Source organism: Streptomyces sp. NPDC104814, assembly GCF_055583185.1.
In genome coordinates, this window is the sequence record NZ_JBVJOL010000017.1 from 1 (window position 1) to 56,713 (window position 56,713).

55 protein-coding genes (1 of these 55 cut by a window edge) are annotated in these 56,713 nt (G+C 71.7%); 39 read left to right on the forward strand and 16 right to left on the reverse strand.

Annotated elements, in window-relative coordinates:
• Window positions 1–194 precede the first annotated feature (194 nt).
• The gene (locus ACZ64A_RS35335) at window positions 195–1,643 is read right to left on the reverse strand and encodes a cytosine permease (RefSeq protein WP_469816030.1); all 1,449 of its coding nucleotides are present in this window, start codon (window positions 1,641–1,643) and stop codon (window positions 195–197) included.
• Between the two features lie 171 nt (window positions 1,644–1,814).
• Between ACZ64A_RS35335 and ftsY the strand changes: the two genes are divergently transcribed.
• Entirely contained in the window at window positions 1,815–3,023 is a 1,209-nt protein-coding gene (gene ftsY / locus ACZ64A_RS35340; RefSeq protein ID WP_469816031.1) for a signal recognition particle-docking protein FtsY, read from the forward strand.
• 345 nt (window positions 3,024–3,368) lie between these two features.
• On the opposite strand, the gene ACZ64A_RS35345 is transcribed toward ftsY, so the two are convergent.
• Complete coding sequence (locus tag ACZ64A_RS35345) at window positions 3,369–4,073, reverse strand: bifunctional DNA primase/polymerase (protein ID WP_469816032.1); 705 nt, start codon at window positions 4,071–4,073, stop codon at window positions 3,369–3,371.
• Window positions 4,074–4,523: 450 nt separating this feature from the next.
• On the opposite strand from ACZ64A_RS35345, the gene nsdA reads away from it, so the two are divergent.
• From nsdA to ftsH, 6 genes are all read left to right on the forward strand, one after another.
• Window positions 4,524–6,011 (forward strand): transcriptional repressor NsdA, encoded by a 1,488-nt coding sequence (nsdA, locus tag ACZ64A_RS35350; protein ID WP_469816033.1) that lies wholly within the window; start codon window positions 4,524–4,526, stop codon window positions 6,009–6,011.
• Window positions 6,012–6,303: 292 nt separating this feature from the next.
• Window positions 6,304–7,653: an ammonium transporter gene (locus ACZ64A_RS35355; RefSeq protein WP_469816034.1), complete on the forward strand. Its 1,350-nt coding sequence runs from the start codon at window positions 6,304–6,306 to the stop codon at window positions 7,651–7,653.
• Window positions 7,650–7,988 carry a P-II family nitrogen regulator gene (locus ACZ64A_RS35360; protein WP_028802442.1) on the forward strand — a complete coding sequence of 113 codons (339 nt, stop codon included), beginning with the start codon at window positions 7,650–7,652 and terminating at the stop codon, window positions 7,986–7,988. Before ACZ64A_RS35355 ends, ACZ64A_RS35360 begins: the two co-directional genes overlap by 4 nt.
• A 25-nt stretch (window positions 7,989–8,013) precedes the next feature.
• Window positions 8,014–10,458 carry a [protein-PII] uridylyltransferase gene (locus ACZ64A_RS35365; protein WP_469816035.1) on the forward strand — a complete coding sequence of 815 codons (2,445 nt, stop codon included), beginning with the start codon at window positions 8,014–8,016 and terminating at the stop codon, window positions 10,456–10,458.
• 217 nt (window positions 10,459–10,675) lie between these two features.
• On the forward strand, window positions 10,676–12,229 hold the full coding sequence (gene ffh / locus ACZ64A_RS35370; protein ID WP_469816036.1) for a signal recognition particle protein: 1,554 nt from the start codon (window positions 10,676–10,678) through the stop codon (window positions 12,227–12,229).
• A gap of 167 nt (window positions 12,230–12,396) precedes the next feature.
• Complete coding sequence (ftsH, locus tag ACZ64A_RS35375) at window positions 12,397–14,334, forward strand: ATP-dependent zinc metalloprotease FtsH (RefSeq protein ID WP_469816037.1); 1,938 nt, start codon at window positions 12,397–12,399, stop codon at window positions 14,332–14,334.
• Window positions 14,335–14,341: 7 nt separating this feature from the next.
• On the opposite strand, the gene ACZ64A_RS35380 is transcribed toward ftsH, so the two are convergent.
• Window positions 14,342–15,187 carry an SAM-dependent methyltransferase gene (locus ACZ64A_RS35380; RefSeq protein ID WP_469816038.1) on the reverse strand — a complete coding sequence of 282 codons (846 nt, stop codon included), beginning with the start codon at window positions 15,185–15,187 and terminating at the stop codon, window positions 14,342–14,344.
• 564 nt (window positions 15,188–15,751) lie between these two features.
• Here ACZ64A_RS35380 and ACZ64A_RS35385 point away from each other — a divergent pair.
• From ACZ64A_RS35385 to ACZ64A_RS35465, 17 genes are all read left to right on the forward strand, one after another.
• On the forward strand, window positions 15,752–16,348 hold the full coding sequence (locus ACZ64A_RS35385; RefSeq protein ID WP_469816039.1) for a hypothetical protein: 597 nt from the start codon (window positions 15,752–15,754) through the stop codon (window positions 16,346–16,348).
• 338 nt (window positions 16,349–16,686) lie between these two features.
• Window positions 16,687–17,106, forward strand: coding sequence for a 30S ribosomal protein S16 (gene rpsP / locus ACZ64A_RS35390; protein WP_469816040.1), 420 nt, complete (start codon window positions 16,687–16,689; stop codon window positions 17,104–17,106).
• Between the two features lie 2 nt (window positions 17,107–17,108).
• Window positions 17,109–17,348 carry an RNA-binding protein gene (locus tag ACZ64A_RS35395; protein ID WP_005479813.1) on the forward strand — a complete coding sequence of 80 codons (240 nt, stop codon included), beginning with the start codon at window positions 17,109–17,111 and terminating at the stop codon, window positions 17,346–17,348.
• 80 nt (window positions 17,349–17,428) lie between these two features.
• The gene (gene rimM, locus ACZ64A_RS35400; RefSeq protein ID WP_469816041.1) at window positions 17,429–17,986 is read left to right on the forward strand and encodes a ribosome maturation factor RimM; all 558 of its coding nucleotides are present in this window, start codon (window positions 17,429–17,431) and stop codon (window positions 17,984–17,986) included.
• Window positions 17,983–18,816 (forward strand): tRNA (guanosine(37)-N1)-methyltransferase TrmD, encoded by an 834-nt coding sequence (trmD, locus tag ACZ64A_RS35405; protein ID WP_469816042.1) that lies wholly within the window; start codon window positions 17,983–17,985, stop codon window positions 18,814–18,816. Before rimM ends, trmD begins: the two co-directional genes overlap by 4 nt.
• Window positions 18,817–18,949: 133 nt before the next feature.
• A complete protein-coding gene (rplS, locus tag ACZ64A_RS35410) occupies window positions 18,950–19,300 on the forward strand; it encodes a 50S ribosomal protein L19 (RefSeq protein WP_030168262.1) in 351 nt (116 codons plus the stop codon).
• Window positions 19,301–19,345: 45 nt separating this feature from the next.
• Complete coding sequence (gene lepB, locus ACZ64A_RS35415) at window positions 19,346–20,128, forward strand: signal peptidase I (protein WP_469816043.1); 783 nt, start codon at window positions 19,346–19,348, stop codon at window positions 20,126–20,128.
• A complete protein-coding gene (lepB, locus tag ACZ64A_RS35420) occupies window positions 20,121–21,371 on the forward strand; it encodes a signal peptidase I (protein ID WP_469816118.1) in 1,251 nt (416 codons plus the stop codon). The genes lepB (ACZ64A_RS35415) and lepB (ACZ64A_RS35420) overlap by 8 nt, the downstream gene beginning before the upstream one ends.
• The gene (gene lepB / locus ACZ64A_RS35425; protein ID WP_469816044.1) at window positions 21,286–21,996 is read left to right on the forward strand and encodes a signal peptidase I; all 711 of its coding nucleotides are present in this window, start codon (window positions 21,286–21,288) and stop codon (window positions 21,994–21,996) included. Before lepB (ACZ64A_RS35420) ends, lepB (ACZ64A_RS35425) begins: the two co-directional genes overlap by 86 nt.
• 188 nt (window positions 21,997–22,184) lie before the next feature.
• A complete protein-coding gene (lepB, locus tag ACZ64A_RS35430) occupies window positions 22,185–22,925 on the forward strand; it encodes a signal peptidase I (RefSeq protein ID WP_469816045.1) in 741 nt (246 codons plus the stop codon).
• Window positions 22,915–23,412, forward strand: a complete 498-nt coding sequence (locus tag ACZ64A_RS35435; RefSeq protein WP_469816046.1) for an NUDIX hydrolase — start codon at window positions 22,915–22,917, stop codon at window positions 23,410–23,412. Before lepB (ACZ64A_RS35430) ends, ACZ64A_RS35435 begins: the two co-directional genes overlap by 11 nt.
• A gap of 56 nt (window positions 23,413–23,468) precedes the next feature.
• On the forward strand, window positions 23,469–23,777 hold the full coding sequence (locus ACZ64A_RS35440) for a DUF2469 domain-containing protein (protein ID WP_014675276.1): 309 nt from the start codon (window positions 23,469–23,471) through the stop codon (window positions 23,775–23,777).
• Window positions 23,778–23,896: 119 nt separating this feature from the next.
• Window positions 23,897–24,259, forward strand: coding sequence for a YraN family protein (locus ACZ64A_RS35445; RefSeq protein ID WP_469816047.1), 363 nt, complete (start codon window positions 23,897–23,899; stop codon window positions 24,257–24,259).
• Between the two features lies 1 nt (window position 24,260).
• On the forward strand, window positions 24,261–25,886 hold the full coding sequence (locus tag ACZ64A_RS35450) for a YifB family Mg chelatase-like AAA ATPase (protein WP_469816048.1): 1,626 nt from the start codon (window positions 24,261–24,263) through the stop codon (window positions 25,884–25,886).
• Window positions 25,883–27,034, forward strand: a complete 1,152-nt coding sequence (dprA, locus tag ACZ64A_RS35455) for a DNA-processing protein DprA (protein WP_469816049.1) — start codon at window positions 25,883–25,885, stop codon at window positions 27,032–27,034. The genes ACZ64A_RS35450 and dprA overlap by 4 nt, the downstream gene beginning before the upstream one ends.
• A gap of 255 nt (window positions 27,035–27,289) precedes the next feature.
• Window positions 27,290–28,132, forward strand: a complete 843-nt coding sequence (gene whiG, locus ACZ64A_RS35460) for an RNA polymerase sigma factor WhiG (RefSeq protein ID WP_469816050.1) — start codon at window positions 27,290–27,292, stop codon at window positions 28,130–28,132.
• A gap of 93 nt (window positions 28,133–28,225) precedes the next feature.
• On the forward strand, window positions 28,226–28,783 hold the full coding sequence (locus ACZ64A_RS35465) for a TetR/AcrR family transcriptional regulator (protein WP_469816119.1): 558 nt from the start codon (window positions 28,226–28,228) through the stop codon (window positions 28,781–28,783).
• A gap of 232 nt (window positions 28,784–29,015) precedes the next feature.
• Here ACZ64A_RS35465 and ACZ64A_RS35470 read toward each other — a convergent pair whose 3' ends face one another.
• Window positions 29,016–29,600 (reverse strand): murein hydrolase activator EnvC family protein, encoded by a 585-nt coding sequence (locus ACZ64A_RS35470; protein WP_469816051.1) that lies wholly within the window; start codon window positions 29,598–29,600, stop codon window positions 29,016–29,018.
• 273 nt (window positions 29,601–29,873) lie between these two features.
• On the opposite strand from ACZ64A_RS35470, the gene rpsB reads away from it, so the two are divergent.
• The 6 genes from rpsB to ACZ64A_RS35500 all read left to right on the forward strand — a co-directional run bounded on the left by rpsB (window position 29,874) and on the right by ACZ64A_RS35500 (window position 35,245).
• Window positions 29,874–30,776 (forward strand): 30S ribosomal protein S2, encoded by a 903-nt coding sequence (gene rpsB / locus ACZ64A_RS35475; protein WP_469816052.1) that lies wholly within the window; start codon window positions 29,874–29,876, stop codon window positions 30,774–30,776.
• 182 nt (window positions 30,777–30,958) lie between these two features.
• Window positions 30,959–31,795: a translation elongation factor Ts gene (gene tsf, locus ACZ64A_RS35480; protein ID WP_469816053.1), complete on the forward strand. Its 837-nt coding sequence runs from the start codon at window positions 30,959–30,961 to the stop codon at window positions 31,793–31,795.
• 197 nt (window positions 31,796–31,992) lie between these two features.
• Window positions 31,993–32,751 carry a UMP kinase gene (pyrH, locus tag ACZ64A_RS35485; RefSeq protein ID WP_469816054.1) on the forward strand — a complete coding sequence of 253 codons (759 nt, stop codon included), beginning with the start codon at window positions 31,993–31,995 and terminating at the stop codon, window positions 32,749–32,751.
• 144 nt (window positions 32,752–32,895) lie between these two features.
• Window positions 32,896–33,453, forward strand: a complete 558-nt coding sequence (frr, locus tag ACZ64A_RS35490) for a ribosome recycling factor (protein WP_361627554.1) — start codon at window positions 32,896–32,898, stop codon at window positions 33,451–33,453.
• Window positions 33,453–34,640, forward strand: coding sequence for a phosphatidate cytidylyltransferase (locus ACZ64A_RS35495; RefSeq protein ID WP_469816055.1), 1,188 nt, complete (start codon window positions 33,453–33,455; stop codon window positions 34,638–34,640). Before frr ends, ACZ64A_RS35495 begins: the two co-directional genes overlap by 1 nt.
• Before the next feature lie 155 nt (window positions 34,641–34,795).
• Window positions 34,796–35,245 (forward strand): SRPBCC family protein, encoded by a 450-nt coding sequence (locus ACZ64A_RS35500; RefSeq protein WP_469816056.1) that lies wholly within the window; start codon window positions 34,796–34,798, stop codon window positions 35,243–35,245.
• A 41-nt stretch (window positions 35,246–35,286) separates the two neighbouring features.
• Here the strand turns inward: ACZ64A_RS35500 and ACZ64A_RS35505 are convergent, their stop codons facing one another.
• Window positions 35,287–35,778, reverse strand: a complete 492-nt coding sequence (locus ACZ64A_RS35505; protein ID WP_469816057.1) for a hypothetical protein — start codon at window positions 35,776–35,778, stop codon at window positions 35,287–35,289.
• 111 nt (window positions 35,779–35,889) lie between these two features.
• Between ACZ64A_RS35505 and rlmN the strand changes: the two genes are divergently transcribed.
• From rlmN to ACZ64A_RS35525, 4 genes are all read left to right on the forward strand, one after another.
• Window positions 35,890–36,996, forward strand: coding sequence for a dual-specificity RNA methyltransferase RlmN (gene rlmN, locus ACZ64A_RS35510; protein WP_469816058.1), 1,107 nt, complete (start codon window positions 35,890–35,892; stop codon window positions 36,994–36,996).
• Window positions 36,997–37,203: 207 nt separating this feature from the next.
• The gene (locus ACZ64A_RS35515) at window positions 37,204–38,295 is read left to right on the forward strand and encodes a thiamine ABC transporter substrate-binding protein (protein ID WP_469816059.1); all 1,092 of its coding nucleotides are present in this window, start codon (window positions 37,204–37,206) and stop codon (window positions 38,293–38,295) included.
• A gap of 44 nt (window positions 38,296–38,339) precedes the next feature.
• Complete coding sequence (locus ACZ64A_RS35520) at window positions 38,340–39,941, forward strand: ABC transporter permease (protein ID WP_469816060.1); 1,602 nt, start codon at window positions 38,340–38,342, stop codon at window positions 39,939–39,941.
• Window positions 39,942–40,961 (forward strand): ABC transporter ATP-binding protein, encoded by a 1,020-nt coding sequence (locus tag ACZ64A_RS35525; RefSeq protein WP_469816061.1) that lies wholly within the window; start codon window positions 39,942–39,944, stop codon window positions 40,959–40,961.
• Between the two features lie 71 nt (window positions 40,962–41,032).
• On the opposite strand, the gene ACZ64A_RS35530 is transcribed toward ACZ64A_RS35525, so the two are convergent.
• From ACZ64A_RS35530 to ACZ64A_RS35560, 7 genes are all read right to left on the reverse strand, one after another.
• Window positions 41,033–41,731 (reverse strand): LAETG motif-containing sortase-dependent surface protein, encoded by a 699-nt coding sequence (locus ACZ64A_RS35530; RefSeq protein WP_469816062.1) that lies wholly within the window; start codon window positions 41,729–41,731, stop codon window positions 41,033–41,035.
• Window positions 41,732–41,903: 172 nt separating this feature from the next.
• Window positions 41,904–43,028 (reverse strand): LOG family protein, encoded by a 1,125-nt coding sequence (locus ACZ64A_RS35535; protein ID WP_469816063.1) that lies wholly within the window; start codon window positions 43,026–43,028, stop codon window positions 41,904–41,906.
• Window positions 43,029–43,070: 42 nt separating this feature from the next.
• A complete protein-coding gene (locus tag ACZ64A_RS35540; protein WP_469816064.1) occupies window positions 43,071–43,478 on the reverse strand; it encodes a VOC family protein in 408 nt (135 codons plus the stop codon).
• Window positions 43,479–43,577: 99 nt separating this feature from the next.
• Window positions 43,578–44,951, reverse strand: a complete 1,374-nt coding sequence (locus ACZ64A_RS35545) for a hypothetical protein (protein WP_469816065.1) — start codon at window positions 44,949–44,951, stop codon at window positions 43,578–43,580.
• Complete coding sequence (locus ACZ64A_RS35550) at window positions 44,933–45,673, reverse strand: ABC transporter ATP-binding protein (RefSeq protein WP_469816066.1); 741 nt, start codon at window positions 45,671–45,673, stop codon at window positions 44,933–44,935. The genes ACZ64A_RS35545 and ACZ64A_RS35550 overlap by 19 nt, the downstream gene beginning before the upstream one ends.
• Window positions 45,674–45,975: 302 nt before the next feature.
• On the reverse strand, window positions 45,976–47,340 hold the full coding sequence (locus ACZ64A_RS35555) for an aspartate aminotransferase family protein (RefSeq protein WP_469816067.1): 1,365 nt from the start codon (window positions 47,338–47,340) through the stop codon (window positions 45,976–45,978).
• A 2-nt stretch (window positions 47,341–47,342) separates the two neighbouring features.
• A complete protein-coding gene (locus ACZ64A_RS35560) occupies window positions 47,343–47,894 on the reverse strand; it encodes an Lrp/AsnC family transcriptional regulator (RefSeq protein WP_469816120.1) in 552 nt (183 codons plus the stop codon).
• Window positions 47,895–48,061: 167 nt separating this feature from the next.
• Between ACZ64A_RS35560 and ACZ64A_RS35565 the strand changes: the two genes are divergently transcribed.
• The 3 genes from ACZ64A_RS35565 to ACZ64A_RS35575 all read left to right on the forward strand — a co-directional run bounded on the left by ACZ64A_RS35565 (window position 48,062) and on the right by ACZ64A_RS35575 (window position 51,513).
• Window positions 48,062–49,501: a gamma-aminobutyraldehyde dehydrogenase gene (locus ACZ64A_RS35565; protein WP_469816068.1), complete on the forward strand. Its 1,440-nt coding sequence runs from the start codon at window positions 48,062–48,064 to the stop codon at window positions 49,499–49,501.
• A 205-nt stretch (window positions 49,502–49,706) separates the two neighbouring features.
• Window positions 49,707–50,891, forward strand: coding sequence for an extracellular solute-binding protein (locus ACZ64A_RS35570; protein WP_469816069.1), 1,185 nt, complete (start codon window positions 49,707–49,709; stop codon window positions 50,889–50,891).
• A 13-nt stretch (window positions 50,892–50,904) separates the two neighbouring features.
• Window positions 50,905–51,513: an HXXEE domain-containing protein gene (locus ACZ64A_RS35575; protein ID WP_469816070.1), complete on the forward strand. Its 609-nt coding sequence runs from the start codon at window positions 50,905–50,907 to the stop codon at window positions 51,511–51,513.
• Between the two features lie 125 nt (window positions 51,514–51,638).
• On the opposite strand, the gene ACZ64A_RS35580 is transcribed toward ACZ64A_RS35575, so the two are convergent.
• The 3 genes from ACZ64A_RS35580 to ACZ64A_RS35590 all read right to left on the reverse strand — a co-directional run bounded on the left by ACZ64A_RS35580 (window position 51,639) and on the right by ACZ64A_RS35590 (window position 54,300).
• Window positions 51,639–52,424, reverse strand: a complete 786-nt coding sequence (locus tag ACZ64A_RS35580) for an alpha/beta fold hydrolase (RefSeq protein ID WP_469816071.1) — start codon at window positions 52,422–52,424, stop codon at window positions 51,639–51,641.
• A 90-nt stretch (window positions 52,425–52,514) separates the two neighbouring features.
• Window positions 52,515–53,198, reverse strand: coding sequence for a glycerophosphodiester phosphodiesterase (locus ACZ64A_RS35585; protein ID WP_469816072.1), 684 nt, complete (start codon window positions 53,196–53,198; stop codon window positions 52,515–52,517).
• Window positions 53,199–53,232: 34 nt separating this feature from the next.
• Window positions 53,233–54,300 (reverse strand): adenosine deaminase, encoded by a 1,068-nt coding sequence (locus tag ACZ64A_RS35590; RefSeq protein WP_469816073.1) that lies wholly within the window; start codon window positions 54,298–54,300, stop codon window positions 53,233–53,235.
• 285 nt (window positions 54,301–54,585) lie between these two features.
• On the opposite strand from ACZ64A_RS35590, the gene ACZ64A_RS35595 reads away from it, so the two are divergent.
• Entirely contained in the window at window positions 54,586–55,551 is a 966-nt protein-coding gene (locus ACZ64A_RS35595; protein ID WP_469816074.1) for a DUF4190 domain-containing protein, read from the forward strand.
• A gap of 153 nt (window positions 55,552–55,704) precedes the next feature.
• Here the strand turns inward: ACZ64A_RS35595 and ACZ64A_RS35600 are convergent, their stop codons facing one another.
• Window positions 55,705–56,265, reverse strand: a complete 561-nt coding sequence (locus tag ACZ64A_RS35600; protein WP_469816075.1) for an NADAR family protein — start codon at window positions 56,263–56,265, stop codon at window positions 55,705–55,707.
• A gap of 278 nt (window positions 56,266–56,543) precedes the next feature.
• On the opposite strand from ACZ64A_RS35600, the gene ACZ64A_RS35605 reads away from it, so the two are divergent.
• Window positions 56,544–56,713, forward strand: partial view of a gamma-aminobutyraldehyde dehydrogenase gene (locus ACZ64A_RS35605; protein ID WP_469816076.1) — the start only. It continues 1,372 nt past the right edge of the window; 170 of the gene's 1,542 nt are visible here — the first part of the coding sequence; it begins with the start codon at window positions 56,544–56,546; the stop codon falls past the right edge of the window.

The window sequence follows — 56,713 nt, forward strand, 5'->3', positions numbered from 1 at the left end:
TGGGGGTTTTCTGTCTTCGGTCGGCCCCTCTTTTTCGAAGGGGGGGCCCTTGGTCGGTGCCGGACGCTGCGGGCGGACCCCCCCCACCCCGGCCCCTTCCCGCCGTACGCGGGTGCGGCGTCGTGGCCTCATCCGTGGCAGCGAAAAGCCCCCTCCGGCGGGCTCGGTCGGAGGGGGCTGGGGGAGGAGGGGCGTCAGACGGAGAGGCTCTCGCGCTCCGCGGCCGGGGCCGCGGCCTTCGGCTGAGCGACTGGCGGCTTCGGCAGGGCGAGGTACAGGAGGCCGGAGATCACGATCGTGGCTACCCAGCCGAGGCCGTACTCGCCGATGATGTTGTTCTTCGCGAGCGGGCCGGTGAACCAGTCCGACGTGGTGAACATCAGGCCGCCGACGAGGCCGACGGCCCAGGAGGCGACCGCGGCGGGGGAGAAGCCGCCCCGGTACCAGTAGGCGCTGGTGCGCGTGGTGTCGGCCATGGCGGCGCCGTCGTACTCCGTGCGGCGGAGCATGTCCGCGCCGAAGACGCCGACCCACGCGGAGAAGGCGACGGCGAGCAGGGACAGGAAGGCGATGAAGGAGCCCATGAAGCTGGTCGCCACCAGCATCAGGATGCCGCCGAAGATCAGCGAGATCACGGCGTTCACGGACACCGCCCAGTGGCGCGGCACCTTGAAGCCGAGGGTCTGCGCGGTGAAGCCGGCCGAGTACATCGACATGGAGTTGATCAGCAGCATGCCGATCAGGGCGATCAGCAGATAGGGGACGGCGATCCAGGTGGGCAGGATCTCGCCCAGGAAGGACACCGGGTCCGACGCGGAGGCCAGGTCCGGCGTGGACACCGCCATCACCGCGCCCATCAGCACCATCGGCAGGACGACGATGCCGGCACCGCCGACCGACGTGCCGACGATCGCCTTCGAGGACGCCGTACGCGGCAGGTAGCGGGTGAAGTCGGGGGCGGACGGGATCCAGCTGACGCCACCGGCCGCGATCATGCCGATACCGGTGATCACCGCGGCGGTGGAGCCGGCGCCGTGGTCCATCACCTTCGACCAGTCGGTGTTGACGGCCAGATAGACGAGGACGAGCACCGAGAAGGCGCCGAACAGGTACGTCGCGTACTTGTTGCACTTCTGGACGGCGTTGATGCCGAGGCCGGAGATGGCGAAGGTGGCGACCACGAACAGCAGCAGCATGACCATGTCGAGCACGCTGTTCGCGCCGACGCCGAGGACGATGTCCAGGATGGTGAGCATGGCGTAGGCGCCGGTCACCGCGTTGATCGTCTCCCAGCCCCAGCGGGCCACCCAGATCAGCGAACCGGGCAGCAGGTTGCCGCGCTGCCCGAACACCGCGCGCGACAGCGCCATCCCGGGCGCCCCGCCACGCTTGCCGGCGATGCCGATGAGCCCGACGAGGCCGTACGACACGACGGGCGCCACAGCAGCCACGACGAGCGCCTGCCAGATGTTCAGGTGGTACGCCACGACGAGGCTCGCGCCCATCGTGAGCAGCAGCACGCTGATGTTGGCGCCCACCCAGGTGGGGAACAGCTCGCGGGGCTTGGCGGTGCGCTCGTTGTCGGGCACCTGTTCGATGCCGCGGGTTTCGAGAGCGCCTTCGGTCTCGGCGGTCTTACTCATGGAAGGAGGAGCCTCAAGGTGGGGGACAGGGTGTCGTCGGGACTCTACGCGCGTTGATGTAGGGACCACCATCGTACTTTGGCCCGACTCCTGCCCCCCAGTGGAGTTTGTCTCTCAGAGGAAGCCACAAGACGGCGCTGGCGGAGGCCCATGGCTGATACTGGACGGGTTATGGAAACCGTCATCCTTGCTGTAGTCATCGCCGTGGTCGCGATCGTCGCGCTCGGCGGGCTCGTGGTCGGCAGCCGACGGAAGAAGTCGCTGCCTCCGCCGCCCCCCGCCGCGCCCGACATCACCGCTCCTCCGGCCGAGCCGCATGTCGGCGACGAGGCCGAGACGCCGCGGGAGGAACCGCGGCGCACCATCGAGGAGGTGGATCTTCCAGGCGGCCAGGCACCCGTCGCCGTGGAGGAGCCGCCGGCCGAAGTCGTCGAGGCCCCGGAGATCGAGATCCCGGAGCCCACCGCAGGCCGCCTGGTGCGCCTGCGCGCCCGTCTGTCCCGCTCGCAGAACGCCCTGGGCAAGGGCCTGCTCACCCTCCTGTCCAGGGAGCACCTCGACGAGGACACCTGGGAGGAGATCGAGGACACGCTGCTCACCGCCGACGTCGGCGTGCAGCCCACGCAGGAGCTGGTCGACCGGCTGCGCGAGCGTGTGAAGGTGCTCGGCACCCGCACGCCCGAGGAGCTGCGCGGCCTGCTGCGCGAGGAGCTGCTCACGCTGGTCGGCCCGGACATGGACCGTGAGGTCAAGACCGAGCCGGCCACCAGCAAGCCGGGCATCGTCATGGTCGTCGGCGTCAACGGCACCGGCAAGACCACCACCACCGGCAAGCTGGCCCGCGTCCTGGTGGCCGACGGCCGCTCGGTCGTCCTGGGCGCCGCCGACACCTTCCGCGCGGCGGCCGCCGACCAGCTCCAGACCTGGGGTGAGCGGGTCGGCGCATACACCGTGCGCGGGCCGGAGGGCGGTGACCCCGCCTCCGTCGCGTTCGACGCGGTGAAGGAGGGCAAGGAGATGGGGTCGGACGTCGTCCTCATCGACACCGCCGGGCGTCTGCACACCAAGACCGGCCTCATGGACGAGCTGGGCAAGGTCAAGCGGGTCGTGGAGAAGCACGCCCCGCTGGACGAGGTGCTGCTCGTCCTCGACGCCACCACCGGGCAGAACGGCCTCGTCCAGGCCCGCGTCTTCGCCGAGGTCGTCGACATCACCGGCATCGTCCTGACCAAGCTCGACGGCACGGCCAAGGGCGGAATCGTGATCGCGGTCCAGCGCGAGCTCGGCGTACCGGTCAAGCTGATCGGCCTCGGCGAGGGAGCGGACGACCTGGCCCCGTTCGAGCCGGCCGCCTTCGTGGACGCCCTCATCGGCGACTAGCGAAAACGCCGGTCACACACAAACCCACCCCCGGTACGGATCCCCGACCGGGGGTGGGGCGTGTTTCGGTGGTACGGGTACCGGTGACGGCCCGCAGCCGCGTACGGCGGGAAGGGGCCGGGGTGGGGGGGTGTCCGCCCGCAGCGTCCGGCACCGACCAACGGCGCCCCTCGTCGGAAACGGCCGGCCGGACCGAGGACGGACACCCCCCACCCCGGCCCCGACCCAGAAACCGGCCGCAGGCGAGGACAGCAACCGCCCACCGGACGGCAAGGGGCCGCCGCAGGCACAAAAGGGGCGCGGGGAACGGCGCGAGCAACCACGACGCGCCCCGCAGACGAACAACTACCGACGCCCCGCCCCCCCGCGGCCAGCGCCAGCGCCCCGCGACCGATGCGCCACATACGCCAACGTCCCCAGCACCAGCCGCGCCGCCGGCGGCCGGGTCGCCGAGTCCAGGTCGGGCGGCCGGAGCCACCGCACGGGCCCCCGCCCGCCCCGGTCCGACGGCGGAGCCGTGATGTACGCACCGGGACCGAGCCCCCGCAGATCCAGGGACGGGTCGTCCCACCCCATCCGGTACAGCAGCCGCGGCAGCTCCGCCGCGGCCCCCGGCGCGACGAAGAACTGGGCCCGCCCCTGCGGCGTCGCGGTCACCGGACCCAGCGGCACCCCCATCCGCTCCAGCCGGACCAGCGCCCGCCGGCCCGCCGCCTCCGCCACCTCGATCACGTCGAACGCGCGCCCCACCGGCAGCATCACCGACGCCCCCGGCACCTCGGCCCACGCCGCGCTCACCTCGTCCAGCGTCGCCCCCGCCCGTACCTCGGCGGTGAACGTCAGCGGATGCGCGCCCGGGGCCGGGCAGTCGCGGAGCCCGCACGAGCACACGCCCGCCGCCGCCCGCGCGCCCGGCACCACGTCCCAGCCCCACAGGCCGGTGAACTCGGCCACGGTGGTGCACTCCGACGAGCGGCCGCGCCGCCGCGAGGCGGACCGCATGTCGCGGATGTCACGGATGCCCCGACTGCTGCCGATCGTGAAGCCCATGCCCCCTCCAACGGGTCCGACGCACCGGTGGTTACGAAGCGGTGGTCACCAAGAACACTCAACTCGCTACGGAGCGTGTTCCCGGCGCTGCCGCCGACGGCGTCCGGACGTGTCCGCGGTGGTGCATCCGGCGACACGCGCCCCCGAGTGCACCCGTGCGCCCACTTCCGGCTGTCCTATGTCAAGTGAATCGCGGGATGGTCGTCGTGAGTTCATCCGAAGGGGTGGCGAATGGTGGCGTTTACGGTTTCACCATGGCCGGACGGGTGATCGTAGGATTACTTTGAGTGCACGGTACCGGCGGGCACATGCACTCGTGGGTATGCCGGAGGCAACTCGACTTTCCGTTCGAAGGGTGAGAACCGCCGGACGGAGGGCCCGAGAACCGGCATTCTGATAGGGCTTGCCGCACAGGCGCGGCAAGAGGTCTTGAGGGATGGGGGCGTTCCAGTGGGCGGCAACGGCGGTAGCGGGACGAACGCTGAGAAGCGCCCCAATGAGCTGCTCGGTTCCTGGTTCGTGCGCAGCGGCTGGTCGAAGGGCGAGCTGGCCCGCCAGGTCAACCGCCGCGCCCGCCAGCTGGGCGCCAACCACATCTCCACCGACACCTCCCGGGTCCGCCGCTGGCTGGACGGGGAGAACCCCCGCGAGCCCATTCCCCGGATCCTGTCCGAGCTGTTCTCCGAGCGCTTCGGCTGTGTCGTCTCCATCGAGGACCTCGGCCTGCGCACCGTGCGCCCCTCGCCGTCCGCCACGGGCGTCGACCTGCCCTGGACGGGCCCGCAGACCGTCGCGCTGCTCGGCGAGTTCTCGCGCAGCGACCTGATGCTCGCCCGGCGCGGCTTCCTCGGCAGCTCGCTGGGCCTGGCCGCGGGCCCCGCGCTCATCGAGCCGATGCAGCGCTGGCTGGTGCCCACGCCGGCGCTGCCCGGCCAGCGCCAGGAGGCGGACCCGCAGCCGATCCCCACCAGCCGGGCCCGCGGCCGGCTCTCCAAGCCGGAACTGGACCTGCTGGAGACCACCACCGTGATGTTCCGGCAGTGGGACGCCCAGTGCGGCGGCGGCCTGCGCCGCAAGGCGGTCGTCGGCCAGCTGCACGAGGTCACCGACCTGCTCCAGGAACCCCAGCCCGAGGCCACCACCCGGCGCCTGTTCAAGGTCGCCGCCGAGCTGGCCGAGCTGGCCGGCTGGATGTCGTACGACGTGGGACTGCAGCCGACCGCGCAGAAGTACTTCGTCCTCGCGCTGCACGCCGCCAAGGAGGCCGGCGACAAGCCGCTCGGCTCCTACGTCCTGTCCAGCATGAGCCGCCAGATGATCCACCTCGGCCGGCCCGAGGACGCCCTGGAGCTCATCCACCTCGCCCAGTACGGCAGCCGTGACTGCGCGAGCCCCCGCACCCAGGCGATGCTGTATGCGATGGAGGCCCGCGCCTACGCCAACATGGGCCAGCCCGGTAAGTGCAAGCGGGCCGTGCGCATGGCCGAGGACACCTTCGCCGACGCCGAGGACTGGGACGAGCCGGACCCCGACTGGATCCGCTTCTTCTCCGAGGCCGAGCTGTACGGCGAGAACAGCCACTCCTACCGCGACCTCGCCTATGTCGCCGGCCGCAGCCCCGCCTACGCCTCCCTCGCCGAGCCGCTGATGCAGCGGGCCGTGGACCTGTTCGCCGAGGACAGCGAGCACCAGCGGTCGTACGCGCTGAACCTCATCGGCATGGCCACCGTCCACCTGCTGCGCCGCGAGCCCGAGCAGAGCTCGGTCTACGCCGGGCAGGCCATGCGGATCGCCCGGAAGGTGCGCTCCGAGCGGGTCAACACCCGCATCCGCAAGACCGTCGACACCGCCGCCCGTGACTTCGGCGACCTCGCCGAGATCGTCGACCTCACCGACAAGCTCGCCGCCGAACTGCCGGAGGCGGCCGAGGCGGTCTGACACCACCCGTTCCACCCCCTGAACCCCGGCCGCGGCCGGCCCTCCCGAACTGCCCGACTCGGCTCCCCCGCCAGGTCATCGGAAGGCCGCCGCGGCCGGTCCCGTTCCCCCCGGCAATTCATCGGGGCGTAACACGCCGGGCGCCTTCGTCACCCCGGCGAAACAACGCGGGGCGCCCACCGAAACGGCACTGCGTCAATCTCGTCGCCATAACCGGCCCACCCCTCATTCCGCTGAGGCATTCCGCTCAGGCTTCGCCCGCACGGGGCCGTACAACGACGAGGAGACGCCGATGGCACCAGCAGCCATCATGCTCGCGGCGGACGCACCCAAACTGTCGTCCGCCAACACCGGCTTCATGCTCATCTGTTCCGCCCTGGTGATGCTCATGACCCCGGGCCTGGCCTTCTTCTACGGAGGCATGGTCCGCGTCAAGAGCACCCTGAACATGCTGATGATGAGCTTCATCAGCCTCGGGATCGTCACCATTCTGTGGGTGCTCTACGGCTTCTCCCTCGCCTTCGGCACGGACTCCGGCAGCGTCATCGGCTGGAACTCCGACTGGCTGGGCCTGAGCAACATCGGGCTCACCCAGCTGTGGGACGGCTACTCCATCCCCGTCTTCGTGTTCTGCGTCTTCCAGCTGATGTTCGCGATCATCACACCCGCCCTGATCAGCGGCGCGCTCGCCGACCGCGTGAAGTTCAGCGCCTGGGCGCTGTTCATCACGCTGTGGGTGACGATCGTGTACTTCCCCGTGGCGCACTGGGTCTGGGGCGCGGGCGGCTGGGCCTTCAAGCTGGGTGTGATCGACTTCGCCGGCGGCACGGCCGTGCACATCAACGCCGGTGCCGCGGCGCTCGGCGTCATCCTCGTCATCGGCAAGCGCGTCGGCTTCAAGAAGGACCCGATGCGCCCGCACAGCCTGCCGCTGGTCATGCTGGGCGCGGGCCTGCTGTGGTTCGGCTGGTTCGGCTTCAACGCCGGTTCCTGGCTCGGCAACGACGACGGCGTGGGCGCGCTGATGTTCGTGAACACGCAGGTCGCCACCGGTGCCGCCATGCTGGCCTGGCTGATCTACGAGAAGATCCGGCACGGCGCGTTCACCACGCTGGGCGCCGCCTCCGGCGCGGTCGCCGGCCTGGTCGCCATCACCCCCTCCGGCGGCGCGGTCTCCCCGCTCGGCGCGATCGCCGTCGGCGCCATCGCCGGTGTGCTGTGCGCGATGGCCGTCGGCCTGAAGTACCGCTTCAACTACGACGACTCCCTCGACGTCGTCGGCGTCCACCTGGTCGGCGGTATCGCCGGCTCCCTGCTCATCGGCTTCTTCGCCACCGGCAAGGGCCAGTCCGCCGCGACCGGCGTCTTCTACGGCGACCACTCCTTCACCCAGCTGTGGAAGCAGTGCGCCGGTGTCGGCGCCGTCCTCGCCTACTCCCTCGTCGTCTCCGCGATCCTCGCCTTCGCCCTCGACAAGACGATCGGCATGCGGGTCACCGAGGACGAGGAGGTCCGCGGCATCGACCAGAGCGAGCACGCCGAGACCGCGTACGACTTCAGCGGCGCCGGAGGCGGAGCCGCCCGCACCAGCGCCGTACCGGCCGCCGTGACCGAGGCCGTGACCCGAAAGGTGGACGCATGAAGCTCATCACCGCCGTCGTCAAGCCGCACCGGCTCGACGAGATCAAGGAGGCCCTGCAGGCCTTCGGGGTCCACGGACTGACGGTCACCGAGGCCAGCGGCTACGGTCGGCAGCGGGGGCACACCGAGGTCTACCGCGGCGCCGAGTACACCGTCGACCTGGTGCCCAAGATCCGTATCGAAGTGCTGGCCGAGGACGACGACGCCGAGCAGCTGATCGAGGTCGTCGTGAAGGCGGCCCGTACCGGCAAGATCGGTGACGGCAAGGTCTGGTCGATCCCGGTCGACACGGCCGTCCGGGTCCGCACCGGCGAGCGCGGCCCCGACGCGCTCTGACCGCTTGACGAACAGGAGCCGCCGGGTGACGACGCACGCGCACAACGAAGCAGAGGAGCCCGGCCCCAGCGGCTACGCGGCGGCCCGGCTGCACCTCCTCACCGAGGGGGAGCAGTCCGGGCCGCCGCGCCGTGCGGCCCTGGCACAGCTCACCGACGACTGGCTCGCGGAGCTGTTCAGGGCGGGCGCCGGCGACCTCGGGGGTGTCTCACTGGTGGCCGTCGGCGGGTACGGGCGTGGCGAGCTGTCCCCGCGCAGCGACCTCGACCTGCTCCTGCTGCACGACGGCGCCGATCCGAAGGAGGTCGCCGCGCTCGCCGACCGCCTCTGGTACCCGGTGTGGGACCTCGGCCTCGCCCTCGACCACTCGGTGCGCACCCCGGCCGAGGCCCGCAGGACGGCCGGGGAGGACCTGAAGGTGCAGCTGGGCCTGCTGGACGCCCGCCATCTCGCCGGCGACCCCGCCCTGACCGCGTCCCTGCGCACCGCCGTCCTCGCCGACTGGCGCAACCAGGCCACCAGGCGCCTGCCCGAGCTCCAGGAGCTGTGCGCCGAACGGGCCGAGCGCCACGGCGAGCTGCAGTACCTGCTGGAACCCGACCTCAAGGAGGCCCGGGGCGGGCTCCGCGACGCCACCGCCCTGCGCGCCGTCGCCGCGTCCTGGCTCGCCGACGCGCCCCGCGAAGGCCTCGCCGACGCCCGCCGCCGCCTCCTCGACGTCCGCGACGCCCTGCACCTGACCACCGGCCGGGCCACCGACCGGCTCTCCCTTCAGGAACAGGACCAGGTCGCGGCCGCCCTCGGCCTGCTCGACGCCGACGCCCTGCTGCGGCAGGTCTACGAGGCCGCCCGTGTCACCTCCTACGCCAGTGACGTCACCTGGCGCGAAGTGAGCCGCGTGCTGCGTTCCCGCGCGGCGCGGCCCCGGCTGCGCGCCCTCCTGGGCGGCGGCAGACCCGTCACCGAGCGGTCCCCGCTGGCCGAGGGCGTCGTCGAACAGGACGGCGAGGTGGTGCTCGCCCGCGCCGCCCGCCCCGAACGCGACCCCGTGCTCCCGCTGCGCGCCGCGGCCGCCGCCGCCCAGGCCGGCCTGCCGCTCTCCCTGCACGCCGTGCGCCGGATGGCCGCCACCGCCCGCCCGCTTCCCGCGCCCTGGCCCGCCGAGGCACGCGAACAGCTGGTCACCCTGCTCGGTTCGGGCCGGCCCACCGTGGAGGTGTGGGAAGCGCTGGAGGCCGAGGGGCTCATCACCCGGCTGCTGCCCGACTGGGAGCGGGTGCGCTGCCGGCCGCAGCGCAACGCCGTCCATGTGTGGACCGTCGACCGGCATCTGATCGAGACGGCCGTGCGCGCCTCGGAGTTCACCCGCCGGGTCGGCCGCCCCGACCTGCTGCTGGTCGCGGCCCTGCTGCACGACATCGGCAAGGGCTGGCCCGGTGACCACTCGGTGGCCGGCGAGATCATCGCCCGCGACGTCGCCGCGCGCATCGGCTTCGACCGCGCCGACGTCGCCGTACTCGCCGCCCTGGTCCGTCATCACCTGCTGCTGGTCGAGACGGCCACCCGGCGTGACCTGGACGACCCGGCCACCGTGCGGCTGGTCGCCGAGGCCGTCGGGACGCAGTCCACGCTGGAACTGCTGCACGCCCTGACCGAGGCGGACGCGCTCGCCACGGGCCCGGCCGCCTGGTCCTCCTGGCGCGGCTCCCTCGTCACCGATCTGGTGCGCCGGGTGTCGGCCGTGCTCGCCGGGGACGTACCGGACGACGAGCCCGACATCGCCGCGCCGACGGCCGAGCACGAGCGGCTCGCGCTGGAGGCGGTCGCCACCGGCGGACCGGTGCTGGCGCTGCGGGCCCAGACTGAGCCGCCCGCGGGGGAGACCTCCGCCGACCCCGAGCCGCTCGGCGTGGAGCTGCTCATCGCCGTACCCGACCAGCCGGGCGTGCTGCCCGCGGTGGCCGGTGTGCTCGCCGTGCACCGGCTCACCGTGCGCACCGCCGAGCTGCGCGCGCTGGACCTGCCGGACGGCGTGGACAGCTCGGTGCTGCTGCTGGACTGGCGGGTCGCGGCCGAGTACGGCTCCCTGCCGCAGGCCACCCGGCTGCGCGCCGACCTCGTCCGCGCGCTGGACGGCACCCTGGACATCGCCTCGCGCCTCGCGGAACGCGACGCGGCCTACCCGCGCCGCCGCGGCGTGGTCCCGCCCCCGCCCCGGGTGACCGTCCACCCGGCCGCCTCCCGCCTCGCCACGGTCATCGAGGTCCGCGCCCAGGACGCCCCCGGCCTGCTGTTCCGCATCGGACGGGCGCTGGAGGACGCGGGGGTGCAGGTGCGGAGCGCGCACGTGAGCACGCTGGGCTCCAACGCGGTCGACGCCTTCTACGTGACGAATGGCGAAGGCGCTCCCCTGCCCCAGGAGGAGGCGTCGTCGCAGGCCCGCAAGCTGGAAGAGATGCTGCAAGCGTGACCTGGCGGACCCGGCGCCCGTTGACCGGGCGTGGTCCCCGCTCGCGCGGGGGTGATCCGGGACGTCTCTCCGAGGCCGGCATGGACGCCACGTGGTCCCCGCTCACGCGGGGGTGCCGTCCCCGTCCGCGATGCAGCGGGCGGGGACGATTGTCTTGCGGAGCCGGATACCCTGGAAGACGCTCATACTGCCCCCGACTCCGAGGACCGACGCCGCCGTGTTCGATACTCTCTCCGATCGCCTCTCAGCGACCTTCAAGAATCTGCGCGGCAAGGGGCGTTTGAGTGAGGCGGACATCGACGCCACCGCGCGCGAGATCCGCATCGCGCTCCTCGAAGCCGACGTGGCCCTGCCCGTCGTCCGGACGTTCATCAAGAACGTCAAGGAGCGCGCCCTCGGCGCCGAGGTCTCCCGGGCCCTGAACCCGGCCCAGCAGGTCCTGAAGATCGTCAACGACGAGCTCGTCACGATCCTGGGCGGCGAGACCCGGCGCCTGCGCTTCGCCAAGCAGCCGCCGACCGTCATCATGCTGGCCGGTCTCCAGGGTGCCGGTAAGACCACCCTCGCGGGCAAGCTCGGCCGGTGGCTCAAGGAGCAGGGCCACTCCCCGCTGCTGGTCGCCTGTGACCTCCAGCGCCCCAACGCCGTCAACCAGCTGAGCGTCGTCGCCGAGCGCGCCGGTGTCGCGGTGTACGCGCCCGAGCCGGGCAACGGCGTCGGTGACCCGGTCAAGGTCGCCAAGGACTCCATCGAGTTCGCCCGGGCCAAGGTCCACGACATCGTGATCGTGGACACCGCCGGCCGTCTGGGCATCGACCAGGAGATGATGCAGCAGGCCGCGGACATCCGGGACGCGGTCAGCCCCGACGAGATCCTGTTCGTCGTCGACGCGATGATCGGTCAGGACGCCGTCAACACGGCCGAGGCCTTCCGCGACGGCGTCGGCTTCGACGGCGTGGTGCTCTCCAAGCTCGACGGTGACGCCCGCGGTGGTGCCGCTCTGTCGATCCGGCAGATCACCGGCAAGCCGATCATGTTCGCCTCCAACGGCGAGAAGCTCGACGAGTTCGACGCCTTCCACCCCGACCGGATGGCCTCCCGCATCCTCGACATGGGTGACCTGCTCACCCTGATCGAGCAGGCCGAGAAGACGTTCAGCCAGGAAGAGGCCGCCAAGATGGCCTCCAAGCTGGCGTCGAAGAAGGGCCAGGACTTCACCCTGGACGACTTCCTGGCCCAGATGGAGCAGGTCAGGAAGATGGGCTCCATCTCCAAGCTGCTCGGCATGCTCCCGGGCATGGGCCAGATCAAGGACCAGATCAACAACATCGACGAGCGCGACGTGGACCGCACCGCCGCGATCATCAAGTCGATGACCCCGGCCGAGCGCCAGGACCCGACGATCATCAACGGCTCGCGCCGCGCCCGTATCGCCAAGGGTTCCGGTGTCGAGGTCAGCGCCGTGAAGAACCTGGTCGAGCGGTTCTTCGAGGCCCGCAAGATGATGTCCCGCATGGCGCAGGGCGGCGGCATGCCCGGCATGCCGGGGATCCCGGGCATGGGCGGCGGCCCCGGCCGGCAGAAGAAGCAGCAGAAGAAGGCCAAGGGCAAGCAGCGCTCCGGCAACCCGATGAAGCGCAAGCAGCAGGAGCAGGAGGAGGCCGCCCGCCGCGCGGCCGCCGCCGAGAACGGCGGCGCCTTCGGTCTGCCGGGCCAGCAGGCCGGCCAGGACTTCGAGCTGCCGGACGAGTTCAAGAAGTTCATGGGCTGACCGGTCGGTGTTCATGGGCCGGCCGGCCCCTCTCCGCCGGCCGACCGGCCCGCGTCCATCGGCCGGCCGGTCCGTCGTACGTCCGCCGGGGGCGCCCCTCCTCAAGGGGCGCCCCCGGCGTCGTACACCCGCATGCCTGCCGGGCTTTCCTGTCGTAACGTCCCGGTATGACCAACCCTGCGCCGCCGCGGAAGTCGCCGGACCAGCCCTGGCGTACCGAGGGCACCCCCGAGGAGCCGCCGAAGCCGCCCTCCGGCGGGCGGCGGATGGGAGGCGGCTGGTGGCGGCTGATCGTCGCCGCACTGGTCGTGTACCTGATCGCCAACCTCATCCTGTCCTTCCAGGACGAGGCGACCGAGCCGACGATCTCCTACACCGAGTTCAGCAAGCAGGTCGACGCCGGCAACGTCAGCAAGATCTACGCCAAGGGCGACGCGATCCAGGGCCAGCTGAAGAAGGCCAAGGACAACCCCGAGGGCTCCGGCACCTACACCAAGTTCAAGACGGAGCGCCCGACCTTCGCCGACGACAAGATCTGGGAGTCCCTGACCAAGCACAACGTCACGGTCACCGCGGAACCCGTCGTCCAGCACCGCAGTTTTCTGGCCAACCTGCTGATCTCGCTGGCGCCGATGCTGCTGCTGGTCGCGGTGTGGGTGTTCATCGCCCGGCGGATGCGCGCGGGGCTCGGCGGGGCCGGCGGCATGCTGGGCCGCAAGGCGCCGCCCAAACCGGTGGAGCTGGAGCCGGGGCAGCAGCGCACCACCTTCGCGGACGTGGCCGGGATCGACGAGGTCGCGGGCGAACTCAACGACGTGGTCGACTTCCTCAAGAACCCCGACGCCTACCGCCGCATGGGCGCCAAGATGCCCCGCGGTGTGCTGCTGGCGGGGCCGCCCGGCACCGGCAAGACGCTGCTGGCGCGGGCCGTCGCCGGAGAGGCGGGGGTGCCCTTCTTCTCGGCGTCCGCCTCCGAGTTCATCGAGATGATCGTCGGCGTCGGCGCCTCCCGGGTGCGCGAGCTGTTCGCGGAGGCCCGCAAGGTCGCCCCGTCGATCATCTTCATCGACGAGATCGACACCATCGGCCGGGCCCGCGGCGGCGGCGCGAGCGTCGGCGGGCACGACGAGCGCGAGCAGACCCTCAACCAGATCCTGACCGAAATGGACGGCTTCTCCGGCTCCGAGGGTGTCATCGTCATCGCCGCCACCAACCGTGCCGACATCCTCGACCCGGCGCTGACCCGGCCCGGCCGCTTCGACCGGGTCGTCCAGGTCTCGCCCCCGGACCGGGGCGGCCGCGAGGCCATCCTGCGCATCCACACCCGCGAGATCCCGCTCTCCGGCGACGTCGACCTCGCCCAGGTCGCCAGGACCACCCCGGGCATGACCGGCGCGGAACTCGCCAACCTCGCCAACGAGGCCGCCCTGCTCGCCGTCAAACGCGGCCGGCAGCAGGTCACCCGCTCCGATCTGTCCGACGCCCTGGAGAAGGTGCAGCTCGGCGCGGAACGCGCACTCGTCATGCCGTACGACGAACGGCGGCGCACCGCCTACCACGAGAGCGGGCACGCGCTCCTCGGCATGCTGCAGCCGGGCGCCGACCCGGTCCGCAAGATCACCATCGTGCCGCGCGGCCGGGCCCTCGGCGTCACGCTGTCCACGCCGGACGCGGACAAGTACGCGTACACCGAGGAGTACCTGCGCGGCCGCATCATCGGAGCCCTCGGCGGCATGGCGGCCGAGCACGTCGTCTACGACGTGATCACCACCGGTTCCGAGAGCGACCTGGAACAGGTCACCCGGATCGCGCGCGGCATGGTCTCCCGGTGGGGCATGAGCGAACGCGTCGGTCGGCTCTCCGCGCTGCCCGACGACGCCCAGCAGGCCTACGGCCTGGCCGCCGCCCCGCAGACCCTCGACGCGATCGACGAGGAGATGCGCCGCGTCGTCGACGAGTGCTACGAGGAGGCGTGCCGCAAGCTGCGCGAGCACCGCGGGCAGCTCGACGCCCTGGCCGAGGCGCTGCTGGAGCGCGAGACGCTGGAGGAGGCCGACGCCTACCGGATCGCGGGCATCACCCGGCTGACCAAGGAGGAGCCGTGAGGGCCGCTCACGGCACGCGGGCTATGAGGTAGCGGAAGACGTTCGGCATCCACACGGTGCCGTCGGCCCGTCGGTGCGGATGCAGCGCCTCGGTCAGCTCCTTGCCGACCTGCTCGGAGTCGGTGGCCGCGATCGCCGCGTCGAACAGCCCGGTCGACAGCAGGCCGCGCGCCGCGCTGTCCACGTCGGCGTACCCGAAGGGGCAGGCCACGCGCCCTGAGCCGTCCGGGAGCAGCCCGGCCCGCTGGGCGACCTCCTCGAGGTCGTCGCGCAGCGCCGGGCGCCAGCTGCCCGCGCCGCGCAGCGGATCGGCCAGCTTCCCGGCCACGCGCAGCACGGACGAGGTGGCGCACCGTTCCGGCGGGCCCCAGCCGGCCAGCACCACCGGGGTGCCGCGCTCGGCGACCGCCACCGCTCCGGCGAGCAGTTCGGCGAGCCCGTCGGAGTCGCCGGCCGTGCAGCCGATCGGCTCGAACGCGGTCACCAGGGTGTACGGCGGGGCCGCGCGCCGCGGGGTCTCCCGCACCAGCCGCGCACCGCCACGCGCGGATGCCCCGGGTGGATCCGGCTGCAGCCGCTCGCGGGCGAGGGCCAGCCGTTCCGGGGAGTGGCACTCGACGCCGGTGACCTCCGCACCGCGCACCGCCGCCATCAGCAGGGCGAGGCCGGAGCCACAGCCCAGGCCCAGCAGGCGGGTGCCGGACCCCACTTCCAGTCGCTCGTAGACGGTCTCGTAGAGCGGGACCAGCATCCGCTCCTGGATCTCCGACCAGTCACGCGCGCGTGCACACAGGTCCACGCGGGGGGCCGAGCCCGCCTGGGGGAGGTGCTGCCGCACGAGCGTAGGTGTCATAGGTACGCGCCCCAATCCGCCGAGAGCAAAGTCGTGTGCCCGTATCGCATGGAGTTGCCGTGTTGCGTGGCCCCCGTCCAGTGCGCTCGCACTGACCCCCGTATGCCAGGAAACTCCGGCCTCGGCGGTGCGTCCAGTGGAAAGCGACCGCGGTTTGAGAGTTGGGCGTCGGACTGGCCGGAATTCATCTGCCCGCAACGTGGCCGGAACGAGGTCCCGCGGCCGGCGTCCGGGGCGGTGCCGGAGGCCCGTCACCGACCCGGTAACGTCGCGGTCGTCGCGTGCGCTGACGTAGGTGACGGGGGCTCGCGGCACGAGTGACCGAAAGAGCCCTTGCGCACCGACGGACCCGTGGCACGTCCGGCGTCGACATGATCTACGCGTCGGTACGTACGTACGCCTACGTCGGGCTACGCACCACCTTGGTACGAGCTAGGCGGCATTTCCGCAGATCAGCGCACCCGTCCTCGTCGGTGCGCATCAGCCGCAACTGACGGGTACGTGCAAATTATTTGGGATGCCCCGGAATCGGAACACAGCGGCACCCCGGCTCGTTGTCATTACGTGAGCACGACACAGACACCACCTGTTCTCGCCGCCGAGCTGGCGCAGGCGTGGGCCGACATTCAGCGGTACCACCCCGAGCTGCCGGACCTCGCCGCGCCGGAGTCACTGATCGGGGAGTCGTCGTCCGCGTGCGGGCACGAACTCTCCTTCGAGCGACTGCTGCACGAGGCAGTCCATGGCATCGCCGCCTCGCGCGGCGTGCGCGACACGTCCCGGGCCGGGCGCTACCACAACCGCAGATTCCTCGCGATCGCCGAGGAACTGGGCCTGGACCACCCCGAGGAGCCGCATCCGAGCAGCGGCTTCTCGCTGGTCACGCTCAGTCCCGAGGCGAAGCGGCGCTACCGGCCGACCATCGACCGTCTCCAGCGGGCCCTCAAGGCCCACTCGGTGGCGACCTCCTCGGACGCCACCCGCGCCTTCCGCGGCCCGGCCGCACGGCACGGGTCCTCGGGCGGCGGGGTCCGCGTCAAGGCGGTGTGCGACTGCGGCCGCAACGTCCGCGTCGTCCCGTCCGTCCTGGCCCAGGCGCCGATCGTCTGCGGCGGCTGCGGCAAGCCCTTCCGTATCCCCGAGGTCGTGGGGGCGGCGTAGCGGGGCCGCGCACACCGGCATCTCGTGGGTGCCGGAGCGGCCGGAAACCGGGGTGGGGTGCCACCGCGTCGGCTTCGACGCGGCGGCACCCCCTCACGCCGGGTTGCGCACCCGACGGCGTTCACAACGACGCCGGGTGCCTCTCAAGCGTGCCCACGACAAGCAACCCGCGGCCGGAAGCGCCCCGCAGCGTGTGGCACAATGGCTAGCTGTACTCGACAGTCGCACAGGACCCCTCTCTCCTCCGGCTGACGCGTCCATCGGGCACTCGGGTACCGCAACCCCACGCGGCATTCTCGCCGTGCCCAACCACGTCAAATTCAGGAGAACCCACTCCCGTGGCAGTCAAGATCAAGCTGAAGCGTCTGGGCAAGATCCGTTCGCCTCACTACCGCATCGTCGTCGCCGACTCCCGTACCCGCCGTGACGGCCGGGCCATCGAGGAGATCGGCAAGTACCACCCGACCTACAACCCGTCGGTCATGGAGGTGGACGCCGAGCGTGTGGCGTACTGGCTCTCCGTCGGCGCTCAGCCGACCGAGCCCGTGCTCGCCATCCTGAAGAAGACCGGCGACTGGCAGAAGTTCAAGGGCGAGCCCGCCCCGGCACCGCTCCTGGTCGCCGAGCCGAAGCCGGCGCGCCCGTCGTTCGAGGCCCTCGGTGGCGACGACGACAGCAAGGGTGAGGCGATCACCCAGAAGAAGAAGGCTGAGAAGAAGGACGAGGCTGCGGCTGAGTCCGCGTCGACCGAGGCCTGAGCATGCTCGAGGAGGCTCTCGAGCACCTCGTGAAGGGCATCGTCGACAACCCTGACGATGTGCAGGTGGCCTCGCGCGACCTGCGCCGCGGGCGTGTGCTCGAGGTCCGGGTCCACCCGGACGACCTCGGCAAGGTCATCGGCCGCAACGGCCGTACCGCACGCGCTCTGCGCACCGTCGTGGGCGCCATCGGCGGCCGCGGTGTCCGTGTCGACCTCGTCGACGTGGACCACGTCCGCTGACGCTGTGCAGCACCGGCTCGGGCCGGGGAAGGCCACTGGGCCGTCCCCGGCCCGCAGTCGTATGACAGGAGAATGAACAGGTGCAGTTGGTAGTCGCACGGATCGGCCGTGCCCACGGGATCAAGGGCGAGGTCACCGTCGAGGTACGGACCGACGAGCCGGAGGTGAGGCTCGCCCCCGGCGCCGTGCTCGCCACGGACCCCGCCTCCGCCGGACCGCTGACGATCGCGACGGGACGCGTCCACAGCGGCCGTCTCCTGCTGCGTTTCGAGGGCGTCGCCGACCGCAACGCCGCCGAGGCGCTGCGCAACACCCTCCTGATCGCCGAGGTGGACCCGGACGAGCTGCCCGAGGACGAGGACGAGTTCTACGACCACCAGCTGATCGACCTGGACGTGGTCACCGAGGACGGCACCGAGGTCGGCCGGATCACCGAGATCTCCCACCTGCCCTCCCAGGACCTGTTCATCGTCGAACGGCCCGACGGCACCGAGGTGATGATCCCGTTCGTCGAGGAGATCGTCACCGAGATCGACCTGGCCGAGCAGAAGGCCGTCATCACGCCCCCGCCCGGGCTGATCGACGACCGCGCGGAGATCGCCTCCTCCCGTGCGGAGCCGGAGGACGAGGGCGCATGAGGCTAGACGTCGTCACGATCTTCCCCGAGTACCTCGACCCGCTGAACGTCTCCCTGGTCGGCAAGGCACGCGCGCGTGGACAGCTGAACGTGCACGTCCACGACCTGCGGCAGTGGACCTACGACCGGCACAACACCGTCGACGACACCCCGTACGGCGGCGGCCCCGGCATGGTCATGAAGACCGACCCCTGGGGCGACGCGCTCGACACCGTCCTCGCCGACGGCTACGAGAGCGGCTCCCGCGAGCCCGCGCTCATCGTGCCCACGCCCAGCGGCCGGTCCTTCACCCAGGAACTCGCCGTGCACCTCTCGCAACGGCCCTGGCTGATCTTCACCCCGGCCCGCTACGAGGGCATCGACCGCCGTGTCATCGACGAGTACGCCACCCGCATGCCCGTCTACGAGGTGTCCATCGGCGACTACGTCCTCGCCGGCGGGGAAGCCGCCGTCCTCGTCGTCACCGAGGCCGTGGCCCGGCTGCTGCCCGGGGTCCTCGGCAACGCCGAGTCCCACCGCGACGACTCCTTCGCGCCCGGTGCCATGGCCAGCCTCCTGGAGGGCCCCGTCTACACCAAGCCGCCCGCCTGGCGCGGCCGGGAGATCCCCGAGGTGCTGCTCAGCGGCCACCACGGGAAGATCGCCCGCTGGCGCCGCGACGAGGCGCTGCGCCGCACCACGGCCAACCGGCCCGACCTGATCGAGCGGTGCGAGCCGAAGGCGTTCGACAAGAAGGACCGCGAGATGCTGTCCATCCTGGGCTGGGAGCCCGACCCCGGCGGCGAGCCGTACGGCCGATTTTGGCGCCGGGCGAACGGCGTGGAAGAATAGACCGCTGCTGTCCGTCCGTCCGGCGTGCGCCCCTGCCACAGGGGGAGACGACGTCCGCTCCGACCCGGGCAGCGTTCCTCTGGAAGATCTATCCCGTTGATGACCTGTGGCATCAGCGAAGAAAGCAGACGAAATGTCGCACCTGCTCGACTCCGTCGACGCCGCGTCGCTGCGCAGCGACGTCCCGGCCTTCCGCCCGGGTGACACCGTCAACGTCCACGTCCGCGTCATCGAGGGCAACCGCTCCCGTGTGCAGCAGTTCAAGGGCGTGGTGATCCGTCGCCAGGGTTCCGGCGTGCGCGAGACCTTCACGGTCCGCAAGGTCTCCTTCTCCGTCGGCGTCGAGCGCACCTTCCCGGTGCACACCCCGATCGTGGAGAAGATCGAGCTCGTCACCCGCGGTGACGTGCGTCGCGCCAAGCTGTACTACCTGCGCGAGCTGCGCGGCAAGGCGGCGAAGATCAAGGAGAAGCGCGAGAGCTGAGCGCTTTCCCGGGGTCACAGCGGGGCCGGATAGCATTCGGCCCCGATGGACACCGAAGCACAGCCGACGGAGCGCGACCGCTCCTCCGAACCCGCAGCGGCGGGTGGGGAGGGACGGTCGCGTTTCGCGTTGGTGGACCGGATCGCCGGGTGGCTCCCCGGCGGTCGTATCAGCCTGACCCTGCTTGTCTGCCTGGTCTTCCTGCTGCTCCTCAACGTTTTCGTGGTGCGGCCGTTCCAGATTCCCTCCGGGTCCATGGAGCCGGGTTTGAGGATCGGGGACAGGGTTCTCGTAAATGAGTTGGCATACCGTTTCGGGGCCGCGCCGAGCCGCGGGGACGTCGTCGTGTTCGACGGCAGCGACTCCTTCGGGGACGGTGACTACGTCAAGCGCGTCGTCGGTGTGGGGGGAGACCACGTGGTCTGCTGCGACCAGGAGGGGAGGATCCGGGTGAACGGCCGGTCGGTCGACGAGTCGGCGTTCCTGTATCCCGGGAACAGCCCTTCCACCGTGACCTTCGACGTGGTGGTGCCCGCCGGCCGGCTCTTCGTGCTCGGTGACCACCGGGGCGATTCCAGCGACTCCCGGGACCACCTCGGCTCGCCCGGCGGCGGCATGGTGCCGGTCGGCGACGTCATCGGGCGCGCCGACTGGATCGTATGGCCCCTGGGACACGCGGCACGGCTGGAGCGGCCGGGGGCGTACGCGCGTGTGCCGGAGGCCGCCGGTGCTGTGGCCGGCCCCCGGGGCGGCGTGCACGGCGGTACGGCGGGCCCGCAGGGCGGTGCGGGGGGCCTGCCGGGCGGTGCGGGGGGCGGGCATGGGTAACCGTGGCCGGCGGCGGAGTGCCGCCGCGGCGGGTGCGGACGATCCGCTGCCCACCGGTGTACGGCGCGCCTCCGCCTCCGCCGGCGCCCCTGCCGGGGGCGGCCGGACGCGGGCCGAGCGGCGTCGGCTGCAGCGCAAGGTCAAGCGCAAGCGCCGGCGCAGTGCCGTGAAGGAGATCCCCCTCCTGGTGGGGGTGGCCGTACTGATCGCTCTGGTGCTGAAGACCTTCCTCGTCCAGGCGTTCGTGATCCCGTCCGGCTCCATGGAGCAGACGATCCGCATCGGCGACCGGGTCCTCGTCGACAAGCTCACCCCGTGGTTCGGGTCCAGGCCCGACCGCGGGGACGTCGTGGTGTTCAAGGACCCCGGCGGCTGGCTCCAGGACGAGAAGACCACGGTCAAGAAGGACGACCCGGTCGTGGTGAAGCAGGTCAAGGAAGCGCTGACCTTCATCGGGCTGCTGCCGTCGGACAACGAGAAGGACCTCATCAAGCGGGTGGTCGGGGTCGGCGGGGACCATGTGAAGTGCTGTGACGCGCAGGGGCGCATCACGGTCAACGGCGTCCCGCTGAACGAGGACTATCTGAACCCCGGCGACACCCCTTCCGACACGCCCTTCGACATCACCGTTCCGCAGGGGCGGCTGTGGGTGATGGGCGACCACCGCTCCAACTCCGCGGACTCCCGCTCGCATCAGGACACCGACTACGGCGGTACGGTCTCCGAGGACGAGGTGGTCGGACGGGCCATGGTCATCGCCTGGCCGCTCGGCCACTGGAGCACCCTGGACGAGCCGCCGGGGTATGCGTCCCTGCGGGGCGCTGCGGCTGGAGCCGGTGCGGTGTCGCATAGGGTTGCTTCCGTTGATCCGGTGGATCACAAGGAAATGTTCCAGCTCCCGAGCCCTGCGGAACTCCCGCTCGTTATGGGAGTGGTGGGCCTGCGTCTTGCACGGGGCAGGCGGCGACACAGAGTGAGGAGTTGGCGTGGGGGATGTGGCTTCGGGGACTTCAGGGAACGACTCCGACGTGATGGAGGACGGCGCGGTGCCGGGCGAGGCAGGGACGGTGTCACAGGGTTCTGCGGCAGGGGCCGCCGGGCCGAAGAAGCCGCGCTCCTTCTGGAAGGAACTGCCGATCCTCATCGGGATCGCGCTCGTGCTGGCGTTGCTGATCAAGACGTTCCTGGTGCAGGCGTTCTCGATCCCCTCGGCGTCGATGCAGAACACGCTGCAGGAGGGTGACCGGGTCCTCGTCGACAAGCTGACGCCCTGGTTCGGCTCCGAGCCCGAGCGCGGCGAGGTCGTCGTCTTCCACGACCCGGACAACTGGCTGGCGGGGGAGGCGACCGCCAACCCCAACGCCGTGCAGAAGGTGCTCAGCTGGATCGGTCTGATGCCGTCGGCCGAGGAGAAGGACCTGATCAAGCGGGTCATCGGGGTGGGCGGAGACACCATCGAGTGCAAGGGCACCGGGCCGCTCAAGGTCAACGGCCACGCGCTGAACGAGCAGGACTACGTCTACGCCGGGAACACGCCGTGCTCCGACGACCAGGGCGGCGGGACGTTCAAGGTGAAGGTGCCCGAGGGCTACATCTGGGTCATGGGTGACCACCGCCAGGACTCGAAGGACTCGCGGTACAACCAGAACGACAAGCACCACGGCATGGTCCCGGTGAAGGACGTCGTGGGCCGCGCGATCGTCAAGGCGTGGCCGATCAACCGGTGGGGGACGCTGCCGGTGCCGGACACCTTCGACCAGCCGGGGCTCGACAAGCCGTCCTCCGCGGCCGGGGCCCTGCCCGTGGCGCCGAACGCGATGGTGCTGGCCGGCGTGGTCCCGATCGCGCTGTGGCGCCGCCGCCAGTAGGTTTCCGGCCGTCGTCCCTCTGCGGATTTCGCCGGGGACGGCCGCGCGGTTCTCCCTCTGTGCGCCCGGCGGCGGCCGCGACGCCGGGCAAGGCACGACTCAGGTCGTCACACCCCACTGGCCCCGACCCTGTGGTGGCCGCGGTGGGGCCTCCCCGCGTGGGGTGACCCACGGTAGGGTGCGTGGCCATGGGTGCGCGCATACGTGGTGGCGGCAAGGCGGGGCAACGGGTCTCCGGGTTTGTCGTCGCGCTGGGCATGGTGTTGTTCCTCGGCGGTTTCGTCTGGGGCGCGGTCGTCTACCGGCCGTACACCGTGCCGACCCCCTCGATGACGCCGACGATCGACGTCGGTGACCGGGTGCTGGCCCACCGGGTCGACGGCAGCGAGGTGCGCCGCGGTGACGTCGTCGTGTTCACCGACAAGACATGGGTGTCGAACGCCCCCGTGGTCAAGCGGGTCGTCGCGGTCGGCGGGGACACCGTCGCCTGCTGCACCGGCGGCAAGCTGACCGTCAACGGCAAGCAGATCGACGAGCCGTATCTGGCCGAGGGTGCCCCGGCCGAGATCATGAACTTCCCGAAGGTGACGGTCCCCAAGGGCCGGCTGTTCCTGCTCGGCGACGAGCGCCAGGGCTCGCTGGACTCCACCGCCCACCTCACCGACGCCGCCCGCGGCACGGTCGACGAGAGCGCCGTGACCGCGCGGGTCGACGCCGTCGTATGGCCCATGAAGGGCATGCTGGCCCGGCCCACCGGGTTCGAGGCGCTCGGTGCGCTGTCCGAGCCGGGGCCGCTGCGCTCCGTCGTCACCGTGATCGTCGCCGGTGCCGTGCTGGTGCTCGCGGGCGGGGCCTACGGGCCGATCGCCAAGCGTGCGACGCGCCGCGCCCACACCGCCGCGCGGACGGAGCCCGCCGGTGTCCGTTGAGGGGGGTCTGCGCAAGGTGGCGCGGGTGGTGCTGCTCGATCCCGACGACCGTGTGCTGCTGCTGCACGGCCATGAGCCGGACGATCCGGCCGACGACTGGTGGTTCACTCCCGGTGGCGGCCTGGAGGGCGACGAGACCCGTGAGGAGGCCGCACTGCGGGAACTCGCCGAGGAGACGGGCATCACCGAGGTCGACCTGGGCCCGGTGCTGTGGCGGCGGACGTGCTCGTTCCCGTTCGCGGGCCGCCGCTGGGACCAGGACGAGTGGTACTTCCTGGCCCGTACGGCGATGACGACGGCGACCCGGGCGCCGGCGCTGACGGAGCTGGAACGGCGCAGCGTCGCGGGAGCGAGGTGGTGGTCCTGTGCGGAACTGACCGGGACGCATGAGACGGTGTATCCGACCAGACTCGCCGAGCTGTTGCGCACTCTGCTCGACGAAGGTCCTCCGGGCCGGCCCGTGACCCTGGACACGGAAATCGTCTAGGGGCGCGCGGGACTGGCGCACAATGGTGGGACCGCACGGCTGAAGGGGAACATGCCATGAGCGCCGAGGACCTCGAGAAGTACGAGACCGAGATGGAGCTCAAGCTCTACCGGGAGTACCGCGATGTCGTCGGTCTGTTCAAATATGTGATCGAGACCGAGCGGCGCTTCTATCTGACCAATGACTACGAGATGCAGGTGCACTCGGTCCAGGGTGAGGTGTTCTTCGAGGTCACGATGGCGGATGCCTGGGTCTGGGACATGTACCGGCCGGCCCGCTTCGTGAAGCAGGTCCGTGTGCTCACGTTCAAGGACGTGAACATCGAGGAGCTGAACAAGAGCGACCTGGAGCTGCCCGGCGGCTGATGCCGCGGGTCCGTGTCACCCGTGTGGGTGGCTGAGTTTTCCACAATCGGTCAGCCGTCCACCAAGATCCACTTCTGGGTGGCGGGTGCGTGATCGTTGGCGCCGGAGGTGGTGCCGACATGAACGCACGCAGTGCCCTCGGCAAGTACGGAGAGTCCCTGGCCGCGCGGCGGCTGACCGAGACCGGCCTTACGCTCCTGGAGCGCAACTGGCGGGCCGGACGGTCCGGAGAGATCGACATCGTGGCGCGGGACGGCGACGTCCTGGTGGTCTGCGAGGTCAAGACCCGCAGGGACGGCTCGTTCGAGCATCCGATGGCCGCCGTGACCCCGGAGAAGGCCGAGCGGCTGCGCACGCTGGCCGAGCGGTGGATCCAGGCCCACGGCGGGGCGCCACCGGGCGGCGTCCGCATCGACGTCGTCGGGGTGGTCCTGCCGCGGCGGGGCGCGCCGGTCGTCGAGCATGTGCGGGGGGTGGCCTGACATGGGCTTCGCGCGTACGTGTTCCGTGGCCCTGGTCGGTGTCGAGGGCGTCGTCGTGGAGGTCCAGGCCGACCTCGAACCGGGCGTCGCCGCGTTCACCCTGGTCGGCCTCCCGGACAAGAGCCTGACCGAGAGCCGCGACCGGGTGCGGGCGGCGGTGGTCAACAGCGGGGCCGAGTGGCCGCAGAAGAAGCTGACCGTCGGCCTCTCGCCCGCCTCGGTGCCCAAGGCCGGCAGCGGATTCGACCTGGCCGTCGCCTGCGCCGTCCTCGGCGCCGCCGAGCGGATCGACCCCCGGGTGCTCTCCGACATCGTGATGATCGGCGAGCTCGGGCTGGACGGGCGGGTACGGCCGGTGCGCGGCATCCTGCCGGCCGTCCTCGCCGCCGCCGACGCGGGGTACGAACAGGTGGTCGTCCCCGAGTGTGCCGCTGCCGAGGCGTCCCTGGTGCCCGGGGTGTCGGTGCTCGGCGTGCGCAGCCTGCGCCAGCTGATCGCCGTCCTCACCGACGAACCCGTCCCGGAGGAGGAGCCCGACGAACTGGGCCGCCCCGACCCGCTGCTGGCCGGGCTGCGCATGCCCGGCACCGGCGCGGCCACCGGCATGCACAGCATGGGAGCAGCCCAGCAGGACGCCGGCCACGACCTCGCCGACGTCGTCGGCCAGATCTCCGCGCGGACGGCCGTGGAGGTGGCCGCGGCCGGCGGGCACCATCTCTTCCTCGAGGGGCCGCCCGGCGCGGGCAAGACCATGCTCGCCGAGCGGCTGCCCGCCGTCCTGCCCCACCTGACCCGGCAGGAGTCGCTGGAGGTCACGGCCGTCCACTCGGTGGCCGGGCTGCTGCCGCCCGGAAAACCGCTGATCGACGTCGCGCCCTACTGCGCCCCGCACCACTCGGCCACCATGCAGTCGCTCGTCGGCGGTGGTGCGCACATCGCCCGGCCCGGCGCGGTGTCGCTGGCCCACCGGGGCGTGCTGTTCCTCGACGAGACACCCGAGTTCAGCAGCCATGCCCTCGACGCGCTGCGGCAGCCGCTGGAGTCCGGGCACGTGGTGATCGCGCGCAGCGCGGGCGTGGTGCGCTTCCCGGCGAGGTTCCAGATGGTGCTCGCTGCCAACCCGTGCCCCTGCGGGCGCTTCTCGCTCCGGGACAGCCTGTGCGACTGCCCGCCCTCGGTGATCCGCCGCTACCAGGCGAGGATCTCCGGTCCGCTGCTCGACCGGGTCGACCTGCGGGTGGAGGTGGACCCGGTGGGCCGGGCCGAACTCGCACAGCGCGGACCCGGCGGCGAGTCGACGGCCACGGTCGCCGCACGGGTCCGGGCGGCCCGGGAGCGGGCGGCGGCCCGGCTGGCCGGCACCCCCTGGCGGACCAACAGCGAGGTCCCCGGCCGGGAGCTGCGCACCCGCTGGCACGCCGCGCCGGGCGCCATGGACGACGCCGAACGCAACCTGGAGCGCGGGGTGCTCACGGCCCGCGGCCTGGACCGCGTCCTGCGGGTCGCCTGGACCGTCGCCGACCTCGTCGGCCACGACCGGCCCGACGCGACCGACGTCGCGCTGGCGCTGCAGTTGCGCACCGGCGTCCCGCGCGGGGTCCCGATGGCCATCGGAGCGCTCGCATGACCGGCGGCTGCGCACCGGCCGAGGACCTGCTCGGCCGGGTCTTCCTCACCCGGGTGGTCGAGCCGGGGGACGAGACCGGCGGGCGGTGGGTGCGGGAGTTCGGGGTGGCGGAGGTCGTGCGGCGGCTGCGGGCCGGGGGACCCGCCCTGCCCGGGGTGAGCCCGCAGCGGTGGGCCGGGCTGCTGGCCCGGGCCGGGCGGGCCGAGCCGGAGGCGGACCTCGCCGCCGCACAGGCCGCCGGTGTGCGCTTCGTGGCCCCCGGCAGCTCCGAGTGGCCCGGGCAGCTCGACGACCTCGGCGACGCCCGCCCGGTCGGGCTGTGGGTGCGCGGCCGGCCCAGTCTGCGCATGTGGGCGCTGAAGTCCGTCGCGGTCGTCGGCGCCCGCGCCTGCACCGAGTACGGCGCCCATATGGCGGCCACCCTCGCCGCGGGCCTCGCCGAGCGAGGGTGGGTCGTCGTCTCCGGCGGCGCCTACGGCATCGACGGCGCCGCCCACCGCGGGGCGCTCGGCGCGGGCGGCGCCACCGTCGCCGTCCTGGCCTGCGGGGTCGACCGGCCCTACCCGCGCGGACACACCGAGCTGATCCGCCGGATCGCCGAGCAAGGACTGGTGGTCGGTGAGCTGCCGCCCGGCGACCACCCGACGCCGAGTCGGTTCGTCCTGCGCAACCGGGTCATCGCCGCCCTGACCCGGGGCAGCGTGGTCGTCGAGGCGGCCCACCGCAGCGGCTCCCTGGTCACCGCGCGGGCCGCGCAGCGTCTTGGCCGTCACACGATAGGAGTACCCGGACCCGCCACCAGCGGACTGTCGGCAGGAGTGCACGAACTGCTGCGCGGCGGCGCCACCTTGGTGACCGACGCGGCGGAGGTCGTCGAACTGGTCGGCGACATCGGGGAGCTGGCCCCGGAGCGCCGCGGCCCGGTGCTGCCGCGGGATCTGCTGGGTGCCGGTGCCCGGCGGGTGCTGGCGGCACTGCCCGGCCGGGGCGCCGCCACGCCGTCCGACATCGCGCGCCACGCCCAGACTTCAAAGGACGACGCGATCGCGAGACTGTACGAACTCGAGGCCCTCGGTTACGTCGAACGACATGGCGACGACTGGAAGTTGACACGCCAGGCCGTGGTGTCCGCCCGAGGCGCTCGCTGACCCGGCCGCCGGGAGCCGTTCGGCCGTCCGGGGGAAGGGCGAAGCCCGGGCAATCCACGGCGAGTTGGCGCCCCGGGGGGAGGACGCGCGATGACGGCAGCCCTCCGCCGGGGCGTTCGGCGGAACGTATCTGCGGATCCTCCGGGACCCCTTCTTCGCACACCGCGATCCTTCAGTCACGCTACGCTCACGAGGATCGGCGACGACATCCCCACTTTCACGCGTACGGCACAGCAGAACGGCACAAGGCGACGAATGCCCCAGCACACTTCCGGGTCCGACCGGGCGGCGATCCCCTCAGCCGCCCGTGACGGTGGCAGCGTGCGGCCGCCCGCTCCCTCGACGCTCGACGAGCTCTGGCGGTCGTACAAGGCGACGGGAGACGAACGGCTGCGGGAACAGCTGATCCTGCACTACTCGCCGCTGGTCAAGTACGTGGCCGGCCGGGTGAGCGTGGGCCTGCCGCCCAATGTGGAGCAGGCCGACTTCGTCTCCTCCGGGGTGTTCGGCCTGATCGACGCGATCGAGAAGTTCGACATCGACCGCGAGATCAAGTTCGAGACGTACGCGATCACCCGGATCCGCGGCGCCATGATCGACGAGCTGCGGGCGCTGGACTGGATCCCGCGCTCGGTGCGACAGAAGGCACGCAACGTCGAGCGGGCCTACGCCACGCTCGAGGCCCGCCTGCGGCGCACCCCGAGCGAGCAGGAGGTCGCCGCCGAGCTGGGCATCGCGGTGGAGGACCTGCACGCGGTGTTCAGCCAGCTGTCGCTGGCCAACGTCGTGGCGCTGGAGGAGCTGCTGCACGTCGGCGGGGAGAGCGGCGACCGGCTGAGCCTGATGGACACGCTGGAGGACACCGCCGCCGACAACCCGGTGGAGGTCGCCGAGGATCGCGAGCTGCGACGCTTCCTCGCCCGGGCGATCAACACGCTGCCCGAGCGGGAGAAGACCGTCGTCACGCTGTACTACTACGAGGGCCTCACGCTCGCGGAGATCGGCAACGTGCTCGGGGTGACCGAGAGCCGGGTCAGTCAGATCCACACCAAGTCGGTGCTCCAGCTGCGCGCGAAACTGGCCGGTTTCGGCCGCTGAGGCGCCGCCGAGCGGCCCGAGCCGGTGCGTGACTCCCGTGACGGGTGGCGCGTCCGTAGAGTGGTTGACGTGCCAAGGATTCGAGCGGCCTCCGTGGCCGAGCACCGGTCGATGCAGCGTGCCGCCCTGCTGGACGCGGCGCGTTCCCTGCTGTCCGAGGGCGGCACCGAAGCGCTGACGTTCCCGGCCCTGGCCGAGCGGACGGGGCTCGCGCGGTCGTCCGTGTACGAGTACTTCCGGTCGCGGGCGGCCGTGGTCGAGGAGCTGTGCGCGGTCGATTTCCCCGTGTGGGCCGCCGAGGTGGAGGCGGCGATGGCCGCGGCGACCGGGCCGGAGGCCAAGGTCGAGGCGTATGTGCGCACCCAGCTGGAGCTGGTCGGGGACCGGCGGCACCGGGCCGTGGTCGCCATCTCCGCGAGCGAGCTGGACGCGGGGGCCCGGGAGAAGATCCGCGCCGCCCACGGAGGGCTCGTCGCGCTGATCGTCGAGGCCCTGGAGGAGCTGGGGCACGGGGAACCCCGGCTCGCGGCGATGCTCGTGCAGGGAGTCGTGGACGCCGCGGTGCGGCGCCTGGAGCTCGGGGCGGCGGAGAACCCCGCGGTGATCGCGGAGGCGGCCGTGGCGATGGTCCTGCGGGGCGTACGGGGCTGAGCGCGCGGCTGGGACGGCACCGATGCCGGGCGTGCGGGGCCGAGCCCGCGCCGGTGACGGCGGCGAGTTCCACGGCGCCGGCGGCAGGGGCGTGATGCTGCGGAGCGTACGGCGCTGAGCGCGCGGCCGGGACGGCACCGATGCCGGCGTGCGGGGCCGAGCCCGCGCCGGTGACGGCCGCGGTGCTCCCGGCAGCGGCGTGATGCCGCCGGTGTGCCGGACCGATCCGCGGCTACGGCGGCAGCGGTACCCCCAGCACCGGGAGCAGCCTCGACGGCCCCCCGTTGCGCAGGCGGGGCGGGAGCAGCAGGAGCGGGTCCAGGTAGGTCCCGGCTCTTCGCAGGCCCCAGTGCACGCACGGCAGCGTGCAGTGGCTGCCCGCCGGCTCCACGGTGCCGATCACCGCGCCCGCCGTCAGCTCGTCGCCCTCACGCACCGACGCCCGTACCGGCTCGTACGTCGTCCGCAGGGCCGGCGAGCCCGTCTCCCGCAGCTCCACCGACACCACCCCCCTCCCCGCCACGCGCCCCGCGAAGGACACCCGGCCCGCCGCCACCGTCCGCACGGCAGCGCCCGGCGGGGCGGCCAGGTCGACTCCGCGGTGACCCGGGCCGTACGGGGACGCGGGAGGCGACCAGCCGCGGAGGATGCGCGGGCGCACCCCGACCGGCCAGGTCGTCCCCACCGCCGGCACCCCCGCCCCCGGGTCCGAAGGCCCCGGCGACGGCCCCTGCGCCCACGCCAGCGGCGCCAGGGCCATCACCACCAGCCCCAGCAGCACCGCCCACATCACCCCTGCGTATCGCTGTGTCCGCATGCCTCAGACGGTCCCGCACCCCGTGCGTGCCGCGCCGGGATCTGTGGACGACCACCAGGTTGTGGACAGCGGCGTCACCCGGCGCCCCGCCGGTCCCGTACACTTCTTCTGGCGATCCGGGTCACCGGGTCGACTTCGCACGCCCCGCTACGGCCACCGGAAACGGTCCGTATCAGCGCCCCTCGGTCCTTCGTGGCACGGCGCACCGCGGGCGTCAGGCGCGACCGCCGTCCGGCGGACGCGGCACAACCGAGAACTCAAGGAGATACGGCCATGGCCGTCGTCACGATGCGGGAGCTGCTGGAGAGCGGCGTCCACTTCGGTCACCAGACCCGTCGCTGGAACCCGAAGATGAAGCGCTTCATCTTCACCGAGCGCAACGGCATCTACATCATCGACCTGCTCCAGTCGCTGTCGTACATCGACCGCGCCTACGAGTTCGTCAAGGAGACCGTCGCCCACGGCGGCACGGTCATGTTCGTCGGTACGAAGAAGCAGGCGCAGGAGGCCATCGCGGAGCAGGCCACCCGCGTCGGCATGCCCTTCGTCAACCAGCGCTGGCTGGGCGGCATGCTCACCAACTTCTCGACCGTCTACAAGCGTCTGCAGCGCCTCAAGGAGCTCGAGCAGATCGACTTCGAGGACGTCGCGGCCTCCGGTCTGACCAAGAAGGAGCTCCTGGTCCTCTCGCGTGAGAAGGCCAAGCTGGAGAAGACCCTCGGCGGTATCCGCGAGATGTCCAAGGTTCCCAGCGCCGTCTGGATCGTGGACACCAAGAAGGAGCACATCGCCGTCGGTGAGGCCCGGAAGCTGAACATCCCGGTCGTCGCGATCCTCGACACCAACTGCGACCCCGACGAGGTCGACTACAAGATCCCGGGCAACGACGACGCGATCCGTTCCGTCACCCTGCTCACCCGCGTGATCGCCGACGCCGTCGCCGAGGGCCTCATCGCCCGCTCCGGCGTCGCCACCGGCGACAAGGGCGAGAAGGCCGCGGGCGAGCCGCTGGCCGAGTGGGAGCGCGACCTGCTCGAGGGTGAGAAGAAGGCCGACGAGGCTGCTCCGGCCGCCGAGGCTCCGGCCGCTGAGGCCGCCCCGGCCGCCGAGGCCCCCGCCGCCGAGGCCGCTCCGGCCGCCGAGGACGAGAAGGCCGCCGAGGGCGAGCAGGCCTGACCCGTCAGCGTCAGCGTTGACGGCGGGAGCGGCACTCCCTCACACCGCGTCTCACGACGCGGTGTGAAGTCCGCTCCCGCCGTTCACCCGTAGGTCAGCGGCAGGACAGGGGCCTTTGGCCACATGGAGTCCGCACCCGCAGATCTTCGATCCTCCAGACTTCGAGAAAGATTCACAGACTCATGGCGAACTACACCGCCGCCGACGTCAAGAAGCTCCGCGAGCTCACGGGCGCCGGCATGATGGACTGCAAGAAGGCGCTGGACGAGGCCGAGGGCAACGTCGAGAAGGCCGTCGAGGCGCTGCGCATCAAGGGCCAGAAGGGCGTCGCCAAGCGCGAGGGCCGCTCCGCCGAGAACGGCGCCGTGGTCTCCGTCATCGCCGACGACAACTCCTCCGGTGTCCTGGTCGAGCTGAAGTGCGAGACGGACTTCGTCGCCAAGGGTGACAAGTTCCAGGCCGTCGCCAACGCGATCGCCGAGCACGTCGCCAAGTCGAACCCGGCCGACATCGAGGCCCTGCTCGCCTCCGAGATCGAGCCCGGCAAGACCGTCCAGGCGTTCGTGGACGAGGCCAACGCCAACCTCGGCGAGAAGATCGTCCTGGACCGCTTCGCGCAGTTCACCGACGGCTTCGTGCTCGCCTACATGCACCGCACGATGCCCGACCTGCCCCCGCAGATCGGTGTCCTCGTCGAGCTGGACAAGCCGAACGCCGAGGTCGCCAAGGGCGTCGCGCAGCACATCGCCGCCTTCGCGCCGAAGTACCTCGCCAAGGACGACGTCCCGGCCGAGGTCGTCGAGTCCGAGCGCCGCATCGCCGAGGAGACCACCCGCGCCGAGGGCAAGCCCGAGGCCGCGATCGCCAAGATCGTCGAGGGTCGCCTCAACGGCTTCTTCAAGGACGCCACGCTCCTCGGCCAGCCGTACGCGCTGGACAACAAGAAGAGCGTCGAGAAGGTTCTGCAGGAGGCCGGTGTCACCCTGAAGCGCTTCTCGCGCATCAAGGTCGGCATCTGAGTCCGTACGGCGATCGACGCTCGACCCCGATAGGGTCGACATCAGTCGTCCCTGCCGTCCGCGCACGGCGTCACACGCGCGCGTGACGGACGGCAGCAGATCTGACGAGGAGGCCATTGCCGCATGGGATGTGAACCACGCCCCGCCGGCAATGGCCTTCTTCGCATGTGCACCACGTTGAAAGAGGCGGGATCCCCATGACCACCAAGCCCGACAAGAGCGATGACGGCAAAGTACACGGCCGGTTTCTGCTGAAGCTGTCCGGAGAGGCCTTCTCCGGCGGCGGTGGGCTGGGCGTCGACCCCGACGTGGTGCACGCGATCGCCCGTGAGATCGCCGCCGTCGTGCGTGACGGCGCGCAGGTCGCGGTCGTCATCGGCGGAGGCAACTTCTTCCGCGGGGCCGAGTTGCAGCAGCGCGGCATGGACCGCGCCCGCTCGGACTACATGGGCATGCTCGGCACCGTGATGAACTGCCTCGCCCTCCAGGACTTCCTGGAGAAGGAGGGCATCGTCTCCCGCGTCCAGACCGCCATCACCATGGGCCAGGTCGCGGAACCCTACATCCCGCTGCGCGCCGTGCGGCACCTGGAGAAGGGCCGTGTGGTGATCTTCGGCGCCGGTATGGGCATGCCGTACTTCTCCACCGACACCACCGCCGCCCAGCGCGCCCTGGAGATCGACGCCGAGGCGCTCCTCATGGGCAAGAACGGCGTGGACGGGGTCTACGACTCCGACCCGAAGGCCAACCCGGACGCCGTCAAGTTCGACTCGCTCGGCTACGGCGAGGTCATCACCCGCGACCTGAAGGTCGCCGATGCCACGGCCATCACGCTCTGCCGTGACAACAAGCTCCCGATCGTGGTCTTCGAGCTCCTGAAGGAGGGCAATATCGCCCGCGCCGTCAAGGGTGAGAAGATCGGCACGCTCGTGGGTGAACAGGGCAGCCGGGACTGACCGGAGATTCACCCCGACCCTGACCGGGGGATGGACAATGTCCTGCAGGTCGGGAACCGTGCAGGAAGAAGACGCGACGCAGCCGGCCGCCGACCACAGCCAGGAACCGCAGCCGGGCCTACTCAAGACACGCAGGAGCAAGTGGTGATCGAAGAGACCCTCCTCGAGGCCGAGGAGAAGATGGAGAAGGCCGTCGTGGTCGCCAAGGAGGACTTCGCCGCGATCCGCACCGGTCGTGCGCACCCGGCGATGTTCAACAAGATCGTGGCCGACTACTACGGCGCGCCGACGCCGATCAACCAGCTGGCCTCGTTCTCCGTGCCGGAGCCGCGCATGGCCGTCGTGACCCCGTTCGACAAGACCGCGCTGCGCAACATCGAGCAGGCGATCCGCGACTCCGACCTCGGCGTCAACCCGAGCAACGACGGCAACATCATCCGTGTGGTGTTCCCGGAGCTGACCGAGGAGCGCCGCCGCGAGTACATCAAGGTCGCCCGTGGCAAGGGCGAGGACGCCAAGGTCTCCATCCGCTCCGTGCGCCGCAAGGCCAAGGACGCCATCGACAAGCTGATCAAGGACGGCGAGGTCGGCGAGGACGAGGGCCGCCGTGCGGAGAAGGAACTCGACGACCTGACGTCGAAGTACGTCGCCCAGGTGGACGAGCTTCTCAAGCACAAGGAAGCGGAACTGCTCGAGGTCTGATGAACGACTCTTCCTGGGGGGCACCGCCCCACGCCGGGCAGGCCGGATACTGGGGCCCCGCCGACCAGGGGCCCGTCCCGGGCACCGGTCCGGCGGGTCCCGCGTACGATGCGCAGGAAGCGCAGCAGACTCGCCCCATGCCCATCGTGCCCGACGGACCCGCACTCGGCGGAGACCAGGATGACGATCGGGGGGCCGCTCGGCTGAGCGGCCCCTTGTTCCGCGACGACAACGCGCGCGGCGCAAGCGTCCGCGCCGAGAGCGCCCGGGACGACGACCTCCGCGACCACCGCGTCCGTACCGACACCTTCCGCGAGCAGAATCCGGAGCCCATGCCCGACGCCCCGCAGCCGGCGCCCGCCCCGCAGAAGAAGAGCGCGGGCCGCGACCTGAGCTCCGCCATAGGGGTCGGGGTCGGGCTCGGCGCGGTCATCATCGCCTCGCTGTTCATCGTCAAGGCCGTGTTCGTCGGCGTGATCGCCGTCGCCGTCGTCGTCGGCCTGTGGGAACTGACCAGCAGGCTGCAGGAGCGCAAGGAGATCCACGCGCCCCTGGTGCCGCTGGCGATCGGCGGCGCCGCGATGGTGGTCGCCGGGTATGTGCGCGGCGCCGAGGGCGCGTGGGTCGCCATGGCGCTCACGGCGCTCGCGGTGCTGGTCTGGCGGATGACCGAGCCGCCGGAGGGCTACCTCAAGGACGTCACGGCCGGCGTGTTCGCGGCCTTCTACGTGCCGTTCCTGGCGACGTTCGTCGCGATGATGCTCACCGCCGACGACGGCCCCTGGCGTGTGCTGACCTTCCTGCTCCTGACGGTCGTCAGCGACACCGGGGCGTACGCCGTCGGCTGGCGCTTCGGCAAGCACAAGCTGGCGCCGAGGATCAGTCCCGGCAAGACCCGCGAGGGCCTGCTCGGCGCCGTTTCGTTCGCGATGGTCGCCGGTGCGCTGTGCCTGCAGTTCCTGATCGACGACGGCACCTGGTGGCAGGGGCTGCTGCTGGGTCTCGCGGTCGCGGCCAGCGCCACGCTGGGCGACCTCGGTGAGTCGATGATCAAGCGGGACCTGGGCATCAAGGACATGGGCACGCTGCTCCCCGGGCACGGGGGCATCATGGACCGCCTGGACTCGCTGCTGCCGACGGCCCCGGTGGTGTGGCTGCTGCTGGTGCTGTTCGTCGGCGCCGGCTGACCGGCCGCGCACGGCTGTGGAGCCCCGTCCTCCGGTCAGGGAGGGCGGGGCTTTTCCGTAAGGTGTCCCGCTCCTCTGGATGGCCGGTGGGCGGGTGCGGTGGGACGATTTCGGGTGTAAGCCCCGAACCGGCTCGCCCTGGAAAGGGGGCCACCATGTCCGGTTTCCACGATGAGATCGTTCTCGACTGCCGCCCCGACGAGGTGTGGATGTTCGTCACCGACCCGGCCCACCTGCCGGACTGGCAGGAGAGCGCGGTGTCCGCCGAGCAGCTCGACGACGGCCCGTTCGGAGTCGGCTCCCGGGTCCGCGTCACCCGGCACCTCGGCCGCCGCGACGTTCCCATGACGATGCAGTGCACCGAGTACGAGCCGGGGCGCTCGTGGACCGTGCACGGGATCGACGGGGCGGTACGCGGCACCTTCCGCGGCGAGGTCACCCCCGTCGACGAGGGCCGGCGCACCCGGCTGACCATGGACCTCGACTTCGAGGGCCACGGCCTCGGCAAGGTCCTCATCCCCCTCGTGGTCCGCCCCCAGGTCCGCAAGGAATTCCCCCGCAACGAGCAACTCCTGAAGCAACACCTGGAACACACGGCCGCGTAGCCCACGACGCCGACACCGCTGGAAGTCCTCCAGCTCTCACGTCACGGTGTGTGCGACCACCGCTTGATGACCTTCGCCGGAGCTTCCAGAGCCGGCCACACCTGGATACGGATCTGCTCCATGGTCTCGGGGCTGTCGTCGGAGTCGACGTCGGCCTGTGCCGCCCGAGCCAGGTTGCTCCGGGACACGCGGACGCGGTTCACGCCCGGCGGGACCTCGAAGGTGGCCGCGTCGGGCCCGTAATCCGTGCAGCCCAGAACCATCAGGCGACCCAGCGAAACCTGGAGGCCGGCCTCCACCACATGATCGAATTCCGGGCTGTCGTCGTTCGGCTCCTCGGAGAGGACGACGACAGTGACGGACACGTTGACATTGACCGCCGTGCCGATGCCCAGCGCATCCGGTGCCACCGCGAGTTGATCGGCAACGGCCTCATCGGTCCACGCGTCGCTGAGATCGCCGTCCGCATCCGCATCGGACACATGTATCTGGAAGTAGTCGGCGAAGAGGGTGAGCTCTGTCGTTGTCGTCACGGCAGCACAGTGCCATGCAGCACTGACATCGCCCGGCGTCGACGGCTGAGGACAGTCGTGGCAAGGCGCAGATCCGGGCCACCCAAGTCGATCTGCGACACTGGTAGCACCATGCCCAAGCCCGGAGAACTTACTTTTGTCGCGCCGCGCGGAGCGCAGACGCCGCCGCGGCATCTTGCCGATCTTTCGCCCGTCGAGCGCAAGGCGGTCGTGGCCGAGATCGGGGAGAAGCCGTTTCGCGCCAAGCAGCTGTCGCAGCACTACTTCGCGCGGTACGCGCACGAGCCGGAGCAGTGGACCGACATCCCCGCCGGTGCGCGGGACAAGCTGCGGGAGGCGCTGTTCCCCGAGCTGATGACGGTCGTACGGCATCTGTCGACCGACGAGGGGGCGACGCGCAAGACGCTGTGGCGGCTCTTCGACGGCACGCTCGTCGAGTCCGTGCTGATGCGGTATCCGGACCGGGTGACCATGTGCATCAGCTCGCAGGCGGGCTGCGGCATGAACTGCCCGTTCTGTGCGACAGGCCAGGCGGGGCTGGACCGCAATCTGTCCACCGCCGAGATCGTGCACCAGATCGTCGAGGGCATGCGGGCGCTCAGGGACGGGGAGATCCCCGGCGGGGCGTCCCGGCTGTCCAACATCGTCTTCATGGGCATGGGTGAGCCGCTCGCCAACTACAAGCGGGTGGTCGGGGCGATCCGCGCGCTCACGGACCCCGCGCCGGACGGGCTCGGGCTGTCGCAGCGCGGCATCACCGTGTCGACGGTCGGGCTCGTGCCCGCCATCCACCGGTTCGCCGACGAGGGCTTCAAGTGCCGGCTGGCGATCTCGCTGCACGCCCCCGACGACGAGCTGCGCGACACCCTCGTCCCCGTCAACACACGGTGGAAGGTGCGCGAGGTGCTGGACGCCGGGTTCGAGTACGTCGAGAAGAGCGGACGGCGGCTGTCCATCGAGTACGCCCTCATCCGGGACATCAACGATCAGGCGTGGCGGGGCGACCGGCTCGGGCGGCTGCTCAAGGGCAAGCCCGTGCACGTCAACCTCATCCCGCTCAACCCGACCCCGGGCTCGAAGTGGACCGCCTCGCGGCCCGAGGACGAGAAGGCGTTCGTCGAGGCCATCGCCGCCCATGGTGTACCGGTGACGATCCGGGACACCCGTGGGCAGGAGATCGACGGGGCATGTGGTCAGCTCGCCGCCACCGAGCGGTAATCTGACTTTCGTCAGTACATCTACATATTCCGACAGGGGAGCGCCACAGCGCTGAGAGTGCGGCGGACAGGGCCGCAGACCCTCCGAACCTCGCCCAGGTCATTCTGGGTAGGGAGATCGGTCATCACTCGAGCTGTTGCGCCCTGCCCGGGTCGTCGTCGGACGACCCGGGCAGGGCCGCGTCTCTTCCTGGTCCCTCCAGGAGGAATGTCAGTGAGCATCACCAAGAAGGCCACGGTCGTGGTCGTCGGCCTCGGTCTGGTCACGCTGTCCGCGTGCGGTTCGTCGGGCGGCGGCAGCGGGAAGTCGTCCGCCGAGTCCAAGACCGTCACGCTGGTCAGCCATGACTCGTGGGCCGTGTCGAAGAGCGTCCTCGCGGACTTCGAGAAGAGTTCCGGTTACAAGGTCAACGTCCTGACCGGCGGCGACGCCGGGCAGGCTGTCAACAAGGCCATCCTGACCAAGGACAACCCGCAGGGCGACGTCTTCTTCGGCGTCGACAACACCCTGCTCTCCCGCGCCCTGGACAACGGCCTCTTCCAGCCGTACCAGGCCAAGGGGCTCGGCTCCATCGGCGCCCAGTACCAGCTGGACCAGGCCAAGCACCGGGTCACGCCGGTCGACTTCGGCGATATCTGCGTCAACTACGACAAGAAGTACTTCGCCGACCACAAGCTGACCCCGCCGGCGTCCTTCGACGACCTGGTCAAGCCGGAGTACAAGAACCTGCTCGTCACCGAGAATGCCGCGACCTCCTCGCCCGGCCTCGGCTTCCTGCTCGGCTCCGCCGCCAAGTACGGGGACGACGGCTGGCAGGGCTACTGGAAGAAGCTCAAGGCCAACGGCGTCAAGGTGGTCGACGGCTGGGAGCAGGCCTACGACCAGGAGTTCTCCGGCTCCTCCGGCGGCAAGAAGGCCCACGGCGACCGGCCGCTGGTGGTCTCCTACGCCTCCTCCCCGCCCGCCGAGGTCGTCTTCGCCAAGCCGCAGCCCAAGACCGCGCCCACCGGCGTCGCGGCCGGTACCTGCTTCCGGCAGATCGAGTTCGCCGGGCTGCTCGACAACGCGAAGAACACCAAGGGCGGCAAGGCGTTCATCGACTTCCTGGTCTCCAAGGAGTTCCAGCAGGACATGCCGCTGAACATGTTCGTCTACCCCGTCCTCGACGGCGCCAAGGTGCCCGCCGAGTTCACCCAGTACGGCCCCGCGGCCAAGGACCCCGAGACCATGGCCCCCGGCAAGATCGCCGACCACCGCGACCAGTGGGTCAAGCAGTGGACCTCGCTCGTACTGAAGTAGCCCGTCGCACGGACCGTGCGGGGAGCGCGGCGCGGCTCGGCCTGATGGCCCTGCCCGTCGCGTTCTTCGCCGTGTTCTTCGCCTACCCCGTGGCCGCGATCGTCGCCCGCGGGCTCAGGGTGGACGGCGCCTGGCAGTTCGGGCGGCTCACCGATGTGCTCGGCCAGTCCGACATCCGGCACGTGCTGTGGTTCACCACCTGGCAGGCGCTGGTCTCCGCCGGGCTCACCCTGCTCCTCGCGCTGCCCGGCGCCTATGTCTTCGCCCGTTTCGACTTCCCCGGCAAGCGGCTGCTGCGGGCGGTGGTGACGGTGCCGTTCGTGCTGCCGACCGTCGTCGTCGGCACCGCCTTCCTGGCGCTGGTCGGCCGCGGCGGACTGCTCGACCAGCTGTGGGGTGTACGGCTGGACACCACTGTGTGGGCGATCCTGCTCGCGCACGTCTTCTTCAACTACGCCGTCGTCGTCCGCACCGTCGGCGGTCTGTGGGCGCAGCTCGACCCGCGCCAGGAGGACGCGGCGCGGATGCTCGGCGCGTCCCGCTTCACCGCATGGCGCACCGTCACCCTGCCCGCGCTCGCGCCGGCGGTCGCGGCGGCCGCGCTGATGGTGTTCCTGTTCTGCTTCACCTCTTTCGGCATCGTCCAGATCCTCGGCGGCCCCGGCTTCTCCACCCTGGAGGTGGAGATCTACCGGCAGACCGCCGACGTCTTCGACCTGTCCACGGCCGCCGTGCTGACGATTCTCCAGTTCGTCGCGGTCGGCGCGATCCTCGCCGTGCACGCCCGGACGGTACGGCGCCGGGAGAGCGCCCTGAAGCTGGTGGACGCGGCGACGACGGCCCGCCGGCCGCGCGGCGCCGGGCAGTGGGCGCTGCTCGCCGGGGTGCTGCTGACCATCGCGCTGCTGCTGGTGCTGCCGCCCGCGGTGCTGGTGCAGCGCTCCCTGGACGGCGGCCTGCACTATTACCGGGCGCTGAGCAGCCAGGACGGCAACACCTTCCTGGTACCGCCGATCGAGGCCATCGGCAATTCGCTGCAGTACGCCCTTGCCGCCGCCGGTATCGCCCTGCTGATCGGCGCGCTCGCCGCCGCAGCGCTGACCCGCCGGGACGCCGGTCGCCTGGTGCGCGGCTTCGACGCGCTGCTGATGCTGCCGCTCGGCGTGTCCGCGGTGACCGTCGGCTTCGGCTTCCTGATCACGCTCGACAAGCCGCCGCTGGACCTGCGCAGCTCCTGGATCCTGGTGCCGCTCGCGCAGGCGCTCGTCGGCGTCCCCTTCGTCATCCGGACCATGCTGCCGGTGCTGCGCGCGGTCGACGGACGGCTGCGGGAGGCGGCGGCCGTGCTCGGCGCCTCGCCGTGGCGGGTGTGGCGGGAGGTCGATCTGCCGATGGTGCGCCGGGCGCTGCTGATCGCCGCCGGGTTCGCCTTCGCCGTCTCGCTGGGCGAGTTCGGGGCGACCGTGTTCATCGCGCGGCCCGACACCCCGACCCTGCCGGTGGCCGTCGCCCGGCTGCTGGCGCGGCCCGGTGACCTCAACTACGGGCAGGCGATGGCCCTGTCGACGATTCTGATGGTGGTGTGCGCCGTGGCGCTGCTCGTCCTGGAGAGCCTGCGGGTGCCCGACCGGACGGGGGAGTTCTAGATGCTGCTCAGCCTCGACGCCGCGACCGTCCGCTTCGGCGAGCGGACCGTCCTCGACGCGGTCGACCTGGACGTCGCCGAGCACGAGGTGGTGTGCGTGCTCGGCCCCAGCGGCAGCGGCAAGTCGACGCTGCTGCGGGCGGTCGCCGGACTCCAGCCACTGGACGCGGGCCGGATCCTGCTGGACGGCCAGGACCAGGCGAAGGTGCCCGCGCACAAGCGGGGCGTGGGCCTGATGTTCCAGGACCACCAGCTCTTCCCGCAGCGGGACGTGGCCGGAAACGTCGCCTTCGGGCTGCGGATGCGCGGCGCCGGGAAGAGCGAACAGGGGGACCGCGTCGGGGAGTTGCTGGACCTGGTCGGGCTGCCGGGCGCCGGACGGCGGGCCGTGGGCGCCCTGTCCGGTGGTGAGCAGCAGCGGGTCGCGCTCGCCCGGGCGCTCGCGCCGCGGCCCCGGCTGCTGATGCTGGACGAGCCGCTCGGTCAGCTCGACCGCTCGCTGCGCGAACGTCTCGTCGTCGAACTGCGGGAGCTGTTCGGCCGGTTGGGCACCACCGTGCTCGCCGTCACCCATGACCAGGGCGAGGCGTTCGCGCTCGCCGACCGGGTCGTGGTGATGCGGGACGGACGCATCGCCCAGTCCGGCACGCCGCTGGAGGTGTGGCAGCACCCGGCGGACGCGTTCGTCGCCCGCTTCCTCGGCTTCGACAACGTGGTGCCGGGGACCGTCGTGGGCGAGGCCGCCGACACCCCCTGGGGCAAGCTGCCGGTGCCCGACGGCTCCCCGCAGGGTCCGCGCGACCTGCTGGTCCGCCCGGCCGGCGTCCGGCTGACCGAGGCGGCGCAGGGCCTGCGCTGCACCGTCACCGCCCGCACCTTCCGGGGCACCCATGTCGCCGTGCACCTCCAGCCCGAGGACGCGCCCCGTCTGGAGGCCGCCTGCGCGCTGCGCGAGGCACCGGAGGTCGGCGCCGAGGTGGGCGTCGCCTTCGACGGCGCGGAGGTCGTCGTCCTCGGCTGAGCGTGGCCGCCCGGCAAGCGAACGGCCCGCCCCCGGTCTCCCGGGGGCGGGCCGTCGTACGCGCGGCGGGGTCAGCCGTTGCTCTTGGCCCCGCGGCGGCGCATGCCGAGGAAGACGGCGCCGCCGCCGACGACGACCAGGGCGCCCGCGACACCGGCGATCAGGCCGGTGTTGGAGTTCGCACCGGTCTCGGCGAGGTTGGAGTCGCCGGCCGCCGGGGACGGGGCGTTGCTCGTGGTGCCCGCGGGGGTGGTGCTCGCGGGGGCCGACGGGCTCGGCGTGTCCTCGGCCGGGGTGGACTGCGACGGCTTGGGCGCCGGGCTGCTCGGCGTGGCCGGCGGCGTCGACGGGGTGTCCTTCTTGCAGGCGGTGCCCGGCGTGGTGAGGTTCGGCGTGATGTCCTCGTCCACGATGGGGTGCTTGGCGTCGCCGGCCACGACGTGGACGCGGTAGGTGGCGTTCGGCTTCCAGTCCTCGGCGAAGGTGACGGTCACACCCTCGGGCGAGCCGGTGACGGTCTGCTCGCCGACCTTGTGGTCGTCGCTGCCCTTGTTCTCCAGGAAGACGGAGACGACGGCCGGGGTGCCGGAGGCGTCGACGTCGGTGACGGTGATGACGCCCTTGTCACCCTCGCACGAGGCCTTGGCGGAGAATTCGCTGATGTTGCAGGCGAGCGCGTTGCCGGCGACACCGAGCGCGAGCGCCGCCGCGGCGGAGGCGACCCCGAGGGCGCGCACGGAACGGGCGGCAGTACGGCGGGATATGGACACGTTTGTCCTTTACGGGATGCAACTGCGGGGGGTTGAGAGGGAGAGGGGACGCCGAGGGGATGCGAACACAACCGCCCGGCACCACCGCCCCCATGAGGCTCACAGGTTTATAAGTGCTCCATAAGAAGTGTCAACGCATATGCCCGCCAAGGGCGTTGCCTTTGCCCTCTTATTAACCGGCGAGACGTTTCAGCGCCTCCGGCGCCTCCTCGATCCGGTCGACCAGCGCGATCCGCCCCTCCATCGAGCGGTCCCGGGCGAGCGACTGCAGCAGCGGCCACGCCGGCAGCCGCTCCGTCCAGTGCGCCCGGTCCACCAGCACCATCGGCGTCGCCTCGCCGCGGGACTCGTAGTAGTTCGGCGTCGCGTTGTCGAAGATCTCCTGTACGGTGCCGGCGGCGCCCGGCAGGAACACCACACCGGCCGTGCAGCGGGCCAGCAGACCGTCCTCGCGGGTGGCGTTGGCGAAGTACTTGGCGATGTGCGTGGCGAACGGGTTCGGCGGCTCGTGGCCGTAGAACCAGGTCGGGATGCCGATCGACGTGCCGCCGCGCGGCCAGCGGGTGCGCACCTCGAACGCCGCCCGCGCCCAGTCGGTGACCGACGGCCTGAACGACGGGGCCGGCGCGAGGAGTTCGAGGGCCGCGCTCAGCATGTCGTCGTCGAACGGAGCCGCGTACGCGCCGAGGTTCGCCGCCTCCATCGCGCCGGGCCCGCCGCCCGTCGCCACGGTGAGGCCGGTCCGGGCCAGGGCGCGGCCGAGGCGCGCGGCACCGGCGTACTCCCGGCTTCCGCGCGCCATCGCGTGGCCGCCCATGACGCCCACCACCCGGGCGCCGACGAGGACTTCGTCGAGGGCGTCGGAGACCGCGTCGTCGTGGATCGAGCGCAGCATGGAGGCGAATATGTCGCCGTCGGCCCTGGTGCGCTGGAACCAGGCGTAGGCGAGGGCGTCCGGGGTGGCCTCGTAGCCGCGGTCGAGTCCGGCGAAGAGTTCCTCGGCGGAGTAGACGAAACCGCGGTAGGGGTCGAAGGGCAGGCCGGGCACGGGCGGGAAGACCAGGGCGTCGGACGCCCGGACCCGGGCGGCCGCCTCGGGGGCCATCGGGCAACCGAGGAAGACGGCGCCGGCGGTGTCCACGGACAGCAGCGCGTCCGTACGGCCCGTCAGGTCGACGGCCTGGACACGGAAACCGGCGAGGGTGCCGTCCCGCGCGACCACCTCGTCGAACTGGGCGAGGGACTCGATCTCACGGTCGCGGGAGCCGTCGTACGGCTGGGCGGGTGTCGAATGCACCCGCCCATGCTAGGCACGGCGCCCGTCGGCCCTGTACGGCCGTCAGCCCTGTACGGCCGCCGGGTCCATCCACGTGATCTCCCAGGTGTGGCCGTCGAGGTCGTCGAAGGCCCGGCCGTACATGAAGCCCATGTCCTGCGTCTTGCCGGTCGCGGCGCCGCCGAGCGCGATCGCACGGTCGACCAGCTCGTCGACCTTCTCGCGGCTCTCGGCGCTCAGACAGATCAGCACCTCGCTGGTCGTCTTCGTGTCCGCGATCCCCTTGTCGGTGAAGGTCGCGTAGAAGGGCTTCGTCAGCAGCATCACGATGATCGTGTCGCTGATCACGACCGAGGCGGCGTTGTCGTCGCTGAACTGCGGGTTGATCGTGTAGCCGAGGTCGGTGAAGAACTTTTTCGAGGCCTGGAGGTCGTTCACGGGCAGGTTCACGAAGATCATCTGCTGGTACATGGGGCCTCTCCCGTAGTGGCGCGGTGTTGTCGAGGGGGTAGACGGAGGTACCGCGCGGAACTCATCGGTGGCCGGCGACTTTTCTTCGCCGCGGTGTCCTCAGCGGGCGAGGGGCAGCGCGGCCAGCTCCGCCACCAGCAGCGTCAGCGGGCCGAACACGGCCAGCAGGGCGGCCGCGCGCAGGGCCGCGGCCGAGCGCAGCGTCGTGGCGGGGGCGCCGAGCCGCAGCAGCGCCGCGGTGGTGTCGGCCCGGGCCTGGCGCGCCTCCACGGCGGCGGTGCCCAGGGTCGCGACCGCGCAGCCGGCGACGACGAGGGCGCCGAGCGTGGTCAGCGGGCCGAGCGTGGGGGAGCCGGCGCCGCGCAGGGCGGTCGTGGCGAACGCGGCCGACGCGACGGCGCAGACGACACCGAGGGGACGGCCGATGCGGCCGGCCTCCGCCATCAGCACGCGCCCGGCGAGCAGCCGCAGGGCGCCCGGGCGGACGGCCTGCAGCAGACGGCCGGTCAGGTGGGTGAGGCCGGGCCCGGCGAGGGCCAGGCCGACGGCGGTGAGCAGCCAGCCGAGGAGGACGGCGACGGGTCCGGTGGTCAGGCCGCCGGGCATGGGCAGGGTGGCCGGGTCGGTGGTGCGGGTGGCGTAGGCCTCGGTGGCCAGGCCGGCGGCGAGGAGGGTGACACCCCAGGGGAGCAGGGCGGTGGGGTGGGGCTCGGCGGCAGGAGCAGGGTGGGTGTTCTCGGCCGGGGTCTCCTCGGGGCCGGGGGCGTCGCCGGGCGGGCGTGTGAGGACGTCCGTGTCCGCCTGCGCCGCGGCGCCCTCGGCGGGCCGGGGCCGGCTCACGGCTTCGCCGCCCCGCAGGCGTGCGCCGAAGCGGCCGTACGCCCCGAAGGTCTCGCGGACCGCGGCCGCGCTGTACGCGCCGAAGCGGCCGTACGTGTGCGAGGCGGTCCGGGGGCGGGGTTCGCGAGGGCGCAGGGCCAGGGCGACCAGGGCCGAGGCCGTGACCGGGAGGACGGCGAGCAGGGTGAGCGCCGCCGGGACCGGAAGCGGCTGGTCCGCCGCGAGGAACTGGGAGGCCGCGCCGTCGAACGGTGTGCCGGTGAGGCCGCCGCGCAGCTCCAGGAAGAACAGCAGGGCCAGCACCGACCCGAGCACGGTGGACAGCGCCGTCGTCAGGGCCGCGATCGCCATCAGGCGGGCGGGCCCCAGGCCCACGGCGGACAGGCCGGGGCGGGGCCTGGTCGAGGGGTCGGTGCGGGCGACCGCCAGCGCGAACCACACCGTGGCGGCCAGCGGTACGACACACCACGCCAGGCGCAGCAGCAGGGACCCCGGCGAGGCGCCGGGGTGGCCGAGCGCGTAGCCGAGGGTGCACAGGAGCAGGAAGCCGGTGCCCGCCGACGCCGTGGCCACCAGCAGGCGGCGCAGCTGGACGGCGGGGTGGGCGCCGCGGGTCAGACGGAGAGCGACCACGCGGTCCGGCCTTCCGTCTCGGTGACCGGCGGGAGGTGCACCGTCTTCACGCGGCGCCCGTCGAGCAGCGACACCGTGCGGTCGGCGAGCGCGGCGGTCTCCGGGTCGGTGGTGGCCAGCACCACGGTGATGCCGTGCGAGCGGGCGGCGGTGGTGAGGGTGCGCAGGACATGGGCGCGGTCGGCGCGGTGCAGCGGCGCGGTGGGCTCGTCGGCGAAGAGGACGGCGGGCGCCGGGGCGAGGGCGCGGGCGATGCAGGCGCGCTGCCGCTCGGCCTGGGTCAGCTCGTGCGGACGGCGGCGGGCCTTGTCTCCGATGTCGACGCGTTCCAGCCACTCGGTGGCGGCGACCTTGGCGCGGCGCCGGCTGACGCCGCGCAGCATCAGCGGCAGGGCGGCGTTCTCCCACAGGTTCAGCTCGGGGACCAGCAGCGGGGCGGGGTCGATCCAGCCGAAGCGGTCGCGGCGCAGGCGCTCGCGCGTGACCGGGCCCATGGTGTGCAGCGGGACGCTGTTGAACCACACCTCGCCGCGCTGGGCCGGGGCGAGGCCGGACAGGCAGCGCAGCAGCGTCGTCTTGCCGCTGCCGCGCGGGCCGCCGACGGCGAGGATCTCGCCCTCGCGCACGCCGAGCGAGACCCCTTGGAGCGCGGGGGAGCCGTCGCTGTGCGTGAAGTGCAGGGAGCGTGCCCAGAGCACGTCGTTGTCCGGCGGGGCCTCCATGGGCGTACACCTCGTGTCAGATCCGTAGTTCCCGTGCCATTCCCCCGTGCGGGGGAACGAAGGCAGGGCCGATCGGTCACTGGCACGCTAGGCAGGCGAGGCCGGGAGCCCGGACAGCACGCGGCCCCGGGCCCCCGTTTCTCACTCGAACGGGGGGCACCGGGGCCGGGATGATCATCCAGAAGGCAGATCGGCAGGAGGACCGATCAGCGCCGTCGGAGGATCCGTGACCGTCTCGACGGTGAGGGCCGTCGGGACGGTTGCCGGAGCCGTCGGGGCGGCCGGGGCCGCCCGGACGGGGCTCAGAGCTTCGTCCACGCCTCCGTGAGCGTCGCGCGCAGGATCTGCTCGATCTCGTCGAACGTCTCCTGGTTGGAGATCAGCGGCGGGGCGAGCTGGATGACCGGGTCGCCACGGTCGTCGGCACGGCAGTACAGGCCGTTGTCGAACAGCGCCTTGGAGAGGAAGCCGTACAGGACGCGCTCGGTCTCCTCGTCGTTGAAGGACTCCTTGGTGGCCTTGTCCTTCACCAGCTCGATGCCGTAGAAGAAGCCGTTGCCGCGGACGTCGCCGACGATCGGCAGGTCGTGCAGCTTCTGCAGCGTCGACAGGAAGTTGCCCTCGTTGTCCAGCACGTGCTGGTTGAGCTTCTCCTTGTCGAAGATGTCGAGGTTGGCGAGGCCCACGGCCGCGGAGACCGGGTGGCCGCCGAAGGTGTAGCCGTGCAGGAAGGTGTTGTCGCCCTTGTAGAACGGCTCGGCGAGCCGGTCGGAGACGATGCACGCGCCGATCGGGGAGTAACCCGAGGTCATGCCCTTGGCGCAGGTGATCATGTCCGGGACGTAGCCGAACTTGTCGCAGGCGAACGTCGTGCCGAGGCGGCCGAAGGCGCAGATGACCTCGTCCGACACGAGCAGCACGTCGTACTGGTCGCAGATCTCGCGCACGCGCTGGAAGTAGCCGGGGGGCGGCGGGAAGCAGCCACCGGCGTTCTGCACCGGCTCCAGGAAGACCGCGGCGACGGTCTCGGGGCCCTCGAAGAGGATCTGCTGCTCGATCTGGTCGGCGGCCCAGCGGCCGAAGGCCTCGGGGTCGTCGCCGAAGAGCGGCGCGCGGTAGATGTTGGTGTTCGGCACCTTGTGCGCGCCCGGCACCAGCGGCTCGAAGGGGGCCTTCAGGCCCGGCAGGCCGGTGATGGACAGGGCGCCCTGCGGGGTGCCGTGGTAAGCGACCGCGCGGGAGATGACCTTGTACTTGGTGGGCTTGCCGGTCAGCTTGAAGTACTGCTTGGCGAGCTTCCAGGCGGTCTCGACGGCCTCGCCGCCACCGGTGGTGAAGAAGACCTTGTTCAGGTCGCCCGGGGCCTCGTTGGCCAGCCGCTCGGCCAGCTCGACGGCCTTGGGGTGGGCGTAGGACCACACCGGGAAGAAGGCGAGCTCCTGGGCCTGCTTGGCGGCGGTCTCGGCGAGTTCCGTGCGGCCGTGACCGGCCTGGACCACGAACAGGCCGGCGAGACCGTCGAGGTAGCGCTTGCCCTTGTCGTCGTAGATGTAGGTGCCCTCGCCCCGGACGATCGTCGGGACGGGGGAGTTCTCGTACGAGGACATGCGGGTGAAGTGCATCCACAGGTGGTCGTACGCGGACTTGCTGAGGTCCTTTGTGCTCACGGTTATCGGGTTCCCCACATGTAGGTCTGCTTCTTGAGCTTGAGGTAGACGAAGCTCTCGGTGGAGCGCACGCCGGGCAGGGCCCGGATGCGTTTGTTGATGACGTCCAGCAGGTGGTCGTCGTCCTCGCAGACGATCTCCGCGAGGATGTCGAACGAGCCCGCGGTCATCACCACGTACTCGACTTCCGACATGGCGGTCAGCGCGTCGGCCACCGCCTCGACGTCGCCCTCGACGTGCAGACCGACCATCGCCTGCCGGCGGAAGCCCACGGTGAGCGGGTCCGTGACGGCGACGATCTGCATCACGCCCTGGTCCAGCAGCTTCTGGACGCGCTGGCGCACGGCCGCTTCGGAGAGGCCGACGGCCTTGCCGATCGCGGCGTACGGCCGGCGGCCGTCCTCCTGAAGCTGCTGGATGATGGCGAGGGAGACGGCGTCCAGGTTGGGGTTGCTCCCGTTCCTGGACTCGCGAGGGGTGTCGCGGAGGGACTCGCGGGAGTCCCTTGCGTCCCTGGGGTCTGCGCTTCGACTGGCCACGACCTCACTGTGCACGACGTCTCGACAGTTGCGCAAGCCCGGATCGATGAAATTCGTTGTTTGCGAGACGGCAACCGACGGATTTCGCAGAAGTGAGGGGATCAGGGGTGTTGAAAACGTGGGCTCAGCGATTAGTCTGGGCATCTCAGCGATTGGACACACCCAACCTTGGAGGGCCGGCAGTGAGCACCGAGCTGCGTCGTCTGCGCAACTACATCGACGGTGAGTTCCGGGACGCCGCCGACGGACGGACCACGGAGGTGGTCAACCCCGCGACGGGCGAGGCGTACGCCACCGCGCCGCTGTCCGGCCAGGCGGACGTCGACGCCGCCATGGAGGCCGCCGCGCGCGCCTTCCCGGCCTGGCGCGACACCACCCCGGCGGAGCGCCAGAAGGCCCTGCTGAAGATCGCGGACGCGTTCGAGGAGCGCGCCGAGGACCTCATCAAGGCCGAGGTGGAGAACACGGGCAAGCCCACCGGGCTGGTCCGCACCGAGGAGATCCCCCCGATGGTCGACCAGATCCGCTTCTTCGCGGGTGCGGCGCGACTGCTGGAGGGCCGCTCGGCCGGCGAGTACATGGAGGGGATGACCTCGATCATCCGCCGTGAGCCGGTCGGCGTCTGCGCGCAGGTCGCGCCGTGGAACTACCCGATGATGATGGCCGTGTGGAAGTTCGCCCCGGCGATCGCCGCCGGCAACACCGTCGTGCTGAAGCCGTCGGACACCACCCCGGCCTCCACCGTGCTGATCGCCGAGATCCTCGGCGAGATCCTGCCCACGGGTGTCTTCAACGTCATCTGCGGTGACCGCGAGACCGGCCGCGCGATGGTCGAGCACCCGACCCCGGCGATGGCCTCCATCACCGGTTCTGTGCGCGCGGGCATGTCGGTGGCCGAGTCCGCCGCCAAGGACGTCAAGCGCGTCCACCTGGAGCTGGGTGGCAAGGCCCCGGTCGTCGTCTTCGAGGACACCGACATCGCCAAGGCCGTCGAGGACATCACCGTGGCGGGCTTCTTCAACGCCGGCCAGGACTGTACGGCCGCCACGCGCGTGCTGGTGCACGAGTCGATCCACGACGAGTTCGTCTCCGCGCTCGCCAAGGCCGCGTCCGAGACCAAGACCGGTCAGCCGGACGACGAGGACGTGCTCTTCGGCCCGCTGAACAACCCCAACCAGCTCAAGCAGGTCGAGGGCTTCATCGAGCGGCTGCCCGCCCACGCGCGCGTGGAGGCCGGCGGCAAGCGCGTCGGCGACCAGGGCTACTTCTTCGCCCCGACCGTCGTCTCCGGCCTCAAGCAGGACGACGAGATCGTCCAGAACGAGGTCTTCGGCCCGGTCATCACCGTCCAGTCCTTCGCGGACGAGGACCAGGCCGTCGAGTGGGCCAACGGCGTGGAGTACGCGCTGGCCTCCTCGGTGTGGACCAAGGACCACGGCCGCGCCATGCGGATGTCCAAGAAGCTCGACTTCGGCTGTGTGTGGATCAACACCCACATCCCGCTGGTCGCCGAGATGCCCCACGGCGGCTTCAAGAAGTCCGGCTACGGCAAGGACCTGTCGGCGTACGGCTTCGAGGACTACACCCGCATCAAGCACGTCATGACGTCCCTGGACGCGTGACACCACCCCTGCGGGTGCGCTGAGGCCCACGGCCTCACCCACGGCTCGCGGCCCCGGACGGAGGACGGACCGTCCGGGGCCGCGGTGTGTCCGGCGCCGCGGCCGGCGACGGCGGTGCCGTCATCGGCAATGTGTCCGGCAGGGGTCGTTTCGCTCGACGGGGCGTCAATTGATCACGCGTGTCACCGGGCGGCAAGCTGCGGTCATGGCCCTCCCACACCAGACCGTCTCCCGCCGTTCCCTGCTGCGCACCCTCGGCGGCACCGCCGCGCTCGGCGCGCTGGCCGGCTGCGGCGTGCCGGCGGCCTACGTCCAGCCCGGCGACCGCGCCGCAGCCGACGACTCGGCCCGCGACCGACGGCTGACCTGGGCGAACTGGCCGCTGTACATCGACACCGACGACGACCACCCCAGCCGGCGGCCCACGCTGGAGGCGTTCGAGAAGCAGAGCGGGATCGCCGTCGACTACGTCGAGGAGATCAACGACAACGACGAGTTCTTCGGCAAGATCAGCCCGGCGCTGATGAACCACCAGACCACCGGCCGGGACCTCATCGTCATCAGTGACTGGATGTGCGCGCGGTTCGTCCGGCTGGGCTGGGTGCAGCAGCAGGACCGCGCCCGGCAGCCGAACGTCGCCCGGTACCTCGACCCGCTGCTGCGCTCGCCGGCCTTCGACCCGGGCCGCAGGTTCACCGTGCCGTGGCAGTCGGGCATCACCGGCATCGCCTACAACCGCCGCAAGCTCGGCCGCGAGATACGGCACGTCTCCGATCTGTGGGCCGACGACCTGCGCGGCCGGGTCACCCTGCTCTCCGGCCTGGACGAGTCCTTCGCGCTGCTGATGCTGGGCAACGGCGTCGACATCACCCGGTGGACGGCCGACGACTTCCACCGGGTCTGCGACCAGGTCCAGGCCCAGGTGCGGCGCGGCCAGATCCGCCGCTTCACGGGCAACGACTACACCAAGGACCTGGTCAGCGGTGACGTCCTGGCCTGCCAGGCCTACTCCGGCGATGTGATCCAGCTGCGCGCGGACAACCCCGACATCGAGTTCGTCGTACCGGAGGAGGGCGCGGAGCTGTGGGCGGAGTCGCTCATGGTGCCGAACCTCGCCGGGCACAAGGCCAACGCCGAGCGGCTGATCGACTACTACTACCGGCCCGAGGTCGCCGCCGAGCTGGCCGCCTGGGTCAACTACGTCTGCCCGGTCCCGGCGGCCCAGCAGGTCCTCGCCGACTCCGACGACAAGGACACCGCGGCCCTGGCGGAGAACCCGCTGATCTTCCCGGACGCGGGCATGCGCCGCCGGCTCGCGATCGCCCGCGACATCACGGCCGAGGAGCGGGTGGATTTCGCGAAGCGCTGGAACAAGATCGCCGGGCTGTAGCAGAATCACCGGCGTGGATAATTCATCGAGTGGTGAAAATCTGCCCGCACGGGTGACCTTCGGGCTGCTCGCCGCCTGGTCGCTCCACGACCTCGAGGAACTGGCGGCCGGCCCGCGCTGGGTCCGGCGCAGCCTGCCCCGGCTGCGCGAGCGGTTCCCGGCGGTGCCCGAGCGGGCGTGGCGCGAGATGGAGGCCGTCGACGGGCGGGAGTTCCCCCTGGCCGTCGCGGTCGTCGGCGCGTTCGTCGCCGCCGCGGCCGCCGCCGGACACGTCAGCGGCGGCCGGTCGGTCTTCTACCAGGCCACGCTGAACGGCTTCGGCCTGCACGGCGTCGTCCACCTGGCGCAGGCCGCAGCCGTACGCGGCTACACCCCCGGAGTCGCGACCTCCCCGTTCGTCGTCGTGCCGTTCACCCTGTGGGCCCGCGGTCGCCTGCGCCGCGCCGGCGTACTGCGCCCTGGCCGCCCCCGCGATGTCGCTGCCGGCCTGGCGACGGCCGGCGCCGTCACGGCGGCGGCGCACGCGGCGGCGCGGTGGGGGACGCGGTGGGCAGTCGGGCGTGGCGCCGGGCGTGGCGTCGGCCGTGGCGCCGGGAGACTTCGGGCCACGGCGGCCGCTTGAGCGCCGCCGCCATGGTCCGCCCGGCGGCGCGGCACGGTGGACCGCCGCGGGGCGGGGGCCGCTTGATCGCTGCCGTCACGGTCCGCCCGGCGAGCCGGTCCGGGTCGTCGTCCTTCGGAGCCGCGTCAACGGCGGACGCGGGCCGTCGCCTCGAGGATGAGGGCGGCGATCCGGTCGGGGACCTCGTTCGGCAGGAAGAACACCGTGCCGGGGATGGTCACCACCTGCGTGTGCGGGCACGCCTCGAGCACGCGCCGCTCCTGTTCGGTGAGACCGCCGTCGCCCCGCTCGGCGTGGACGACCCAGGTCGGGACGCCCGTCGCGCACAGCCGCTCAGTGCGCTGTCCGTGCCGTTCGAGCCACCCCAGGTACGCGCGCAGACCGGGCTGCACATGCCGCGGCACGTTCCTGGCGAAGTCCGCTCGCAGTTCCGCCCGGCGTTCGGCGGGCAGCCCGGTCCGGCCGACCATGGCCGCCGCCATCTTGGCCAGCAGCCTGACCGGAAATCCGCCCAGCACACCGCCCGCCCGCACCAGGGCGTGGAAGAACGCCGGCTCGTCCTTCGGAGAGATGCTGACGCCCAGCAGTACGGCCGGCCCCTTGAACGCCCCGGAGACGATCATCTCCAGCGCGACCACGGCCCCCATGCTGAATCCGACGACGACATCCGCGCCGATCTCGTCGGCGAGACGGGCCGTGAGCCGGGCATACCCCTCGACGCTGTAGTCCTCCGGCGGGGGTGCGCCCACCTGACCGGGCAGCGTCGCGGCGACCAGCCGCAGGTGCGCGAGGCCGGGCTGCGCCATCACCTCCGCGTACGATCCCGCGCCGCACATGCCGCCCGGGAGCAGCAGCACGGTTTCGCGGCCGTCGGCCGGCCCTGATTGCCTGAGCTGCCAGTCCACGCTCATGACGCATCGCCTCCAGGCCGCCCGCCATGCCGCCGGCCCTCAGCTCCATGCTAGGTCCGGTCGTTCGAGGCGCCCCGGTGTCCGCACCCCCTAGTCCTTCCGCAGGGCGGTGAGGACGTCGATGCGGTTGGTGGTGATCGAGTCGACGCCCGCGTCGATCAGCCGGCGCATGGCGCGGCGGGTGTCGGGGGTCCAGACGGACAGCAGACAGCCGTCGTGGTGGACGCGCTCGGCCAGGGCGCGGTCCACCAGCGAGAAGCGGTAGTTGAGCCAGCGCGGCCGCACCGCCTCCAGCAGCGCGGGCCGCGGCGGCGCGAGGCTCGTCCAGGTGAGCGCGATCTCCGCGGACGGGTCCGCGGCACGCACCGCCAGCATGGCGTGGGCGTCGGCGCAGTAGTACACGCGGTCCTGTGCTCCCGCCTCCCGGACCACGTCCACGACCCGGCGCGCCGCCCGCACGTCCGGCGTGCCGGGCAGGTCGACCATCACCCGGTTGCCGTCCACCGCCGCCAGCGCCGCCGCGAGCGTCGGCACCCCGCCGCCGGTCAGCCCCTCCACCTCGGCCAGGGAGAGGCCGGGCAACGGCCGGTCCTGTTCCCACAGTCGCTTCAGCGTCGCGTCGTGCAGGAGCACGGGGACGCCGTCCCGGGTGAGCCGTACGTCGATCTCCACGGCGTCCGCGCCCGCGGCGAGCGCGGAACGCAGGGAGGCGATGGTGTTCTCCCGGACGCGGTACGGGTCGCCGCGGTGCGCCACGGCCGTCAGGGTCTGCATGCGGGTCATTGTGACGGCAGCCGGCCCCCGCGTGTCAGGCGGCGAGCCACCGCGCGGTGTAGGCGTCGATCTCCTCGCGGACACGGGTCTTTCCGGCGCCGTCCAGGAAGGAGGCGTCGACGGCGTTCTTCGCCAGCTCGGCCAGGCCCCGCTCGTCGAGGTCCAGCAGCCGGGCGGCGACCGCGTACTCGTTGTTCAGGTCGGTGCCGAACATCGGCGGGTCGTCCGAGTTGATCGTCACCAGGACGCCCGCCTGCACGAACTGCTTGATCGGGTGCTCGTCGAGCGTGGTCACCGCGCGCGTGGCGATGTTCGACGTCGGGCACACCTCCAGCGGGATGCGGTGCTCGGCGAGGTGCGCGAGGAGCTTGGCGTCCTGCGCGGAACTCGTGCCGTGCCCGATCCGCTCGGCGCCCAGGTACGTCAGCGCGTCCCACACGGTCTGCGGGCCGGTGGTCTCGCCGGCGTGCGGCACCGAGTGCAGGCCGGCCGCGATCGCCCGGTCGAAGTACGGCTTGAACTGGGGGCGCGGCACACCGATCTCCGGCCCGCCGAGGCCGAAGGAGACCAGCCCCTCGGGGCGTACCGCGTCATCCGTGGCGAGCCGGGCCGTCACCTCGGCGGACTCCAGGCCCGCCTCGCCGGGGATGTCGAAGCACCAGCGCAGCACCGTGCCGAACTCGGCCTCGGCCGCCTTGCGGGCGTCCTCGATCGCCGCCATGAACGCCCGCTCGTCGATCCCGCGGCGCACGGAGGAGTACGGGGTGATGGTCAGCTCGGCGTAGCGCACCTGCTGACGGGCCAGGTCGCGGGCCACCTCGTAGGTGAGCAGGCGGACGTCCTCCGGGGTGCGGATCAGGTCGACGACGGAGAGGTAGACCTCGATGAAGTGGGCGAAGTCCGTAAAGGTGAAGTAGTCGGCCAGCGCCTCGGGATCGGCCGGCACCTTGGAGTCGGGGTGGCGGGCGGCCAGTTCGGAGACGATCCGGGGGGAGGCCGAGCCGACGTGGTGCACGTGCAGTTCGGCCTTGGGCAGTCCGGCGATGAAGGCGTGCAGATCGCCCGGGACGGGCGCGGCTGCTGCGTCGAAGTGCTCGGTCAAGGGGTCCTCCCCGGGACGGCGCCTCCGGCCGGTGGTGCCGGTGCCGGGACGCGGTGATCGGCTGATCGGTGGTGCGGGCTCATCGTAGGCCGGGGGTGGGGGACGGCTGACGGGGGACGGCGGGATGGGGGACGGGGGCGGCTTACGGCGGCCCGGGGAGAGGGAGAGGAGCCGACCTGGCCGGTCGGGGCGGACGAACGGCCTCTTGGGCGGCCCAGGGGGGCCGAGGAGGGGCGTGTGGTCGGGCCGTAGCATGGCGGGACGTTCGCAGAGGGGGATTCGCGCATGGCCGACGAGACGGGGACGCCGGGGATACCGGAGGCGACCGGGGCACCGGAGAACGGGACCGCGGAGCGGCCCGGCGCGGGGGAGAGCCCGAAGGTGTCGCTCGGCAAGGGCCCGGCGACCGGGGGTGCGCCCGCCGCCGGCGGCTCCGAGGCGCCGGGTGCCGGCGGTGCTCACGGTGCCGGTGGCGGACCCGCGCCGTGGGCCGCTCCGGGCGCGGCGGACGGTTCCGGACACACGGTCGCGTCCTCGGGTCCGGTTGCCCCGTCGCCGCTGCACGACCAGCAGACGTTCGTCTCCGTCCCGGAGGGCGCGGACGCCCAGCAGCCGTACTCCTGGCCGGAGCCGAACCCCTTCGCCCCGCCGCGGTCCGACCACCCGGGCGGCGCCGGTCCGTTCGCCCCGCCGTCGTCCGGTCAGCCCGGCGGCGCCAACCCGTTCGCCCCGCCGTCGTCCGGTCAGCCCGGCGGCGCCAACCCGTTCGCCCCGCCGCAGCCGGGCCAGGTCGGCGGTGCCGGTCCCTTCGCGTCCCCGGGCGTGTCCTCGGGGCACGGGGAGCCGGTGCCGCCGCCGCCCATCGCGCCGGACGGTCCCGGCCGGACGGCCTACGGTTATCCCGGCACGTACGGTTACCCCGGGGCGGCCGGCCCCGGCGGCGCCCACGGCCCCCAGGCCCAGGGATACCCGGTCGGCTACTACGGCTGGCCCGGCACGCAGCCCCTGCCCAGCAACGGCATGGGGACGGCGGGGCTGGTGCTCGGCATCATCAGCGCGGTCATCTTCTGCGCGTGGCCGCTGGCCATCATCGCGGGCGCCCTCGGCGTGATCTTCGGCGCGATCGGCCGCACCAAGGCCAAGCGGGGCGAGGCCACCAACCCCGGTCAGTCCCTGGCCGGCATCATCTGCGGAGCCACCGGCATGGCCCTCGGTGTCGGCTTCCTGATGCTGGTGATCTTCGCCCGCTGACGCCGACGACGGCCCGCGCCGCCGCCCCACCCCTCGACCGAGCAGCAGGCAGCCCCCTCGACCGGGCCGCAGGCAGCCCCCTCGACCGGGCCGCAGGCAGCCCTCCCGACCAAGCCCCCGGCCACCCCCTCGACCGGGCCCTCGGCCACCCCCTCAGCCGGTCCGCCCCAGCCGCTCCCGCGCCTCCATCAGCGCGAAGCCCAGCAGGTTCGGCCCCCGCCACCGCTCCGGGTCCGTCGCCGCCTCGTCGTCCGCCGCGAGGCCGATGCCCCAGACGCGGTCGACCGGGCTGGCCTCGACCAGCACCCGGTCCCCGGTGTCCAGCAGGAACCGCCGCAGCCCCGGGTCGGACGAGAACTTGTGCACGCTGCCCTCGACGACGATCCGGAACCGTTCGCGCTCCCAGACCGCTTCGTCGAAGTCCCGCACCAGGCGCCCCGCCTTCTTCGCCTCGGACGGATGACCGGCGGCCAGAACCCGCCGCTCCGCCTCCGCGTCGCCGAACAGCCGCGCTTTGCCGGCCATCATCCAGTGCTCGGCCGTGGCGTACCGCACGCCGTCGATCACGAACGGTGAGGGCCACCACTGGCTCAGACAGCTCGCGCCCACGCGGCCGTCGGGCCGCGGCCGGTGTCCCCAGAAGCAGAGGTACTTGATCCTCGCCCCCGCGTGGACCGCCCTGACCAGGGCCTCCCGAGAATCGATCTTCGTCATGCACGGGAGTCTGGCACGCGCCACTGACACTGCGTCCGTCCTTTTCCGGTATCACTCGACACCTGGTCGACCGATTCCGTCGCGTAACCGAAAGGCAACAACGGAATCCCTTGTCCACCTCCCGGGCCTCTGTCAGGATCGGCACTCAAATCGAGCTGGAGCTGCGCCACCCACCCCCACGGGACAGCCACCCACCCCCACGGGACAGCCACCCACCCCCTCACGGCACAGCCACCCACCCCTCGCGGGACAAGGGGACGACGGCGGAGGAGAGCGACATGCACAACCCGGGCAGCACCCCGGAGAGGTCCGCGGAATTCCCCGCGCAGGAACGTTTCGCGGACGGCGCGCAGTACATCGCGGGACGACTCACCCGGGGCACCTCGGGCCGTACCCACGCGGTCGTCGACCCGGCGACCGGCGAGGACGTCTTCACCTACGAGCTGGC

Coding starts and splice junctions, on each gene's coding strand:
- ACZ64A_RS35335 (WP_469816030.1), bottom strand. CDS start 1,643: ATGAGTAAGACCGCCGAGACCGAAGGCGCTCTCGAAACCCGCGGCATC.
- ftsY (WP_469816031.1), top strand. CDS start 1,815: ATGGAAACCGTCATCCTTGCTGTAGTCATCGCCGTGGTCGCGATCGTC.
- ACZ64A_RS35345 (WP_469816032.1), bottom strand. CDS start 4,073: ATGGGCTTCACGATCGGCAGCAGTCGGGGCATCCGTGACATCCGCGAC.
- ACZ64A_RS35355 (WP_469816034.1), top strand. CDS start 6,304: ATGGCACCAGCAGCCATCATGCTCGCGGCGGACGCACCCAAACTGTCG.
- ACZ64A_RS35360 (WP_028802442.1), top strand. CDS start 7,650: ATGAAGCTCATCACCGCCGTCGTCAAGCCGCACCGGCTCGACGAGATC.
- ftsH (WP_469816037.1), top strand. CDS start 12,397: ATGACCAACCCTGCGCCGCCGCGGAAGTCGCCGGACCAGCCCTGGCGT.
- ACZ64A_RS35380 (WP_469816038.1), bottom strand. CDS start 15,187: ATGACACCTACGCTCGTGCGGCAGCACCTCCCCCAGGCGGGCTCGGCC.
- ACZ64A_RS35395 (WP_005479813.1), top strand. CDS start 17,109: ATGCTCGAGGAGGCTCTCGAGCACCTCGTGAAGGGCATCGTCGACAAC.
- trmD (WP_469816042.1), top strand. CDS start 17,983: ATGAGGCTAGACGTCGTCACGATCTTCCCCGAGTACCTCGACCCGCTG.
- rplS (WP_030168262.1), top strand. CDS start 18,950: ATGTCGCACCTGCTCGACTCCGTCGACGCCGCGTCGCTGCGCAGCGAC.
- lepB (WP_469816043.1), top strand. CDS start 19,346: ATGGACACCGAAGCACAGCCGACGGAGCGCGACCGCTCCTCCGAACCC.
- lepB (WP_469816118.1), top strand. CDS start 20,121: ATGGGTAACCGTGGCCGGCGGCGGAGTGCCGCCGCGGCGGGTGCGGAC.
- lepB (WP_469816045.1), top strand. CDS start 22,185: ATGGGTGCGCGCATACGTGGTGGCGGCAAGGCGGGGCAACGGGTCTCC.
- ACZ64A_RS35440 (WP_014675276.1), top strand. CDS start 23,469: ATGAGCGCCGAGGACCTCGAGAAGTACGAGACCGAGATGGAGCTCAAG.
- ACZ64A_RS35445 (WP_469816047.1), top strand. CDS start 23,897: ATGAACGCACGCAGTGCCCTCGGCAAGTACGGAGAGTCCCTGGCCGCG.
- ACZ64A_RS35450 (WP_469816048.1), top strand. CDS start 24,261: ATGGGCTTCGCGCGTACGTGTTCCGTGGCCCTGGTCGGTGTCGAGGGC.
- dprA (WP_469816049.1), top strand. CDS start 25,883: ATGACCGGCGGCTGCGCACCGGCCGAGGACCTGCTCGGCCGGGTCTTC.
- whiG (WP_469816050.1), top strand. CDS start 27,290: ATGCCCCAGCACACTTCCGGGTCCGACCGGGCGGCGATCCCCTCAGCC.
- ACZ64A_RS35470 (WP_469816051.1), bottom strand. CDS start 29,600: ATGCGGACACAGCGATACGCAGGGGTGATGTGGGCGGTGCTGCTGGGG.
- rpsB (WP_469816052.1), top strand. CDS start 29,874: ATGGCCGTCGTCACGATGCGGGAGCTGCTGGAGAGCGGCGTCCACTTC.
- tsf (WP_469816053.1), top strand. CDS start 30,959: ATGGCGAACTACACCGCCGCCGACGTCAAGAAGCTCCGCGAGCTCACG.
- pyrH (WP_469816054.1), top strand. CDS start 31,993: ATGACCACCAAGCCCGACAAGAGCGATGACGGCAAAGTACACGGCCGG.
- ACZ64A_RS35495 (WP_469816055.1), top strand. CDS start 33,453: ATGAACGACTCTTCCTGGGGGGCACCGCCCCACGCCGGGCAGGCCGGA.
- ACZ64A_RS35500 (WP_469816056.1), top strand. CDS start 34,796: ATGTCCGGTTTCCACGATGAGATCGTTCTCGACTGCCGCCCCGACGAG.
- rlmN (WP_469816058.1), top strand. CDS start 35,890: ATGCCCAAGCCCGGAGAACTTACTTTTGTCGCGCCGCGCGGAGCGCAG.
- ACZ64A_RS35515 (WP_469816059.1), top strand. CDS start 37,204: ATGTCAGTGAGCATCACCAAGAAGGCCACGGTCGTGGTCGTCGGCCTC.
- ACZ64A_RS35520 (WP_469816060.1), top strand. CDS start 38,340: ATGGCCCTGCCCGTCGCGTTCTTCGCCGTGTTCTTCGCCTACCCCGTG.
- ACZ64A_RS35525 (WP_469816061.1), top strand. CDS start 39,942: ATGCTGCTCAGCCTCGACGCCGCGACCGTCCGCTTCGGCGAGCGGACC.
- ACZ64A_RS35540 (WP_469816064.1), bottom strand. CDS start 43,478: ATGTACCAGCAGATGATCTTCGTGAACCTGCCCGTGAACGACCTCCAG.
- ACZ64A_RS35550 (WP_469816066.1), bottom strand. CDS start 45,673: ATGGAGGCCCCGCCGGACAACGACGTGCTCTGGGCACGCTCCCTGCAC.
- ACZ64A_RS35570 (WP_469816069.1), top strand. CDS start 49,707: ATGGCCCTCCCACACCAGACCGTCTCCCGCCGTTCCCTGCTGCGCACC.
- ACZ64A_RS35580 (WP_469816071.1), bottom strand. CDS start 52,424: ATGAGCGTGGACTGGCAGCTCAGGCAATCAGGGCCGGCCGACGGCCGC.
- ACZ64A_RS35585 (WP_469816072.1), bottom strand. CDS start 53,198: ATGCAGACCCTGACGGCCGTGGCGCACCGCGGCGACCCGTACCGCGTC.
- ACZ64A_RS35595 (WP_469816074.1), top strand. CDS start 54,586: ATGGCCGACGAGACGGGGACGCCGGGGATACCGGAGGCGACCGGGGCA.
- ACZ64A_RS35600 (WP_469816075.1), bottom strand. CDS start 56,265: ATGACGAAGATCGATTCTCGGGAGGCCCTGGTCAGGGCGGTCCACGCG.